This is a genomic window from Pseudomonas sp. 20P_3.2_Bac5, from assembly GCF_025466035.1.
Taxonomy (GTDB): Bacteria; Pseudomonadota; Gammaproteobacteria; order Pseudomonadales; family Pseudomonadaceae; genus Aquipseudomonas.
In genome coordinates this window covers 1-57,088 of record NZ_JANLOA010000095.1, presented here as the reverse complement: position 1 = coordinate 57,088, position 57,088 = coordinate 1, and the positions used below count along the sequence as shown (strand labels likewise).

Sequence of the window (57,088 nt, the reverse complement as noted above, 5' to 3'; positions counted from 1 at the left end):
TGCAGCTCGGCGAGGCAGGTCAGGCGGGCGAAATGCCCGCGCAGTGCGCGGCGGCCTGCGGAGTGGGCTTCGGAAAGGGTCTCGGCGGTCATGCTCAGGCAGCCACTCTGCGAATCCTGTCCGGCCTCCTGGTGCAGCAGCAGGGTGACGGCTTCCAGCGGTTCGGTGGTGGCGCCGGGGAGCAGGGCGACGGTCTGTCCGTCGACCTGGAATTGGGGTTCATCGATGACCTGGCCATCCACTGTGACCCAGCCTCCGCCGATATAAAGCTCGGCCTCGCGGCGGGAACAGCCGATGAGGGCGATGAGGCATTTGGAAAGACGAGTGGTTTCAGACATGAGCAGAGGCCGTGGTGCGAGGGAATGGCGGTCATTGTAACCGCCCGTGAGGAGATGCGACCGGTCCGGAAAAAAACAAAGCCCCGTGGAGGGGCTTTGGGTTCCTGTGAGGGCGCTGACCGTCGCGGGGTGCCTTAGACAGGCTCAGCCCACAGGTCGTATTCGTCGGCATCGACCACGCGGCAACGGACTTTGTCGCCCGGCTTGAAGCCGTGGTCACCATCGATGAACACGTTACCGTCGATTTCCGGTGCGTCGAAGAAGCTGCGACCGACCGAACCTTGCTCCTCGACTTCGTCGATCAGCACTTCGATCTCCCGGCCGATGCGCAGTTGCAGGCGAGCGGTACTGATCGCCTGCTGGTGCTCCATGAAGCGGTCCCAGCGTGCCTGCTTGATCTCGTCCGGGACTTCGTCCAGGCCCAGGTCGTTGGCGGGCGCGCCTTCCACCGGCGAATACTGGAAGCAGCCGACGCGGTCAAGCTGTGCTTCGGTGAGCCAGTCCAGCAGGTACTGGAAGTCTTCTTCGGTCTCGCCGGGGAAGCCGACGATGAAGGTGGAGCGGATGATCAGTTCCGGGCACTGCTCGCGCCATTTCTTGATCCGCGCCAGGGTCTTGTCTTCGAACGCCGGGCGTTTCATCGACTTCAGCACTTTCGGGCTGGCGTGCTGGAACGGAATGTCGAGGTACGGCAGGATCTTGCCGGCGGCCATCAACGGGATCACGTCATCGACGTTCGGGTACGGGTAGACATAGTGCAGACGGACCCAGGCGCCCAGGCTGCTGAGGGCTTCACACAGTTCCAGCATGCGGGTCTTGACCGGGCGGCCGTTCCAGAAGTCGGTCTTGTACTTGACGTCGACGCCATAGGCGCTGGTGTCCTGAGAAATCACCAGGATCTCCTTGACGCCGGCCTTGACCAGGCGCTCGGCTTCGCTCAGCACTTCGCCGACCGGACGGCTGACCAGCTTGCCGCGCATCGACGGGATGATGCAGAAGCTGCAACTGTGGTTGCAGCCTTCGGAAATCTTCAGGTAAGCGTAGTGGCGGGGGGTCAGCTTGACGCCTTGCGGCGGCACCAGGTCGATCAGCGGGTTGTGGTCCTGGCGGGGCGGCACGACTTCGTGCACGGCGTTGACCACCTGCTCGTACTGCTGCGGGCCGGTAACGGCCAGCACGCTCGGGTGCACGTCACGGATATTGCCTTCCTCGACACCCATGCAGCCGGTGACGATGACCTTGCCGTTTTCCTTGATGGCTTCGCCGATCACTTCCAGGGACTCGGCCTTGGCCGAGTCGATGAAGCCACAGGTGTTGACCACCACCACATCAGCATCCTGATAGGTAGGCACGACTTCGTAACCTTCCATGCGCAATTGGGTCAGGATGCGCTCGGAATCAACGAGAGCCTTCGGGCACCCGAGTGAGACAAATCCTACCTTTGGCACGGAAGGAGTAGCGGTCGTGGACATGGTTAACCTCGGTGTAGAGGGGCTGCCGCGGGGATAGGGTGGGCAACCCTGCTGGGCGCTCTGGGGCGCCTCTGGTCAAAAAGTGCGCAATTCTAGCGAGCGACAACGCGCTTGACCAGCAGAAAAGCGACGAACGCTGCGCTATGCTTCGCGGCATTGCGTTGGTGTCAATGTCAGACACCGACGCCAAGGTTCAGCCAGCAGCAAAAATAATAGCGTCTGGCGCGAAATTTACCGGTCTGCGGTTCTTGCATGCGGGAGTGGTTGATGGTTCAGGCTAACAGTGAAGCCGGGGCGGGGCATGGCGCAACAAAATCGCTGGGCCTGCTGGTAGCTGCTGTCGGGGTGGTCTACGGCGATATCGGTACCAGCCCGCTCTATACCCTCAAGGAAGTCTTTACCGGCGGTTACGGGGTGCCGGTCAACCATGATGGTGTGTTGGGGATTCTCTCGCTGATCGCCTGGTCGCTGATCTGGGTGGTTTCGATCAAGTACGTGACGTTCATCCTGCGCGCCGACAACCAGGGCGAGGGCGGCATCATGGCGCTTACGGCGCTGGCCGCGAGGGCGTCGGCGCCGTACCCGAAGTTGCGGGCGATGATGGTGGTCTGTGGCCTGATCGGCGCCGCGCTGTTCTACGGTGACAGCATGATCACGCCGGCGGTATCGGTACTGTCGGCGGTGGAAGGGATGGAGCTGGCCTTCGACGGCATCGATCACTGGGTGGTGCCAATCGCCCTGGTCGTACTGGTGGCGTTGTTTCTGGTGCAGAAACACGGTACGGCGAAGATCGGCATCCTCTTCGGGCCGGTCATGGTGGCCTGGTTTCTGGTGCTCGCGGCCCTTGGCCTGCATGGCATTTCGCAAAGCCCGGAAGTGCTCAAGGCGTTCAACCCGGTCTGGGCCGTGCGCTTCTTCATTGTCCATCCGGGCATGGGCGTAGCGATCCTTGGGGCGGTGGTGCTGGCGCTGACGGGCGCCGAGGCGCTGTATGCGGACATGGGCCACTTCGGCCGTAAACCGATTGCCCGCGCCTGGTTTGCCCTGGTGCTGCCGGCGCTGGTGCTCAATTACTTCGGTCAGGGCGGATTGCTGCTGCAGAACCCCGACGCGGCGCGTAACCCGTTCTATCTGCTGGCGCCGGGCTGGGCGTTGCTGCCGTTGATTGCGTTGTCCACCCTGGCCACGGTGATCGCCTCCCAGGCGGTCATTTCCGGGGCCTTCTCCTTGACTCGGCAGGCCATCCAGCTCGGCTATATCCCGCGGATGCAGATTCAGCACACCTCCAGCGACGAGCAGGGCCAGATCTACATCGGCGCGGTGAACTGGACGCTGATGGTTGCCGTGGTGTTGCTGGTGATCGGTTTCGAATCCTCCGGTGCGCTGGCCGCGGCCTATGGCGTGGCGGTGACTGGCACCATGCTGATGACTACGCTGCTGGTTTCGACGGTGATGCTGCTGCTGTGGAAATGGCCACCTTTGCTGGCGGTACCGATCCTGTTGGGCTTCCTGTTCGTGGACGGGCTGTTTTTCGCCGCCAACCTGCCCAAGGTCCTGCAAGGCGGTGCCTTCCCGGTATTGGCGGGAAGCGTGTTGCTGCTGTTGATGAGCACCTGGAAGCGCGGCAAGCAGATTCTTGTCGAGCGCATCGACGAAGGCGGGCTGCCGCTGCCGATCTTCATCAGCAGTATTCGCGTGCAGCCGCCGCATCGGGTCGAGGGCACCGCAGTGTTCCTCACTGCACGGGCGGATGCCGTGCCTCACGCGCTGTTGCACAACCTGCTGCACAACCAGGTGCTGCATAGCCAGGTGGTGTTGTTGACGGTGGTCAGTGAGGATCGGCCGCGGGTGCCGGAGCAGGAGCGCTTTGAAGTCGAGGCTTACGGTGACGGGTTCTTCAGGGTGCTGTTGCACTTCGGCTTCATGGACGAGCCTGACGTGCCGGCGGCCTTGAGGTTGTGCCACCTTGAAGAGCTGGATTTCAGTCCGATGCGCACCACCTACTTCCTCAGCCGGGAGACGGTGATCGCCTCGCGCCTGGAAGGCATGGCGCGTTGGCGCGGGAACCTGTTCGCGTTCCTGCTGAAGAATGCCAACGGTAACCTGCGATTCTTCAACTTGCCGCTGAACCGGGTGATCGAATTGGGGACACAGGTCGAGATTTGATCCAGGCGGGGCCGTAAGCCGGCCCCGCCAACACTTATCTCAGTTCTGCTCCGCCACGCTGGTCTTCCCCTGGCGGCTCTCGATTTCACCAATCAGCTTGCGTGCCAGCGCTGGGTAGTTTTCATCGAAGTGATGGCCGCCCGGCAGCTTGAGTTTCTCGCCCACTGCGGTGGTGTCGGTGCAGCCGCTTTCGTCGGTTTCTTCCACACCGTAAACGCAGAGCACTTTCCCGGCAGGCATCTTCGCCATTTCCGGCCCGGTCGGGGCCTCTTTGCCGGCGTTGCCGAGCCAGCCTTCAACTTCGATCTCGAAACTGCCGCTACGGGCGAATGCCAGCAGGATGACGGCGTCGATACGCTTCTGGTCCTCGACCGGCAGGCGGTTGTAGATCGCCGGCAGGACATCGGCGCCGAACGAGTAACCGGTCAATACGAAGCGTTTGGTGCCCCATTTCTGACGGTAGTGCTGCATCAGTTCCGACAGGTCGACAGCGCTTTGCTCAGGCGTCTTGTGCTGCCAGTAGTAACGCAGGGTGTCGATGCCGACCACCGGATAGCCCAGCTTGGCCATCTCGCCGGCGACATCGCGGTCAAGGTCACGCCAGCCGCCGTCACCGGACAGGAACAGGGTCACGGTGTCGGTGGTTTGGCCCGCCGGGACTTCAACAACGGGAATGCTCATGGCATTGCCGTCTTCGCCCACCAGCGCCTGGGTCAACTGTGCCTTGAGCACCTGCGGGAGATGGATGTCGTAGTCGCTGATGCTGGTTTCGGCGTTGGCCTGGTTGCGCACGAAGGCGGCACTGGCATCATCCGGGTTGTCGTTCCACGCCACGTTCCAGTGGCCGTGCGGTGCGGACGTGGCTGATTGAAGCTTGCAGCCCGCGCGTTCCAGGGTGAAGTCCACGGAAATGGCCTGGGCCTTGTCATCCTTCTGTCCGGCCAGCCAGTCCCAGGCGAGGTTCGCCCCCGGGCCGATACCGGCGACCAGGGTCGGTGCGCCGTTGAGTTGTTGCTGGGCCAGTTGCAGTGCCTGCTGTTGAAGGTTGCAGTCGGCGGGCGGCAGGGTGACTTGCACCAGTTGGGCTTCGCCACTCTGGCTCAGGTCCAGCAGTTGCTTGTCGCTCAATAGTTGGTCTTGCGGCGAAGCGATGACCACGCGGGCCTTGGCCTGGGCGCCGGGCGTGGCGCGAACCAGGCTGCTGCCATCGCTAAGGGTCAGGTGTTCTACATGAGCCTCTGGAGCCGGGCGGGTCCACAACCAGAAGCCAACAGCGGCTGCGAGCAGCGCCACCATCAGGGCACCGAGCAGGTAAAACCAGTAGCGTCGAATCATCAGCGTTTCACCAATCCAGTAAGACCGCCCGCGATCAGGGCGGCAGTGTCGGCCAGTGCCACCAGCGGATCAAGTCCGGCGGGGACGGCCATGTAACGGGGTTCCCAGTCGGGCTGGAATTTGTCTTTGAAGCGGCGCAGGCCCTGGAAGTTGTAGAGCTGCTCGCCGCGATGGAACACCATCGAACCCAGGCGCTGGGTCAGTGGTGCGCCGCGTCGTGGCTGCAGGCCCGACAAGGGCACCATGCCGAGGCTGAAGCGCGCATATCCATGCTGTTTATAGTGCTGGATCAGACCGACCATCATGAATTCCATGGTCAGTTTCGGCGCGTCGGGATGGGCGCGCATAAGGTCGAGGCTGGCCAGTTCGCGGCTGTGTGTCTCCAGCAGGTTGGCGAATGCCACCGGCTTGCCTTCGAAGCGGATCAGGGCGATGCGGAAGTGTTGCAGATAGTCTTCGCTGAAGCGACCGAGGGAGAAACCTTTTTCGCGCACGTTCTTGCCGGTCAGCCAGGCGTCGGAAATGAGCTTCAGTTCTTCCAGCGGTGCCTGACCGGGCTCATGGATTTCCAGGCTCAGGCCGTCCCGTCCGCCGCGGTTCCAAGTGTAGCGCAGGTCCTTCATTTCCTTGCCCTTGGCGTCCAGGTCGAAGCGCAGCAGGTTGACCCTGGCTTCCTCACCCAGCTTGATCGCGCTCAGGCCGATGTCCATATAGAAGGGCAGGTTCTCGGCGCGGACCTGATAGAACACCGGACGGGCATGGTGAATATCGCAGAGGTCGCGGAACTGCCAGATCATTTCGGCACGGCGCTGGGCCGGCCCGATCGGATCGTACAGCGCAACCAGGCTGCGGCCGCGGCGAGCGTACATCAGGAAGGCGTCATCGTCAGGGTGGAACAGCAGCGCCTTGTCGCCGGTCAGGGCCAGGCCGCCGTCGGGCTGATCCGATGCCAGCAGGATGCGGTTGGCACGTTGCAGTTCTTCCTCGTTGGGCAGATGGATCACCGGCCGCGCGGTGCGCAGCAGCCAGGTCAGGGCGACCACCACGAGCAGTACCGCGCTGCCTAGCGCCGAGCGCAGGCCGCGCGGGGCGTCCGCATCGAGGGTGAATTGCCACCAGAGTTGATTGCTGTAAGGCACATCCTGGTAGGCGAACAGCAACAGCCAGATCGAAGCGCCGACCACGCAGGCACTGGCAACCAGATAGACCGGCGAGAACGGCAGTTCCAGCAAGCGGCTGGGGCGGTAGAACGAGCGACGGAACACCGCCAGCAGGCAGGCGGTGAGGGTCAGCAGGCTGGCCTCTTCCCAGTCGAAGCCTTTGAGCAGGGACAACAGGGCGCCCACCAGCAACAGAACGGTGGTCAGAATCCAGGCCGCAGACAGGCGCCGGCGCAGACCTTGAGCGAGCAGCAGGCAGAGCACGCCGACCAGGCTGGCGATGAAGTGGGACGCGTCGATCAAACGATGAGGAATCAGGAAGCCGAGGTGTTCCAGGCGGGTGTCGATCTCCGGAGTGGCACCGGAAAACAGCAGCACGACGCCAGACAGGAACACCAGCACCGCGAGCACCGGAGCAGCCAGCCCCGAGGCGACCTTGATGGCCTGCTGGGCAAAGATGAACCGGCGGGCCTCGCTGACAAGCAGCACCACGCAGGCCACCAGCATTGGCAGCAACACGTAGATCAGGCGGTACAGGAGCAAGGCGGCGGCAAGGGGCGCGGCACCCAGTTGATTGGCGAAGGCTGCCAGCAGAATCGCTTCGAATACCCCGACACCACCAGGGACGTGGCTCAGCACGCCGGCGGCCAGCGCCAGCAGGTACACCAGCAGGAATGCACCAAAGGGCGGCGCTTCTGGCAACAGCAGGTAAAGCACGGTAGCGGCCGCGGCGACGTCGAGTGCGGTGATGAACAGTTGCAGCAGGGTCAGGCGGGCGCCGGGCAGGCGCAGGGTGCGGCGACCGATGCGAGTCAGCAGGACGTCGGTGTAGGGCTGTTCTGGCAGGCGGCGTCGATACAGGCCGTAGGCCAAGGCCGCGCTAAGGACGAGGACGGCAATGGCGATACCGCCCAGCAGGGCTTGCGGCAAGCGCAGGGCCGATGAGGCGGAGGCCAGATCGCTCAGGGTTGCCAGTGCAGCCAGTGGGGGCAATGCACAACCCAGCGACAGGCTGGCGAACAGGGTCATGCGCGCCACCTCGGCGGCACCGATACCCTGACGAGCGTACAAGCGATAGCGCACCGAGCCACCGGACAACAGCGACAGCCCGATGGCATTACCAATGGCGAACGCGCAGAAGCCGCCCATGGCCAGGCTTGATGGGGGGAGCTTGACGCCGGCAAAGCGGCTGGCGGACCACTCGTAGCCGAGCAAAGTCACGAAGCCCGCGACGGTGGCCAGGAAGGCCCCGCCCAGTGCGGGTGCGGGAATGCTCAGCAGCGAATCGTGCAGTGCGTAGATATCCAGCTCACTGAGCAGATGCCGACAGGCGATCAGCGCAACGCCAAATAAAAGCAGCGTTACCCCTAGGCCGATGGGCTGGCGATACTTGCTCAACAGCTCCAGCCAGCGCAGCCGATGGGGTGCGATGGGTTGGGCGGCAGTCACGTGGGGTTCAGCTTCAGCGGTTGGGCGCATCAATCACCTCGGGGATTGTGCGCGACAGGATGGGAGTATCCGGTCAAGTTACCAATCCCTATGGAAAAATAGTGCCTGAATATTACTAGCGTTCAGGCGAATCCGTGCGGGTCATGATAGTTAAAGAAGTTTCACATTGCCGCCGGGCAGGGAAGAAGGGCGGGCAGTTTTTTCCGCGCATACAAAAAAGGCCACTCTTTCAAGTGGCCTTTCTATGTTTGGTTGCGGGAGCCGGATTTGAACCGACGACCTTCGGGTTATGAGCCCGACGAGCTACCAGACTGCTCCATCCCGCGTCTGTGGGGCGCATTCTACAGTGTGGCGGTTTACTGTCAATGCTTAATTATTGATTTTCAAGAAATTCCTGCTAGAGCCTAAAAATCAGACAAAGAAAAAGGCCACTCTTGCGAGTGGCCTTTTTCTTTAACTTGGTTGCGGGAGCCGGATTTGAACCGACGACCTTCGGGTTATGAGCCCGACGAGCTACCAGACTGCTCCATCCCGCGTCTGTGGGGCGGATTCTACAGGGATACGATTCCCTGTCAATCAATAATTTGAAGAAATCCTTTTTTCTTCAAATGGTTAGCATTCCTGGCAAGTGACTTGACGGTCATTTGCAGCGAGCAGACCGCGCTATTCAGGGGCTGTGAGGAGGTTTAGATGCGAAGGGCAAGGTCGAGTGAGATACTGCGCGTACGAATTTTCCTTACCAACGGTCGTCCATGCTTCAGCGCAAGATCATCCATATCGACTGCGATTGCTTCTACGCGGCTATCGAGATGCGTGACGACCCGCGTCTGGCCGGGCGGCCGCTGGCGGTGGGCGGATCGGCGGACCGCCGTGGCGTCATTGCGACCTGCAACTATGAGGCGCGCGCTTTCGGGGTGCGCTCGGCGATGTCGTCGCGACACGCCTTGAGCCTTTGCCCCGACCTGTTGATCGTCAAGCCGCGGATGGATGCTTATAAAGAAGCATCGCGGGAAATCCATAACGTCTTTCGCGAATACACCGACCTGATCGAGCCCTTGTCCCTGGACGAGGCTTACCTCGATGTCACCGAAAGCCAGCGCTGTTCCGGTTCGGGCACGCTGATCGCCCAGGATATCCGCCGCAAGATTTCGCAGCGCCTGCATATCACCGTCTCGGCGGGGGTCGCGCCGAACAAGTTCCTCGCCAAGATCGCCAGCGACTGGCGCAAGCCCAACGGGCTATTCGTCATTACTCCGGCAGAGGTGGAGGATTTCGTTTCCGTGCTGCCGGTGAACAAGCTGCATGGCGTCGGCAAGGTCACCGCCGACAAGCTGCACCGCCTGGGCATCGTCACCTGCGAGGAGCTTCGGCAGTGGGAGCGCCTGGCGCTGGTGCGGGAGTTCGGCGGTTTTGGCGAGCGGCTTTATAATCTCGCGCGTGGGCTCGATGAACGGCCGGTGCAGAACGACAGCCGGCGTCAGTCTGTCAGTGTGGAAAACACCTACGACCATGATCTGCCTGACCTGGCCAGTTGCCTGGAGAAATTACCGGAGTTGCTCGAGTCGCTGAACGGCCGGATGGCGCGCATCGATAGCAGCTATCGGCCTGGCAAACCGTTCGTGAAGGTCAAATTCCATGATTTCAGCCAGACCACACTTGAACAGGCCGGGGCAGGGCGGGACCTGGAAAGTTACCAGCAGTTGCTCAGTCAGGCGTTTGCCCGGGGCGGGCGGCCTGTCAGGTTGCTGGGCATTGGTGTGCGGCTTCAGGATTTGCGCGGTGCGCACGAGCAGTTGGAATTGTTTCCGGCGCCCTGAATGAAAAAAGCACCGACTTGCGGCAAGGCCATTCAGTTAACCCTACTGGGGCTGCTTTGCAGCCCTTCGCGAGCAAGCTCGCTCCTACAGTGTAGAAGCGAGCTTGCTCGCGAAGGGTCTCAACAGGTTTAACTGAATGAGATAACCGACTTGCGGTGCTTTTTTGCAGGTGGCGAGCTGATCAATGTGCCCCAGGATCCGCAACCAGGCGGCCGGCGTTCTTGGTCAGCGCTTGCAGAAACTCCTGTTGCAGTTCCGGATCGTTGCGGGTCAGCTCGATCAGGCTCTGCTCCAGTTCGCTGGCTTCTTCTTCCAGCCCCAGCTCGGAGAGCCGCTTGACGCGGTGTACCCACTGGTTGACGTCGTCATCTTCGAGGTCATCGAAGATCAGGTCATGGGCTTCCGTCAGTTTGCTACGCAGCGTACTGCTGACCAGCAAGCTGGCATCGGCGCGAACCGGATTGTCTTCATCGGACACCGACAGATGCAGCGTGCCGATATGGGTGAGGTTCTGCTCGCTGAACGGGCTGTCCAGCAGGTTCAAGCGCAGGACACCGTTACGGTCGGTGGTCAGCTCATGAACCATCTTGCCGGCCTTGACCTCCACCGGGCGTTCGCCCCAAGGCAGGCTGGTGTATTCCTGGCGCTTTTCCTTCTGCACTTCGTCGATACCGGCCAGGTTTTGCTGGGCGCGGCCGTTGGACTGCGTGTTCATGAACGGGTTAAGCCCGGCAAAACCGTAGCTGAGCCAGTCATGGGTGATGCTGTCGGGCAGGCTGCCGAGGGCAAAGACGTTCACCACGTTGGCACCGACACCGGCGACCACCGCCACCGCGCCCAGCGGAATCTCGTAGATTTCGCGCCAGGGTTGGTACGGCGTGTAGCGATCGTAACGTCGGGTCACTTCGAATTCAGTCACTTCGAAGTTCTTCTGTTCGTGGATGCGCACACGGCGTTGCGGCAACTCGAGTACCTCGGGTTCCCCCACATCGATCTGCAGGCTGTGCTCGAGCAGCTTGCGCTCGATGCGTTCCTCGTGCTCGCTGCGTTGGGACATCTGGTTGGCGCAGCCGCTCAGGAGCACGGCGCCGCACAAGGCGGCGCCCCCGAGGGTGAAGGTACTTCGTCTGAACATGGCTACTCTTGCGTTGGCTATCAGCGACGAATGCGGGCTTGCAGGAACGATACGACCTCAGCTACCGGCAGGGATTGAGCTTCGCTTTCAGTGCGATGCTTGTATTCCAGGTTGCCTTCAGCCAGGCCGCGATCGCTGATGACGATGCGGTGCGGGATGCCGATCAATTCCATGTCGGCGAACTTGATGCCGGGGCTGGTCTTCTTGTCACGGTCATCCAGCAGCACTTCGAAACCGGCGGCGGTCAGTTCGGCATAGAGCTTGTCGGTAGCCGCACGGACTTCCTCGGTCTCATAGCGCAGCGGTACCAGGGCGATCTGGAACGGCGCCAGGGCATCGCTCCAGATGATGCCTTTGTCGTCATAGTTCTGCTCGATTGCCGCAGCGACCACGCGGGAAACGCCGATGCCATAGCAACCCATGGTCAGGGTGACCGGCTTGCCGTTCTCGCCCAGAACCTGGCACTTCAGCGCTTCGCTGTATTTGGTGCCGAGCTGGAAGATATGGCCGACTTCGATGCCGCGCTTGATCTGCAGGGTGCCCTGGCCGTCCGGGCTTGGGTCGCCTTCGACCACATTGCGCAGGTCTGCCACTTCAGGAACCGGCAGGTCGCGTTCCCAGTTGACGCCGAAGTAGTGCTTGTCGTCGATGTTGGCGCCGATGGCGAAGTCGCTCATCAGGGCGACCGAACGGTCGATGACGCAAGGCAGCGGCAGGTTCAGCGGGCCGAGCGAGCCGGCGCCAGCGCCGATGGCGTCGCGCAGTTCGGCTTCGTTGGCCATGACCAGGGGATCGGCCACCTGAGGCAGTTTGGTTGCCTTGATTTCGTTGAGTTCGTGGTCGCCACGGACGACCAGCGCAATCAACTTGCCGTCTTCCGCCGCGTGGACGATCAGGGTCTTGATGGTGCGCTCGATCGGAACGCCAAAGCCTTCAACCAGTGCGGCGATGGTCTTGGTGTCAGGGGTGTCGGCCAGGCGCAGCGCTTCGGTCGGCGCCGGGCGCACGGTTTCCCGTGGGACAGCCTCGGCTTTCTCGATGTTGGCGGCGTAGTCGGAGCTGTCGCTGAAGATCACATCGTCTTCACCAGACTCGGCCAGCACGTGGAACTCGTGGGAGTAGCTGCCACCGATCGAGCCGGTGTCGGCCTGCACCGGGCGGAAGTTCAGGCCCAGACGGGTGAACACGTTGCAGTACGCCTGGTGCATGCGGTCGTAGGTTTCCTGCAGGGAAGCCTGGTCGGCATGGAAGGAGTAGGCGTCCTTCATGATGAATTCGCGGCCGCGCATCAGGCCGAAGCGTGGGCGGATTTCGTCGCGGAATTTGGTCTGGATCTGGTACATGCTCAGCGGCAACTGTTTATAGCTGCTCAGCTCGTTGCGGGCCAGATCGGTGATGACTTCTTCGTGGGTCGGGCCTACGCAGAACTCACGGTTGTGACGGTCTTTCAGGCGCAGCAGCTCAGGGCCGTACTGCTCCCAGCGACCGGATTCCTGCCACAGCTCGGCTGGCTGGATGGCGGGCATCAGCACTTCCAGGGCGCCAGCGGCATTCATTTCCTCGCGAACCACCGCTTCGACCTTGCGCATGACTCGCAGGCCCATCGGCAGCCAGGTGTACAGGCCGGAGGCGAGCTTGCGGATCATCCCGGCACGCAGCATGAGCTGGTGGCTGATGACGACCGCGTCGGAAGGGGTTTCTTTTTGTGTGGCGAGCAAATATTGACTGGTGCGCATGATAGGCCGTTGTCGGTTGCTTAACTGAAATGACCCCGCATTGTACGGGGGGGAATCCGAGACGTATAGGACGCAGGAAACTGAAACTGCTGTAAGTGGATCACCGGAAAGGAAAAAGCCCGGCGAGGCCGGGCTTTTTCAGAGGTGTGGGTAACCTCGGGGTGTTACAGGATTGACAGCGGGTAGTCGATGATCAGGCGAGTGTCGTTGAAGTCGGCGTAGTTGGCGCCGTTTTCAACGTCGTTGGCGCGGTTGATCGAGTGGCGAACGCGGAACGACAGGTCTTTAGCCGGGCCTTCCTGGATCACGTACTTGGTCTCGAAGTTCCACTCGTGTTCCTTGCCCTCGACGTTGGTGGTGCCGTCAGTCAGCTGGATGTTGTCACCGGTGATGTAGCGAGTCATGAAGCTCAGACCGGGAACACCGTACGAAGCCATGTTCAGGTCGTAGCGGGCCTGCCAGGAGCGTTCGTTCGGGCCTACGAAGTCCGAGATTTGCACGGAGTTGGCGAGGAAAACAGTACCGCCACCATCGACGCCGTAGTTGTAGCCTGTGGGTCCGCTGGAGCGCTGGTGGGCCACGGTGAAGGTGTGAGCGCCGATGCTGTAGGCTCCGGACAAGCTCCAGACCTTGTTGTCGAGGTCGCCTGCCAGTTTCCGGCCATCGTCTTTGCTGCGGTAGGCGTTGAAGTCCGTCGTGAACGACTGGTCATCCGACACCGGTATTACCAGGTTCAGGTTGACGTACTGTTTCTTCCAGAAGTCTTCAACGTCCGACGCGTGAATCGCGCCGCTGAAGTTTTCGGTGAACTTGTAGCTGGCGCCTACAATGTTGGCAGAGCGCAGGGTGGCGCCGTTTTGTTTCACGCTGTCATGGCCGGTTTGAACCTGGCTGTTTAGCCCAGTGAAGCGACCAGCAGTCAGCTCAAGCCCCTTGATCTCATTGCTGGTGATCAGCGTACCGGTAGCGACTTCTGGCAACTGGCGGCTGTCATCGGTGGCGAACACCGGGCTGGTGGTAATCATGTTGCCGTATTTCAGTACGGTGTCGGACAACCGCAGTTTAACGGCTGCGCCCAGTTCGGACTGGGTGTCTTCCGGGCGGCCTTCGCTGTTGGTGGCGAACGAGTCAGCGCCGCGGGTACGGCCCGGGCCGCTATCAAGCTTGACGACGCTCAGGGCGTGAGCGTCGATACCGAAGCCGATGGTGCCTTGAGTGAAGCCCGAGTTGAGGAATACCCGCGTGCCGAGGGAAGACTCTTCAAAGTAAGAGTTGTTAAGGCCGGCTTTTGTGTTCGCGATCCTGCTATCACGTGCGTCACGATTCATGTAAAAACCACGAGCCAGCACATTCAGCTTGCTGTCTTCAACGAAACCCTTGGACTCGTCCTGCGAGGACGCTACAGCCATTTGCGAGGTCCCGGCGGCTACGGCCAGGGCGATCATGCTCCACTTCATCACGCGCATCGTGATTTGCTCCTTTGGTTTTTAGGAAGATTACTGCTGCCCCACCTGGTTTTTTTATTGGGGCGGCTCTTTCTTGTTTGAGTCGGCGGAATGTATATCACGCTGACTGACGTTGGCGATACTTGCGAAACGAACCTTGCGGGAACTTTATGGTCGTGTCGCAAATAGTTATATCCGTGTCGCAAATTACTTCCCGAGTCAGACGGGTCGTACAACTCCAGCGCTGTTTCGGATTAACCAGGGACTGCGCTTCAAGCGCTAAGTCCTTGATGCCCAAACTCCTTGGTCGCCCGTGCAGCTGTTGTTATTTGTCGCAGTCCACTTGCCTATGCAGGCGGCGTGCCGACCATGCTCAGGGTGAATGCAACAAGCGTGCTCAGATTAGCCGGGCTTTGACGAAATTTTCACTTTTTTCTCGTGAGGGCTGCGAAACGTCCGAAAAACCGGGGCCGAAAGATCCCTTGGCTCTTGGTCAGATAGTTTTTCGATATAAATGAAAAATCGACCTCGAAGTCAGGACGTTACCGTCGCGGCGCTCTGAGTGGGTAGTTTGGGGATAAGCGGCGCTCTGATACGGTTCGGTAGGCGCCATTTTGGTGCGAAAAGTAGCGCTCTGTTACCGGCCCCCGGAAACCAGGGCTGCGCTATGCCGTGAAGGACGGGTATCTCGTGCTTTTTCGGTGCTTTGCTGGCCGGTTCGTGCCCGTCACCGCCATCAGGAGTATCCTGCTCTCATTGTCCGCCTGGGCGGATCGCGATGATCGATGAGGAGATTGCCCCTGTGTTTGCTTTGGACCCACGCCTTGAACAAGACACTTATGCGCTGGGAGATTTTCCTCTTTGCCGTCTTTTACTTAGTAAGGATGCTAACTATCCCTGGTTTATTCTTGTTCCGCGTCGAGCCGACATCAGCGAAGTATTTCAACTGGATGACAATGAGCGCGAGCAACTCTGGAAGGAAATCAATTTCCTGAGTGAAACACTCAAGCATTGTTTTGCTGCCGACAAGATGAATGTTGCTGCGTTGGGAAATGTCGTCAGTCAGTTGCATATGCACGTGATTGTCCGTCGGCGGGACGATGTGGCGTGGCCGGCGCCGGTCTGGGGGAATAAACCTGCAATTGAATATTCGTCTGATCAACTGAGTGAGGTGCGTCAGCGCCTCGGCGCAGTATTGGGCGATGATTTCCGTTTTGTGGAGGCATGAGCCATGAGCCTTGAAGCGCGGGTAATGGAGCTGGAAAGCCGTGTGGCCTTTCAGGACGACACCTTGTTGGCCCTGAATGATGTGCTGGTAGACCAGCAGCGGGTGGTCGAGCGGTTGCAACTGCAGATGGCCGCTTTGCTCAAGCGTTATGAAGATGTCATGGGTCAGTACGAAGTCAGCGAAGAGGAAGCGCCTCCGCCGCACTACTGAAGCCATCGGACACAAAAAAGCCGCGACAGCCCTTGGCGGGTTGTCGCGGCTTTTTTGTGCGCGGTCAGCGGCGAGGTGCTGCGATTACATCTTCAGCCTGCAGGCCTTTGTCGCGATTCATCACCGAGAACTCGACGCGCTGGCCTTCGACCAGGACGCGGTGGCCTTCACCGCGGATTGCCCGGAAATGCACGAAGATATCGTCACCCGAGTCGCGGGAGATGAAGCCGAAGCCCTTGGAGGTGTTGAACCACTTCACCGTGCCCGTATCGCGGTTGCTCATGTCGTAGTTGGCAGGGGCGGCGCTGCTGCGTGCCCTGGCCTGCTTCATGAGGCCGGCGGTCAGGTGCAGGACCACCGCGAGCAGGGCGCTGGCGAGACCGGCGAGGTTGCCCAGTTCCGGAAGCGCCAGGAGTGCCAGGGCTTGCAGGGCCACGGCCAGCACCAACAGAAGGCTGGCAGCGATCTGCAGATAATGGCGTGCGCCCGTGTAGTACTGCGGCACGACCGGGGCGAGGATCAGGTTGAGCAGGCCGAACAGGCCCAGGTAAATGGCATCGGGTTGTTGCAGGTAGGGCGTGATATCGGCCCTGAGGCTTGGAATGAAGGACAGCAGCAAAGCAGCTGCGCCCGTCAAGAGGTGGACGATCTTGAACATGGTGGTTTGGCTCGCATCTTATTAGGCGGATCACAGGAAGAGCTGGGCCCACGGTGCGTGGTGCATGAATAGGCGCAAAAGCGTGGGGGAACCAGCCTATGCGCCATGGCGTTCACAGTCAGCCATGGCGGCACGCCGTCTATTTAACAGCAAAGCCCCGGGCTTCTCAAATCAGCGGGATGCCCGGCCATCGCGGGCTGCAACACTGTGTCGCGGGCGGAAGGCTGCGCGTGGGGAAAACTCTTGATACAGTGGGGCGGTTGCTTGTTGAATCGATAATCAGAGGAAGGAATTTTTTATATGGCAATCGATATCGGAATCAGTCAAGAAGATCGCAAGTCTATTGTCGACGGCCTGTCGCACCTGCTCTCGGACACTTATGTGCTTTATCTCAAGACGCACAACTTCCACTGGAACGTCACCGGTCCGAGCTTCCGTACATTGCACCTGATGTTCGAAGAGCAATATAACGAACTGGCATTGGCGGTGGATTCCATTGCCGAACGTATTCGTGCACTGGGCTTCCCGGCGCCAGGTACCTATTCGACTTACGCCCGACTTTCTTCGATCAAGGAGCCGGAAGGTGTTCCTTCGGCGGACGATATGATCAAGCAATTGGTCGAAGGTCAGGAAGCCGTGGTGCGTACTGCTCGCGGTCTGTTCCCGCTGCTCGACAAAGTCAGTGACGAACCTACCGCCGACCTGCTGACCCAGCGCATGCAGGTTCACGAGAAAACCGCGTGGATGCTGCGTTCGCTGCTGGAAAACCAGTAAGCCTCACGCCGTCGCCGGTCTTGCTCGGCGGCGCACTGAGCCCGGCCTCTTTCTGAAAGAGGCCGGGCTTTTTCATGGTGTTGATCTTCAACTTTCCGGGCAGGGAAGTATTGTCTCTGGTTATTCAAATGGCGTGTTATTGCCGAGTAATCCTACGGCAATAGTGCGGGCGTCTGCTGGTGCTGAATAATTCATCGGCGCTTCATGTCGGGGGCATGCAGAGCTGTAGTGCATGTATTCATTTCCCTGCCTTGAAGCGTGGTATTGCAATGTCTCGACGCTTGAATCATGGAGTGCGCCAGGCGGGCGAACTCCAGCGTATCGGTATCGACCCTTTCGAGTCGGACTTCAATATGAAACTTGCTCAACCGTTATCGCGTTCGGTGCGGTTGAACGGCTTTGCCACCTGTTTGCGTCTCGAGACGATTTACTGGTTAGTGCTTGAGCGTATTGCCCGGGCCAATCACTGCACCGTCAATTCCGTGTTGTCCCATGTCGACCGGGAGGTGCACCTGCGTCACGGCGGTGTGAAAAATTTCAGCGGCCTTGTGCGGGTGATCTGTGTGGTGTTTCTGCTCGACGGGGAAGGCGTTTCGCAAGAGGAGGGCGTGCCTGCGAGGTTGTAGATGAATGGGCGGGGGCGCGATGCGGACTTCTGACCGTTGGTGAAAGCAGGGCTTGCGTCGGGCTGCACAGCCCCGGCTAACCATATATAATCCCGCCTTTTACTGTGCGGCGCGGCCCGCGCAGGGATCAACGAGAAACGCCTCATGCCTCTTTACGACTATCAATGTGCGTCCTGCAGCCACCAGATGGAAGTTCTCCAGAAGATCAGCGCCGCGCCGCTGACCGACTGCCCGGCCTGCCAGAAACCTGAACTCAAGAAGGTGTTGTCCGCTCCCGGTTTTCGCCTGGGCGGCAACGGCTGGTACGAAACCGATTTCAAGACCGGCGCGAAAAAGAACCTCGCTGGCAGTGGCGACTGAGTTGAACTGAACTGCCCGGGTCTTGCACTATTGACCCTTTCGGGTCGTCAAGGCCTTTACGAATTCACGAATGACGAGAAGCGAAACCACCATCATGATGCGCAGCCACTATTGCGGCCAACTGAACGAGAGCCTGGAAGGTCAGGAAATTACCCTTTGCGGCTGGGTCCATCGTCGTCGCGACCACGGCGGGGTGATTTTCCTCGATATCCGTGACCGCGAAGGCCTGGCTCAGGTTGTTTTCGATCCGGATCGCGCAGACAGCTTCGCCGCCGCCGACCGTGTGCGCAGCGAATATGTGGTGAAAATCACCGGCAAGGTGCGCCTGCGTCCGGCCGGTGCGGTCAACCCGAACATGGCCTCTGGCCAGATCGAAGTGCTCGGCTACGAGCTGGAAGTCCTGAACGAAGCCGAAACCCCGCCGTTCCCGTTGAACGAATTCTCTGACGTGGGCGAAGAAACCCGCCTGCGCTACCGCTTCATCGACCTGCGTCGCCCGGAAATGGCCGACAAGCTGCGTCTGCGTTCGCGCATCACCTCCAGCATCCGTCGTTTCCTCGACGAGAACGGTTTCCTCGACGTCGAAACCCCGATCCTGACCCGTGCCACGCCTGAAGGCGCGCGTGACTACCTGGTGCCGAGCCGCACCCACGCCGGCAGCTTCTTCGCGCTGCCGCAGTCGCCGCAGTTGTTCAAGCAATTGCTGATGGTTGCCGGCTTCGACCGGTACTACCAGATCGCCAAGTGCTTCCGCGACGAAGACCTGCGTGCCGACCGTCAGCCTGAATTCACTCAGATCGACATCGAGACCAGCTTCCTCGACGAGTCCGAGATCATCGGCCTGACCGAAAGCATGATCCGCAAGCTGTTCAAGGAAGTCCTGGACCTGGAGTTCGGCGAGTTCCCGCACATGACTTACGAAGAAGCCATGCGCCGCTACGGTTCCGACAAGCCGGACCTGCGTATCCCGCTGGAACTGGTAGACGTTGCCGACCAGCTCAAGGATGTCGATTTCAAGGTCTTCGCCGGCCCTGCAAACGATCCGAAATGCCGCGTTACCGCCCTGCGTCTGCCAGGCGGCGCCAGCATGCCGCGCAGCAAGATCGACGAGTACACCAAGTTCGTCGGCATCTACGGTGCCCGTGGCCTGGCGTACATCAAGGTCAACGAGCGCGCCAAGGGTGTTGAAGGTCTGCAGTCGCCGATCGTCAAGAACATCCCTGAAGCCAACCTGAACGTGATTCTTGATCGCGTAGGCGCAGTCGACGGCGACATCGTCTTCTTCGGTGCCGACAAGGCCAAGGTCGTCAGCGAAGCGCTGGGCGCGCTGCGTATCAAGCTGGGTGGCGACTTCAACCTGTACACCACCCAGTGGGCGCCGATGTGGGTCGTCGACTTCCCGATGTTCGAAGAGAACGACGATGGCAGCTTCACCGCGCTGCACCACCCGTTCACCGCGCCGAAGTGCACTCCAGAAGAGCTGGAAGCCAACCCGGCCGGCGCTCTGTCCCGCGCTTACGACATGGTCCTCAACGGTACCGAGCTGGGCGGCGGTTCGATCCGTATCCACCGCAAGGAAATGCAGCAGGCGGTCTTCCGTCTGTTGGGTATCGAGGCGGCAGAACAGGAAGAGAAATTTGGCTTCCTGCTCGACGCTCTGAAGTTCGGTGCTCCGCCTCACGGCGGCCTGGCCTTCGGCCTTGATCGCCTGGTGATGCTGATGACCGGCGCTCAGTCGATCCGTGAAGTGATCGCCTTCCCGAAAACCCAGAGCGCTGCGTGCGTCATGACCCAGGCACCTGGCCTGGTCGATGCCAAGGCCCTGCGCGAGTTGCATATCCGTCTGCGCGAACAGCCGAAGGCTGAGTAAGCGGACACCGAGGCGCATCCGATTGGATGCGCCTTTGCGTTACGGCACATGATTTAGTGGTTTCTTTCTGCCTTCGCGTGGAAAGAAGTGATGGTGTTTCAAGGATTTCTGGAGTCAGTTATGGCGGGTCATTCCAAGTGGGCGAATATCAAGCACCGCAAAGAGCGCCAGGATGCCAAGAGAGGCAAGATCTTCACCAAGTGGATTCGTGAACTGACCGTCGCCGCCAAACAAGGCGGTGGCGATCCGTCCTCCAACCCGCGTCTGCGCCTGGCCCTGGACAAGGCGCTGAGTGCAAACATGAGTCGCGACATCATCGATCGGGCAGTTGCCCGCGGTGCCGGGACTGCCGAAGCCGACAACGTCGAAGAACTCAGCTATGAAGGTTATGGTCCGGGTGGCGTGGCAGTCATGGTTGAAGCCATGACCGACAACCGCAACCGTACCGCCGCCGCTGTTCGTCATGCGTTCAGCAAATGCGGCGGCAACCTCGGTACCGATGGTTCCGTGGCCTATCTGTTCGAGCGCAAGGGGCAGATCAGCTTTGCTCCTGGCGTCGATGAAGATGCGCTGATGGAAGCGGCGATGGAAGCGGATGCCGATGACGTGGTCAGCAATGACGATGGCTCTTTCGACGTGTTCACCTCGTTCGCCAGCTTCTACGCCGTGCGCAGTGCGCTGGAGGCCGCAGGCTTCAAGGCGGATGACGCGGAAATCGTCATGCAGCCGACCACCAGCGCCGAGCTGGATCTGGACGGCGCGCAGAAAGTGTTGAAGCTGATCGATATGCTCGAAGATCTGGACGACGTGCAAAACGTCTACTCCAATGCTGAGATTCCTGACGAGGTCATGGAAAAGCTCGGCTGAGGTTTTCGCCTGGCTTTATTGGAGGCCGGCCCCGTATCAGGCGCGTAGCGCTTGTGAGGGGGCCGGCTTCTGTTTTTTGGACACGGCGCGTTGATGCGCCATTTATCACGCAGGCGTTATGACTCTGATTCTTGGTATCGACCCCGGATCGCGGATTACCGGCTATGGAGTGATTCGTCATTCCGGGCGCGGTTGCGAATACGTGGCGTCGGGCTGCATCCGCACCGGCAGCGGCGAGTTGCCTGAGCGCTTGCAGGTGGTTTTCCGCGGCGTGCGCGAAATCATTCGCCAGCATGGCCCGGTAACCATGGGTATCGAGCGGGTGTTCATGGCCCGCAACGCCGACTCGGCGCTCAAGCTGGGTCAGGCGCGCGGTGCGGCCATCGTGGCTGCGGTGGAGGAGGGGCTGGAAATCGCTGAATACAGCGCCAGCCAGGTCAAGCAGGCCGTTGCCGGCACCGGCGGGGCCAACAAGGAGCAGGTGCAGATGATGGTCATGCACCTGCTCAAACTGACGCAGAAGCCGCAAATCGACGCCTCCGATGCCCTGGCGATCGCCTTGTGTCATGCCCATACGCGCTCCAGCCTGATTCCTCATGGGCTGGGTGTCGCGCGCAGCCGCAACGGACGCCTGCGTCTCTGATAGCATCCACGCTTTTAAAGTGATCCGTCCGCCGTCGGCCGCCTGATGGCGAGCTGGCTGGCGGATTCGCCGCAAGGCCGGACCGGCCCTGCCGGCACCCATGAGAAAGGACCTGAACGTGATTGGACGTTTACGCGGCACCCTCGCTGAAAAGCAGCCGCCGCACCTGATTATCGACATCAACGGCCTTGGCTATGAGCTGGAAGTGCCGATGACAACGCTCTACCGGCTGCCCAAGGTCGGCGAAACGGTGACCTTGCACACCCATCTGATAGTGCGCGAGGATGCTCACCTGCTGTATGGCTTCCATGAAAAACGTGAGCGCGAGCTGTTCCGTGAGCTGATCCGTCTCAATGGTGTAGGGCCCAAGCTGGCGCTGGCCTTGATGTCGGGTCTGGAAGTGGACGACCTGATTCGATGCGTTCAAGCCCAGGACACTTCGGCATTGGTCAAGGTGCCAGGGGTTGGCAAGAAGACCGCCGAGCGTCTGCTGGTCGAACTCAAGGACCGCTTCAAGGCCTGGGAAACCGTGCCGAGCATGTTCCAGCTGGTGCCGAATGGGCCTGCGCCTGTTCCTGTGGCGTCCACCGCCGAGGCCGACGCGGTCAGCGCCCTGATTTCCTTGGGCTATAAACCTCAAGAGGCCAGTCGCGCAGTGGCGGCTGTGGATGCCAAGGGCCTGAGCAGCGAAGAACTGATCCGGCGCAGTCTCAAGGGGATGATTTAAGTGATCGAAGCCGACCGTTTGATAACTGCTACCGGCCGCGACCGCGAAGAGGTCCAGGACCGGGCGATTCGTCCGCTGCGGCTGGCCGAGTACATTGGTCAGCCGGTGGTTCGCGAGCAGATGGCCCTGTTCATCCAGGCCGCCCGTGGCCGCAACGAGTCCCTGGATCACACCCTGATCTTCGGTCCTCCGGGGCTGGGCAAGACCACCCTTGCCAACATCATTGCCCAGGAAATGGGCGTCTCGATCAAAAGTACTTCCGGCCCCATTCTTGAACGCCCTGGCGATCTGGCGGCGTTGCTCACCAACCTTGAGCCCCATGATGTGTTGTTTATCGACGAGATCCACCGGTTATCGCCGATCGTCGAAGAAGTCCTGTACCCAGCGATGGAGGACTTTCAACTGGACATCATGATCGGCGAAGGACCGGCGGCGCGGTCGATCAAGCTGGACCTGCCGCCGTTCACCCTGGTTGGCGCTACCACCCGGGCCGGCATGCTTACCAACCCGCTACGTGACCGCTTCGGTATCGTCCAGCGTCTGGAGTTCTACAACAACGCGGATCTGGCAACTATCGTCAGTCGCTCGGGCGGGATTCTCGGCCTGGAGATCGAAGACGAAGGTGCTTTCGAGATCGCTCGCCGGGCTCGTGGCACGCCGCGTATCGCCAACCGCTTGTTGCGCCGTGTGCGTGACTACGCCGAGGTGCGCGCGAAGGGCGATATCACCAAATCCATCGCGGACATGGCGTTGAACCTGCTGGATGTCGACGAACGTGGCTTCGATCATCAGGACCGACGTCTGTTGCTGACCATGATCGAGAAATTCGACGGTGGTCCGGTAGGCGTGGACAGCCTGGCGGCGGCGATCAGCGAGGAGCGACACACCATTGAGGACGTGCTTGAGCCTTATCTGATCCAGCAGGGCTACATCATGCGCACGCCTCGGGGCAGGGTGGTTACTCGACATGCATACCTGCACTTTGGGCTGAATATTCCTACGCGAATGACAGAATCATCCGGTAGCACTGATTTTTCTGATCCGAGCGATGAATGACAGATTTATCGGCTGCTTTTGTGGTCCTATCCGCGGACAGGGTCCGGGCGCGCTGGCAATACGACATAATCCGTCAAAAACAGTTGGTGGGGCGGATTGGCAAGCTGAGGAGTTAGCACTAGAGTATGCGCGCGCAAAATGGGGTTGAGCCGTTCGCACATCGTTATCGCGTCTATTACGAAGACACCGATGCGGGTGGCGTGGTGTATTACGTCAATTATCTGAAATTCATGGAACGGGCCCGCACCGAACGGCTGCGCGATCTGGGTTTTGCCCAGTCGTCGCTGGCGCAGCAGAACACGCTGTTCGTGGTCCATTCCGCCGAGGCTCGCTATCACGCGCCGGCCCGTCTGGACGACGAGTTGCGGGTCACCGCGCAAGTGCTTGAATTGAATCGTGCCAGCCTGCGCTTCGTGCAGCAGGTCTGGCGCGAAAGTGACGCAACGCTGCTCTGCGAAGGGCAGTTCCTGGTGGCCTGTGTGCGCGCCGATACTTTCAAACCCCGAGCCATTCCCTCCGAGCTGCGCGCAGCTTTCATCGAGGCGGGTGCCCCGGGTATACATTCAAATGCAGGAGATTAAGCGTGGAAGCTAACGTCGTCGACCATACCTCCATGTGGAGCCTGGTCAGCAATGCCAGCATTGTGGTGCAGCTGGTCATGCTGGTACTGGTTGCCGCATCGGTGACTTCATGGATCATGATTTTTCAGCGCAGCACCATGCTGCGCGCCGGTCGTCGTGCCCTGGAAAGCTTCGAAGAGCGCTTCTGGTCGGGTATCGACCTGTCCAAACTGTATCGTCAAGCGGGCAGCAACCCTGACCCGGATTCGGGCGTCGAGCAGGTGTTCCGTGCCGGCTTCAAGGAGTTTTCCCGTCTGCGTCAGCAGCCTGGTGTCGACCCTGACGCGGTAATGGAAGGTGTCGGTCGTGCCATGCGCGTAGCGATCTCCCGTGAGGAAGAGAAGCTCGAGCAGAGCCTGCCATTCCTCGCCACTGTCGGTTCGACCAGTCCCTACATCGGCCTGTTCGGTACCGTCTGGGGGATCATGAACTCCTTCCGCGGTCTGGCGACCGCGCAACAGGCCACCCTGGCCACGGTTGCACCGGGTATCGCCGAAGCGCTGATCGCCACCGCCATCGGCCTGTTCGCGGCAATTCCTGCGGTTATCGCCTACAACCGTTTCGCTGCACGCAGTGAAGTGCTGATCGGCCGCTACTACACGTTCGCCGACGAGTTCCAGGCCATCCTGCACCGTAAAGTGCACACCAGCGAAGAGTGATCAGGTAAAACCCCATGGCTCGAGTTCGTCAAAAACGCAAGCCGGTCGCCGAGATGAACGTGGTGCCCTACATCGATGTGATGTTGGTACTGCTGGTCATCTTCATGGTGACCGCACCGATGCTTAACCAGGGCGTGAAGGTCGACCTGCCCAAGGTTTCCAGCGAAGCCTTGCCGCAGGACAACAACGTTCAGGTTCTGACCATTTCGATCAAGGCTGACAAGACCTACTTCTGGAACCTTGGCAGCGAAGTCGACACCGAAAAGCAAATGGACAAGGCCATGACCTTGCCGCAAATGACCGACGCGGTGACCAAGATCATCGCTGCCGGGCGCGATCAGGGCAAACAGACCCAGGTCTTCATCCGTGGCGACAAGTCCGTCGACTACGGCGCGGTCATGGGCGCCATGGGCGGGTTGCAGAAGGCCGGTGTCGGTAACGTTGGCCTGATTACCGAGGCGCCCTGATGCAACAGCGAGAGCCATCCGCCTCGGAAAGTTACTTCTGGCCCAGCGTCTGGGCCGTCGCGCTGCACGTTCTGGTGTTCGGCATGCTGTTCGTCAGTTTTGCGTTCACGCCTGAGTTGCCGCCGTCCAAGCCTATCGTTCAGGCAACCCTGTACCAGCTGAAATCCAAGAGTCAGGCCACCACCCAGACCAATCAGAAGATTGCCGGGGAAGCGAAGAAAACGGCTTCGCGCCAGACCGAAGAAGAGCAGATGGAGCAGAAGAAGGTCGAGCAACTGAAGCAGGAAGCTGTGAAAGCTGCGGAACAAAAGAAAGAAGAGGCTGCTCAAAAAGCCGAAGAGGCGCGCGAGGCCGCAGAGGCCAAGAAAGCCGATGAGGCCAAGAAGGCTGACGAGGCGAAGAAAGCCGAGTCTGCGAAAAAGGCCGAAGAAGCGAAGAAGGCTGAAGAGAAGCAACTGGCTGATATCGCCAAGAAGAAAGCCGAAGACGAAGCCAAGAAAAAGGCTGAAGAAGAGGCCAAGAAGGCGGCGGCAGAAGAAGCCAAGAAACAAGCGGCCGAGGATGCCAAGAAGAAGGCTGCCGAGGACGCGAAGAAGAAAGCCGCTGTCGCTGAAGAAGCGAAGAAAAAAGCAGCAGAGGACGCCAAGAAGAAAGCAGCCGCCGATGCAGCCAAGAAAAAGGCTACAGAAGCAGCGCGCAAGGCGGCGGAAGACAAGAAAGCACAGGCACTAGCCGAGCTGTTGTCCGACACTACCGAGCGTCAGCAGGCTCTGGCAGACGAGCAGGGTGACCAGGTGGCCGGCGACTTCGACGACCTGATTCGCGCCCGTGCAGCCGAAGGCTGGGCTCGACCCCCGTCGGCGCGCAAGAACATGACGGTAGTCCTGCAGATTGGCATGTTGCCGGATGGCACCGTTACGACGGTCACCGTTGCCCGCTCCAGCGGCGATGGGCCGTTCGACGCTTCCGCGGTTGCGGCAGTCAAGAACATTGGTCGTTTGACCGAGATGCAGGGTTTGAAACCGAGCGAATTCAATCCTTATCGTTCATTCAAGATGACATTCACACCTGAGGACCTAGCCTTGTGATTAACCTTCTTAGAGGACTGCTGGTCGTTCTCTGCTGCGCAGCAGGGATGGCCAATGCAGAAGAAAAGAACATCCTGGTAACCAGTGGCAGCGATCGAGCCACGCCGATTGCCGTGGTGCCTTTCGGTCTGCAGGGCGGTAGCGTGTTGCCTGAGGACATGGCTGACATCATCAGTAACGACCTGCGCAACTCAGGTTATTACTCGCCGATCCCGCGCCAGAACATGATCAGCCAGCCGAGTCAGGCCAGCGAAGTGATCTTCCGTGACTGGAAAGCGCTGGGTGCCCAGTACGTGATGGTCGGCAGCATCGTGCCATCGGGCGGTCGCCTGCAGGTGCAATATGCGCTGTTCAACGTTGCTACCGAGCAACAGGTGCTGACCGGCAGCGTTTCCGGCAGCGTCGACCAACTGCGCGATATGTCCCACTACATCGCCGACCAGTCGTTCGAAAAACTCACCGGCATCAAGGGCGCATTCTCCACCCGCATGCTCTATGTGACGGCCGAGCGCTTCTCCACCAACAGCACTCGTTACACTTTGCAACGATCTGACTATGACGGCGCGCGCGCCGTGACTTTGCTGCAATCGCGCGAGCCGATCCTGTCGCCGCGTTTTGCACCGGATGGCAAGCGCATCGCGTATGTGTCCTTCGAGCAGCGTCGCCCGCGTATCTTCGTCCAGCACATCGATACGGGTCGTCGTGAGCAGATCACCAACTTCGAAGGTCTCAATGGCGCGCCAGCCTGGTCGCCGGATGGCAACCGCCTGGCCTTCGTGCTGTCGCGCGACGGCAACCCCGAGATCTACGTGATGGACATGGGTTCGCGTCAGATGACCCGCGTCACCAACAGCCCGGCCATCGATACCGAGCCGTTCTTCGGCAAGGATGGCTCGACGCTGTACTTCACGTCGGACCGTGGCGGCAAGCCACAGATCTACAAAACCACCATTGGCAGCGGCAGTGCCGAGCGTGTGACGTTCGTGGGCAACTACAACGCCAACCCGAAACTTTCCGCCGATGAAAAGACCCTGGTCATGATTCATCGTCAGGACGGTTTCACCAACTTCAAAGTGGCGGCGCAGGATTTGCAGCGTGGCAGTGTAAAAATTCTCACAGAGACCAGTCTTGATGAGTCACCCACTGTTGCGCCCAACGGCACCATGCTAATCTACGCCACCCGCCAGCAGGGCCGGGGAGTCTTGATGCTCGTCTCTCTCAACGGACGCGTGAGGCTCCCGCTTCCTACCGCTCAAGGCGAAGTCAGAGAACCGTCCTGGTCCCCTTACCTGAACTGATGCGGCGCTACACGTTTTACTTAACACACTGGGGTTCATTAGGAGTTTCACGATGGAAATGCTGAAGTTTGGTAAGTTTGCTGCGCTGGCTCTGGCCATGGCCGTAGCTGTAGGTTGCTCCTCGAAAGGCGGCGACAACGCTGGCGAAGGCGCTGTTGATCCAAACGCTGGTTACGGCGCTAACACTGGTGCCGTTGACGGCAGCCTGAGCGAAGAAGCTGCTCTGCGCGCAATCACCACCTTCTACTTCGAATACGACAGCTCGGACCTGAAGCCAGAAGCCATGCGCGCTCTGGACGTTCATGCCAAGGACCTGAAAGGCAACGGCGCTCGCGTCGTTCTGGAAGGTAACACCGACGAGCGTGGTACTCGCGAATACAACATGGCTCTGGGCGAGCGTCGTGCCAAGGCTGTTCAGCGCTACCTGGTGCTGCAAGGCGTTTCCCCAGCTCAGCTGGAACTGGTTTCCTACGGCGAAGAGCGTCCAGTTGCCACCGGCAACGACGAGCAGTCCTGGGCTCAGAACCGTCGCGTCGAACTGCGTAAGTAATTCGATATGCGAGCGTGCCGTCGTGCTGTAACCGTCCTGGCTCTCACGCTGCCTCTCATGGCAGCGGCTGAGGTTCCTGTTGTTGATGACAACGCTGGCTATAACGGCGCAAGCAGTTATCCGCCTGCGGGTTACGGTACGAACGGCGCCTATGCCGGGGGAGGGGTTTCGGCCCCTGCCTCTGCACAGGGCCAGCTTTTCATGCAGTTGCAACAAATGCAGGAACAGATAGAGCGTCAACAGAACACTATCGAGATTCTGCAAAACGAAGTTGCACGTCTGAAACAGGAAGGCCTGGAACGTTACCAGGACCTGGATCGACGTATCTCCAGCGGCGCTGCCCCGGCACCGACCGCGACTCCCGAGAATTCCGCTGACGGTGGTGCTTCTGCGCCGGCCGCCGGCAATACCGCACCGGCAGCCAACCAGCCCGCCGCGAGCAGCGAACCTGGCGATCCAGCGAAGGAAAAGCTCTATTACGACGCTGCCTTCGATTTGATCAAGGCCAAGGATTTCGACAAGGCCAGCCAGGCGTTCAATGCCTTCCTGCGCAAGTACCCCAACAGCCAGTACGCGGGCAACGCCCAGTACTGGTTGGGTGAAGTGAACCTGGCCAAAGGTGACCTGCAAGGTGCCGGCCAGGCATTCGCCAAAGTCAGCCAGTTGTACCCGAAGCACAACAAAGTGCCTGATTCGCTGTACAAGCTGGCCGATGTGGAGCGTCGCCTGGGTCATACCGACCGGGTCAAAGGTATTCTTCAGCAGGTGGTGACCCAATATCCGGGTACCTCGGCTGCACAGTTGGCTCAGCGCGACCTGCAAAAGCTCTGATCCGCACGTTTTAAAAGAAACCCGCGCTTGTCGCGGGTTTTTTCGTTAGAATTTGCGCCCTTTTATGAAACACGCTGCTGCGGATAACGCTATGCCGGGTTCGCAGCGGTGCCTGACGGAGGCGGACAGCCTGTTTAGCTGTTACGCCCGTGGCGACTATGCAAGACACATTACGCATCACCGAAGTTTTTTACTCTTTGCAGGGTGAAACGCGCACCGCTGGGCTGCCCACGGTATTTGTGCGCCTCACCGGCTGCCCCTTGCGCTGCCAATATTGCGACAGCGCCTATGCCTTCAACGGCGGCACCGTACGCACGCTCGACTCGATCCTCGAACAGGTTGCCAGCTTCCGGCCGCGCTACATTTGCGTGACGGGCGGCGAGCCGCTGGCCCAGCCCAATGCCATCCCGCTGCTGAAAAGGCTCTGTGACGCCGGTTACGAGGTTTCCGTGGAAACCAGCGGCTCGATGGACATTGCACCGGTCGATCTGCGCGTCAGTCGCGTTGTGGACCTGAAAACCCCAGGCTCTGCGGAAGTTCACCGCAACCGCTACGAGAATATCGAGCTGCTGACCCCGAACGATCAGGTCAAATTCGTCCTTTGTTCGCGCGAGGACTATGACTGGGCCGTATCGAAGCTGATTCAGTACGGTCTCGACAAGCGTGTCGGCGAAGTTCTGTTTTCGCCTAGCCATCATCAACTGAGCGCAACCGATCTGGCTGACTGGATCGTGGCCGACAACCTGCCGGTTCGTCTGCAGATGCAGTTACACAAACTGCTCTGGAACGACGAGCCGGGACGCTGACAGGAGCTTTTGCAATGAGTGAGAAACGCGCGGTAATTCTATTGTCGGGTGGTCTGGATTCGGCCACCGTGGTCGCCATGGCCAAGGCCGAAGGCTATGACTGCTACACCATGAGCTTCGATTACGGCCAGCGCCATCGCGCCGAGCTGGATGCGGCAGCCCGGGTGGCGCGGGACCTGGGTGCGGTCGAGCACAAGGTCATTGGCCTGAACCTCAACGGCATCGGTGGCTCGGCCCTGACCGACAGCAGCATCGATGTCCCGGAGACCCCAAGCGAGGGCATTCCGGTGACCTACGTGCCGGCGCGCAACACGGTGTTCCTGTCGTTGGCGCTGGGCTGGGCTGAAGTGCTGAATGCGCGCGACATCTTCATCGGCGTCAACGCCGTGGACTATTCCGGCTACCCGGATTGCCGTCCTGAATTTGTCGAGGCGTTCGAGCGCATGGCCAACCTCGCGACCAAGGCCGGGGTAGAAGGCAATGGGTTCCGGATCCAGGCGCCGTTGCAGAACCTGAGCAAGGCGCAGATCGTCCAGGCGGGCATGGCCCGTGGCGTCGACTACAGCCTCACTGTTTCCTGCTATCAGGCGGATGATCAAGGTCGTGCGTGTGGCAAATGCGATAGCTGCCGCCTGCGTGCGGATGGCTTTGTTGCGGCCGGCGTACAGGACCCGACTCGCTATTTTTGAATTATTTTGCGATGGGGTGTTGATTTCCTGTTAGAAATCAGTATTATACGCGCCATCCAACGGGTCGTTAGCTCAGTTGGTAGAGCAGTTGGCTTTTAACCAATTGGTCGTAGGTTCGAATCCTACACGACCCACCATATAAAGTTGGCAGTGTTAAAACCGGAAGTTGGCAGATAGTTGCTGAATGATGGTGGACACAACCGACGGTGAAACACCTGAAAAAGCCCGCGTTCCGATAAGGATCGCGGGCTTTTTCGTTTCTGTCGTTCGCGCTGGTAGTGCATCCCGTGGGCGCAAAGAACCGACACGGCAAACAGTGGGCAGATATTGGTACTGTCCCGTTGTTTGCCGTACCGGTCAGTCAGTCTCAGAGCGTCCAGTTGATCGTGAGCATGGCGTTGCGGGGTTCGCCGTAGAGGCTGTTACCGAAGTCGGTGTTGGAGCTGATGTCCTGGTAGTAGGTCTTGTCGAAGACGTTGTTCAGGTTCAGTCGCACGTGAACGGTCTCCGAAGCCTGATAGCTGGTCATCAGGTCTACCACGGTGTAGGCCTTTTGTTCGATACGGTAGTCGAACGTGGTCAGGTAATCATTGGTGCCTTTGTTGTAGACGGTGTTCTGCCGATACAGGCCGCCACCGATACTCCAGCGACTCAGGTCACCAGGTAGCTGGTAGGTGGTGAACGCCTTGAATATGTGGCGGGGGATGTTGGTGGCGAACAAGCGCCCCACGTTGTCTTCGTTGGCGTCCTTTGTATATTTGGCGGCGGAGTAGGTGTAACCCGCCCCCAGTTCCCAGCCTGGCGCCAGGGTGCCGTTGACTTCCAGCTCGATCCCTTCGCTTCGTACTTCACCCGCCGCGTCATAGCAGGTGCCGCCGATCGGCGTGCACTGGATGGGGTTGAGCAATTTGGCGCGGTTCTCCTGATCGATACGGAAGATCGCTGCGCTGGCATTCAGGTTTCCATCAAAGTACTCGCCCTTGATGCCGAGCTCGTAGTTTTTGCCCTTTATCGGCATCAGCGCGTTGTTCTGGGTATCCAGCTCGGTCTGCGGGCGGAAAATATCGGTGTAGCTGACATAGACCGAGTGATGCTGGTCAAGGTCATAAACCGCACCCGCGTAGCGCGTGAGGTTGCGCGTCACTTTGTTTGGCAGGCTGCTGGCTGATGATTTTCCGTTCCACCGGGTATCCACGTCGTGCTCGTACCAGTCCAGGCGCCCACCAAGGATGACTTTCAGCTCATCCGTGATGTTCAGGCGAGTAGTGACGTAGGTGCCTTCCTGTTGAGTGGTGCGATGCTGCGTCCAGGGATTGGCGCTTACGTCGGGCTTGGGGATGCCGGTGGGGTTGTGGAGATCAGTATTGGTCTCGACGTCGATGGGTAGCCCCTTGCCGTTGAACGTGAGGTCTCTCTTGCTGGCGCCCACGACCAGTTCATGGGTGCGACCGAACAGCGAGAAGGGGCCGGTGACGTAGCCGTCATAGCTGCTTTGCCGGTCTTTATAGTCGTATCTGCCGATGTACTGACCGAACTGATCGTAGTTATCGCCCATGCGCTCGGGAAGGGAACCGAGCATGTCCAGTTTTGACCAGCTCTTGCTGGCGGCCAGGAGCATTTTCCAATTGTTGGCGAAACGGTACTCCAGGCGAGTGAACGCTGTGGTGTTGTCCTGATCCCAGTATTCCCATTTGCTGCCCAGGTACGTGGAGCGCTTCAGGTGCAGGTCGCTGCCGTCGGCGGCGACGGGCAAGCCGCCCCAGGCGCTGTTGTGATTGGCATTCTGGTTGGAGGCGCCAAAGGTCAAGGTTGCATCGTCATTCAGGTCGGCTTCGGTGATGGCGTAGAACACCGAGCGTTCGGCGCTGGTGAAGTCCTGGAAGCTGCCCTTGGTCTGATACGCGGTGACCACTCGGCCGCGCAGGGTGCCGCTGTCGTTCAGGGCGTTGGACGCGTCGAACTCGCTGCGATAGTTGTCCCAGCTACCGGCGCTGCCGGTGATGCTGATACGCGGCGTGGCAGTGGGGCGCTTTCGCACCATGTTGATGGCCGCAGCCGGGTTGCCGGAGCCTTGCATCATGCCGGTGGCGCCGCGCACGACTTCCACCCGGTCGAATATCGCCATGTCCGGCGAAGAGTTCATGTCGCGGCTGAGGTAGTGGGACAGATCGTTGGGCAAGCCGTCGGTCATCAGGTTTTCGATGGCGAAGCCGCGGGAGTAGAACGTCGAGCGTTGTGGGCCGTCTTTGGTGATGGCGATGCCGGGCGTGCTTTTGAGCACGTCTTCCAGCGACCTCATGTTCTGGTCGTCCATGCGCTGGCGGGTAATGACCGTGACCGACTGCGGTGTTTCGCGAATCGACAATGACAGCTTGGTCGCGCTCTGCATCGTGCCCGTGGTGTAGGAACCGGTGTTTTCGCTGGTCGACCCCAGTGCCGCGCCAAGTACGTTGGTTGCGCCCAGTTCGAGCGCCCCCGTGCTGTCTTGCGCCTGCACCAGCGAATAGCCGCCACTGCCCAGCGCCACCGCCTCGACGCCGCTGCTCAGCAGCAAACGACGCAGTGCTTCATCCCGCGAATAGTGTCCCTGAACGCCCGGGGACTGTTTGCCCTGCGCCAGGCCCGCATCGAACGAAACACTGATGCCGGCTATCGAGCTGAACTGCGCCACCGCCTGATCGAGGGGGCCGGCGGGAACGTTGAAGTCCAATTCGTGTTCGACGCTGTGCTGTGCCGCCGCCGCCGGACTGATCAGCGTGCTGCCGACACTTGCACCCAGCACCAGGCTCAGCATGGCCAGGTGCACTGCACGTTGCAGCGGGCGGTTGTGGAAGGGGGCGTTGATCAAGCCGGGTTCTGCGGGGTGTGCGTGATGCGGCATGGTGTTTCCTTACGCTCGTTGGCAATGGCGGCGTCTGTGCGCCTCTACTTGGCAAGCCGAACGAGAATCAGAATCACCAACCCCTCAGTGAAATTTTTTACGGTCGACGTTCATGCCGCTTCGAGGCGTACCCAGTAGCGGGTAAACCGCCGTAGTCGCAAGGGCAGGGTGAGACGAAGGTTTTCCAGGACGTGGTCGGTGTTGCGCAGGTGAAAGGAGCCGGACACCCGCACCCCGGCCACGGCCGGGTCGCAGCTCAGGTAGCCAGGGCGATAACGTTGCAGTTGCTGCAGAAAGTCATCCAGGCGCCAGCCGTTCACCACCAGTGTGTCGTGCAGCCAGGCATCGGCTTGAGCGGTGGCTGGCATGACCGACCCCAACGCGTCGGCGCTGAAGCTGATCTGCTCACCGGCGTGTACGGTCAGCGTAGTGTCGGGCTGGTTGGCAGGGCGTACCAGGACGGCATGCTCCAGCACGGTCAGCCGGGTCCGATCCTGTTCCTGTTGCACGATAAAGCGTGTGCCAAGCGCCTGCAGGCTGCCTTCAGCCGTGCGCACGATCAAAGGCCGGGCGGCCTTGTCCTTGGCGGTCTCGACGAGGATTTCGCCGCTGAGCAGCAAGAGTTCACGCAACTGCTGGCTGTAGCGGATGTTCACCGCCGTGGCGGTATTGAGGTGCAGTTGACTGCCGTCCTCCAGGTGAATGCTGCGTCGCTCTCCGATCCCGGTGCGCTGGTCCGCTGCCCACTGGGGCAGCGGCGTGACCCTCCAGCCCAAGGTGCCGGCGGCGCCCGTGGCCAGCAGCACCGACAGTACTTTCAACATGTCGCGGCGCTTGGCATGCGCGGTTTTGAGAATCGGGCTGCCAATTGCGGGCGCAAGCCGCTCAAGTTTGCCCTGCAGGCGCCCGAGTCGTTCCCAGGCCAGCAGATGGCGCGGGTCGCTCTGCAGCCATCGTTGATGCTCGCGGTGCAGCGACTCATCCGGCGTTCCGGTGCGCAGATCGACATACCATTGGGCGGCGGCTTCGAGTGTGGCGATATCGAGTCCCGGGGATGCCAAGGCTCAATCCTCCATCAGCAGCAGGCACTGGGTGAGGGCGCGCACCGCGTGTTTTGTCACGGTGTTGACCGAGATTTGCAGGCGCTTGCTGATCTCTACGTAGCTGAGCCCGTCGAGGTGGGACATCAGGAACACGTCGCGGGTACGGGTGCCGAGGGCATCGAGCATCTGGTCGACTTCCAGCAGCGACTCGATGATCAGCAGGCGTTCTTCCGGGGAGATATCCAGCGCTTCGGGAATCGCTGCCAGTGTTTCCAGGTAGGCCTGTTCCAGCGAACGGCGGCGGAACATGTCAATCATCAGGCCGCGCGCCACGCGGCTGAGATAAGCCCGCGGTTCGCGAACAACGTCGGCCCTGCGCTGGGTCAGCACACGTAAAAACGTGTCTTGCGCGAGGTCCGCGGCCTGCTCGCTGCAGTTCATGCGCTTGCGTAACCAGCCCTTGAGCCAGCCGTGATGCTCCTCGTAGAGGGTGTGCATCGCTGCGTGATGAACCAGATCGGACATGGGATAACCCGAAGTTACAATTGATAATAAATCTTATTATCTTGAAGCCACGGGGTGTTGGCAAGTTGCCTTCAGTGAGCTGGCCGTGAAGGCAATACAGGCTGGGAGACTTTCAGGCCGGGCCCCGGTGACCGACTACCGGGTGCCCGAAAGGCTGGATATCACGGTTGTCATTCGTGAATCGACACCTGGTTACGGCCATTTTTCTTCGAGGCGTACAGCGCCTGGTCGGCCCAGGCGATGAGGTCGGCATGGCCTTCCGAGGGCTGGCTGAGGTCCGCGACACCCAGGCTGATGGTGAAGCGAATACTTTGCCCCTCGTGCTGCACTTCCAGCCCCTCGATCGCTTTACGGAATCGCTCGGCGAAGGCGCTCGCACCCTGCTTGTCGGTATCCGACAGCACCACGCCGAACTCCTCGCCGCCATAGCGCCCGGCCACATCGGTATCGCGCACATACTCACGCAGCATCGCGGCGACCTGTTCGATGACCTTGTCGCCCGCCTGATGGCCGTAGGTATCGTTGATGCGCTTGAAGTGGTCGATGTCGAACATCACCAGGCTGGTGTGGTTGCCGTGGCGCTGGTGACGGGCGTAAGCGACTTTCAGGCTGTCTTCCCAGTGGCCGCGGTTGTACAGGCCGGTCAGGCGGTCAGTGCTGGAGAGCTTCTGCAGCTGCGCGTTGGCCGATTGCAGCATGCGCCGGTTGGTGGCGACGTCGGTCACGTCATAGATCACCAGGCAGAAGTGGCTGATGCTGCTGTCGGTGGAGCGCAGCGGGAACAGCGTGGTGTTCTGGTACATGAAGTCTTCCTGCCCGGTTATTGGCTGGTAGTTCTTGAACCGCACCAGATAAGGGCGCTGCTCCCACACCGTGAACGCGGGCGTGCCCAGGGTCGCGACGCTTTCCAGCTTGTGGCTGAACCAGCCGACGTTGACCTCCGGGAAGAGGGTGAAGAACGATTCGCTGTGGGCGTCCTTGGGGGCAACGCCCGAGCGGTTCTCCATGAAGGTGTTCCAGACCTGGACGCGGTAGTCGCGATCGAGCACCACCACGCCGACGTCGATGCTTTGCACGATCGCCAGCAGCCAATGGAACTCGGTCAGATCAATGGGTTTGTTCATGGGTCAGTTCATCAGGTACGCGAGTTTGTGGGTCAGTCGTTCGATGGAGTCTTCGGTGAACAGGAGCAACAGGTCGAAGCGGATATCGTGTCCCTCCAGGCCGTAGCTGATCTCCACCGCGAGGGTCTTCTTCCAGCGCTGCTGGTTGACCCGGATCAGTTCCTCGATGCCGGCATGCTGGCCGAGGATCTGCGGGTGACACTGGGAGAACACGACGTCGACCTGCTCGGCGATGCTGCTGAGGCAGGCGCCGATGAGGACGCTGGACAGATCCAGGAGCATTTCCAGGTCGGATGATTCGCTGTTCTGATGCTGCATCAGACGCGCCATGTCGGCGATTTCCGAATCATGGAACATCAGCAGGGCTTCGCCGGCGATACCACCACCGATAAAGCCCTGGCAGACCGCGGTGAGTTGCTTGCAGCGCCCGGCATCGGCCAGGGCCATGTGCAACTCGCCGACTTCGAGTACGTTGACGTTCGGCACCGGCAACTGCACGAAAACCCCGAGCACCTTGGCGATCAGCGCGGCGGCGCGGCCAATGGCGACGTTGACGGTTTCGCGGAACACTTCATTGAAGGTGACGTTGGTGTTGGTCGCCGGACGGTGGCTTTGCGCCGCTTGCCCCGGCAGGCTCATCAGCCCCAGCTCGCCAAGCGTCTGGCGCAGTTCTGCCTGGTCGAAAGGCTTTTGCAGGAACGCCAGGGCGCCCAGTTCGCGGACCCGCCGCACCGCTTCCTGCTGCACATCCCCGGAGATAACGATGACGGCGGCCTTCAAGCCTTCATCGCGCAAGGCGTGAAGCACTTGATAACCGTCCATCTCCGGCATGTTCAGGTCGAGAACCACGACCTGGCCGAGACCTTTGCGAATGGCGTCCATGCATTGATGGCCATTGCTGGCCTGGGTGATCGACACCGGCCAGTCCGCTGGCAGCGCCCGCAGGACCTGCTTGCGGGCAACAGTAGAGTCATCACATACAGTTAAGGTCGTCACTGACACAAATCACGGCTCGTTATCTGGAGTTGTGGAATGATTTCATTATGCCATAACCGTACAAAGCCTACGCTTAATAGATAAGGGAATCACTGATAAGAAAGCATGTGCACATACGGTTTTCCCTGATGCCTGACGTCAGGCTTTGCCGTACCCGGCGTATTCATCATCTGCATGCACAGTTCATACACATTTCGCGATTTTTTGATGAAATCGGCAAAAAAAGCTCGCGATCCCGGCTGGTGGCTCTTCGATGTTTTCGCCACAGCGCAGCCGGATCGACCTCTTCACACTCGCTTCCTTCGTTCTGTCCATCAGGGATTCCCGGTCGGTGTCGGCCCTTTAACCCCGGGAGGTGAAACGTTTGCGTCGATTTGTCGGACAAAGACCTTCGCTGCTGTCAGAGAGACATCAAGGGGTGGTATGTTTCGCCTCAGAATGAAGTCGAAATAGTGGATAGATCATGCCTAAAGCGTCCCATCAAGATTTGCGTCGTGCGTTCCGTAAACTGCTTGCCTCCCCTCGTTGTTACCACACCGCCTCGGTATTCGATCCGATGTCAGCGCGCATTGCCGCCGACCTTGGTTTCGAGGTGGGTATTCTGGGAGGCTCGGTGGCGTCGCTACAGGTATTGGCTGCACCGGATTTTGCCTTGATCACCCTCAGCGAGTTCGCCGAACAGGCCACTCGCATCGGCCGTGTTGCACAACTGCCGTTCATCGCCGATGCCGACCATGGCTACGGTAATGCCCTGAACGTGATGCGCACCGTGATCGAGCTGGAGCGCGCTGGCGTTTCCGCGTTGACCATCGAAGACACCCTGTTGCCGGCCCAGTTCGGCCGCAAGTCCACCGACCTGATCAGCATCGAAGAAGGCGTCGGCAAGGTTCGCGCGGCGCTGGAGGCCCGGGTCGATCAAGAGCTGTCGATCATTGCCCGGACCAATGCCGGAGCGATTCCGACCGAGGAAGTCATTGCTCGCGTCGTGGCCTACCAGAACGCCGGTGCCGACGGCGTGTGCATGGTCGGCATCCGCGATTTCGAGCACCTGGAAGAGATTGCCCGTCACGTCACCGTTCCGCTCATGCTGGTCACCTACGGCAACCCGCAACTGCACGATGACGTGCGTCTCGCCGAGCTTGGCGTGCGCATTGCCGTTGACGGCCATGGCGCCTATTTCGCCGCGATCAAGGCGACCTACGACTGCCTGCGCGAGCAGCGGCGCATTACCAGCTCCGCTTCCGACCTGAGCGCGACGGAGCTGACGCACACCTACACCCAGCCAAATGACTACATCGTCTGGGCGCGTGAGTTCATGGACGTCAACGAGTAAGACGCTTCGTTGTCTCGGGCGCGAGGATTGCCAGGTCGCACGTCCTCGCGTCCGATGCTGTAGTACGCAAGGCCCGCATCGGCCATGTGCGCCGGTTCGAACAGGTTGCGTCCGTCGAAGATCACCTGATCGAGCAGGCGCTGCCTGACCAGTTCGCTGTCCAGGACTTTGAAGTCCTCCCACTCGGTGACGATCACCAACGCGTTGGCGCCTTTCAGCGCGTCGTCCTTGTTGTCCAGCAACTCCAGATCATTGCGCTCACCGTAGCGACGACGCGCTTCGTGCCGTGCTTGCGGGTCGAAGGCGCGGACTTTCGCGCCGGCCTGCCATAGCGCCTGCAGGAGTACCTGGCTGGGTGCTTCGCGCATATCGTCGGTATTGGGTTTGAAGGCCAGGCCCCACACGGCGAACGTCTTGTCGGACAGGTCTGCGTTGTAATGCTGGAGAATCTTTTCGAACAGGCGATGTTTCTGTCGCTGATTGATGGCATCCACCGCTTGCAACAGACGGGGCTGGTAGTCGTGTCGCTCGGCAATCCGCTGCAGGGCCGTCAGGTCCTTGGGAAAGCACGAGCCGCCAAAGCCGCAGCCGGCATAGATGAAGTCGTAGCCGATACGCGGGTCCGAGCCAATACCGCGGCGCACGGCTTCTATGTCCGCGCCCAGGTGTTCGGCGAGATTGGCCATTTCGTTCATGAACGAGATCTTTGTCGCCAGCATGCAGTTGGCCGCGTACTTGCTCAGCTCGGCGCTGCGGGCGTCCATGCTGATGAAGGTGTCGTGATTGCGGCTGAAGGGGCTGAACAGTTCCTTCAACAGGGCCAGCGTCGCGGTGCTGGCGCCGCCGATGATGACCCGGTCGGGGCGCATGCAGTCGATGACCGCCGAGCCTTCCTTGAGAAACTCCGGGTTGCTGACCACGTCCAGTTGCGCGGCGCTGTCCGGGCGCAGGCTGATCAGGCGGGCCTTGATGGCATCGACGGTGCCGACCGGCGAGGTGGATTTGTTGACGATGATTTTCTGACCGTGGGCGTGCCGGGCGATGGCGTCCGCGACCGCGAAGACCTGACGCAGGTCGGGGCGCTGCCATCGGCCAGTGGCGGGGTGCCCACAGCGATGAATATCACGCTGGCGGCTTCGATGGCGGGCACCGCGTCGGTGCTGAACAGTAGGCGGGAACTGGCCAGGCCTTTGTGCAGCAGTGCCGGCAGGCCAGGCTCGAAGATCGGGCAATGGCCACGGGACAGCGCGTCAATGCGTTCGGCGTCGACATCCACGCAGCACACCCAGTGTCCAACTTCGGCCAGGCAGGCGGCCAGGGTCAAACCAACATAACCGGTACCAAACACAGCAAGTTTCATACGAAGCTCCGTTATCAGGCCGATGCTGTTCCTCCTGCCCGGGCAGGCAGGGCATGGCCTGAACATGTCAGCGTCCGATGACAGTTATGTGAGTGTCTGGCGGGGTTGTGAGGTGGATTCTAGGGCGTTGGTTGCCGGCATCGGATTTGGCCTCGGAAACAGGCTACGAAATGCGTCGAGTTTTCCAGCGTATCGGTGGCGGATTCCTGAGCTTTTTGCCCGCGATCGCGGTGCTAACCTCCTGGCCCCTGATGCCCGGTACGCAAGGTCCGGGTGGTTTTCTCCACTGTCTGGACCTCTTCATGAAAAAGATACTGGTTGCACTCGCTGGCGTTGTTGCGCTCAGTGCTGCTGGCTGTGCGTGGATCACATGGCACACCGGCAAATCAATGCCGACACGGATGGATGCGCTGCTTGAGCATGCCAACCAGCAATTGCAGGTAGCGCTGGGGCACGAGGGGGAGGCAAAAATCGAGCTGCTTTGGAGCGCCTTTCATACCTTCAGTGCCGATGCCCGTTACCGGGTGACCTACGAGTCGGTGGGGCAGGACCCTGTTCAACTGGAGTTCGTTGATCGTATCGAGTACGGGCCGTTACCGTGGTCGAGGGTGAAGCGCATGCAACTGATGCCAGTGATGGCTACAAGCAATTTCACATTGGTCAAAACCGAAGGCTCCGCGACCTGGTTTTCCGCCAGTAAAGGGGAGGTTCCGTTGCGTGGGGGTATCAGCGTCAATTACGAAGAAACCATCAACACTCACGTCGAGTTCGCGCCGTTCGAGATCACGGAACAGGATTATTCGCTGACGTCCAGCGGAGGAAGTTTGCTCCTGAACTCGGCTCAAGGTGACGACACCGTGGCTATTTCCGGCGAGATGGAGCGCCTCAGGATACATCTGAAGAGTGAGAACATCCGCAGTGTATATGTCTATCTCGCGGGAATAGATGTGAATGCTCACTTGGGAACAGGTCTTCAGGGGCTGCGGACCGGTTGGCTGAAAGTCGGTTCGACGGATGTCGGATTTCAATCTGCCGGTAAGACTTTATCGTTTGGCCGGGCCGCGTTCCATGATGAGTATCAGGTTGCCGAGGACGGGTATTCGAGGAAGCAGATAATCGTTGCTCCGAATATCCGGCTGGCTGGTTGGCCGTATGGCAGCGCTCGGCTGGCGTGGCGTGTCGAAGGTCTGGACCCGGCGGCGCTCAAAGGATTTTTGCAGGGGCGGCGCTCGGGAGTGTGGGGCACTATGAACGCGGTAGATGTTGCCGAGACAAATGGAGCAGATACCGATCCGAAAGGGTTGTTGAGCGAATCGGACGATCGGCTTGAAGCAGCCATGCTCAAGCTGCTGACGAACAGGCCGAAATTCGTAATCGAAGAGTTGTCATTCAAAACGAGCGAGGGAGAGAGTCGGGCGGACATGTCTGTTCAATTTCGTCGGCCGGACGATGACCGTATTTCCTTTGCTGACTTGATTGAGCAGATGCCTGAGTCGGGCAATGTCAATCTCGAGATCTCCAAATCGACTATCGATGAGTGGGCGCGTCCCTTCAACCTCGGCAGGCTCACTGCGGACACCCTGCGCGGAGCGTTCAACAGTCGAACCTTGTGGGAGATACTTTCAAGCGAGGCTGAGCGGAGTCCTTTTCTGGAAGTAGTGGACGACAGCATTCTGATGAAGCTGCAATTTAGCCCACCTGATGATGTGGATCTCAATGGCAAGAAGATGACAAGGGAGGAGTTCTTGAGAACGATCTGGATAGATATGGCCAGACGATCGCTGTCCGCATTGCACTGAATCCCGCAGCATAAATGCTACTCTCGCCGCCTTGAAGGCCCGGACCCTGGTGTCCGGGCTTTCTTTTCCAAGGAACGCAACTGGATCACTTCATGAAGAAAACACTGGTAGTTATCGGCGGGCTGGCTGTAATGGTCGCGGCGACCTGGACGTCGATCGCGTGGTACACCGGCCAGCAACTGCCCGCGCAGTTGAACGCTGCCCTGGCCGACGTCAATCGCCAACTGGACGTGGCCATGGGCACTCAAATGCAGGGCAAGGTGGAACTGCTTTCCCTGGAGTCGCATAAGTTCACCAGTCTCGCCCGCTACCGGGTGACCCTCAGCGACCCGGACGGAGAGTCGGTGGCGCTGGATTTCGTCGATCACATCGAGCACGGGCCTTTCCCGTGGTCGCGGCTCAAGCAGTTGCAACTTGCACCCGTGATGGCTGCGAGCACTTACGCGCTTGAGAAAACCGACAAGACCGAGAAATGGTTCGCCGCCGCAGGTGATCAACTGCCGTTGGGCGGCAGCATGAGCCTGAGTTATGGCGGTGCCGTGCGCACCAACCTCAAGCTGGCGCCGCTGGAAGTGAAGGGCGAGGAGGGCGTGATGTTCTCGTTTTCCGGTCTGACGCTGCAGATCGACACCGATGCCCATGGCGATGAGCTGCGCTTCGGGGCTGCCATGGAGCACCTGACCCTGACGCAAGGCGACGGTTCGACACTGGACTTCGGCCTGAAGGACCTTACCTTCGCCGCTGACATGAGCAAGAGCCGTTACGGCTTCTATACCGGTTCTTATGTGGCCGACCTGGGAGAGGTGTCGGTTGTCTACGATGGCCAGCCGTCGCTGAAGTTCGGCCTGGACCTGCGTGACACCTACCGTATCGAGAACGATGGTCTGGCGCTCAAGGGTGTGTATCAGGTTTCCGATATCAGCTATGCCGGCAAGCCGCTGGGCAGCGCACGCATGGGCTGGAGCGTGCAGCGCCTGAATCCCGAGGCAATCGGCAAACTGGTGAGTTGGTATGAGCAACATATGCCGGAACTGGAAGCCATTGCCCTGGAACAGTCCGATGGTGCCCAGCTTCTGAACGATCCGCTGTTGAAGGATGTATTGCAGGGCGTGCTGGCCGGCCAGCCACGGGTAGCACTGGAGGAACTGTCGTTCAAGACGGCCAGTGGCGAAAGCCGCGTTGACCTCGCTGTCGACCTCGCCGGTGTGGCGCTGGCGGACCTGCCGCCGGAGCAGGCGCTGGCCCAATCGATCAAGTCGGTCCAGTCCAATCTGAAGATTTCCAAGCCAATGATCGGTGATATCGCGGCCCTGCGTGCGACGCTGGATGGCCTGGATGCCGACTCGATCCGGCAGGCGTCGGCAGCGGGCGAGATGGTCGGCATGATGGCCTTGCAAACCCAGATGGCGACGGTGCAGGGTGACAACATCCTGATGCACCTGGGTTACGCCGACGGCCTGGTGGACTTCAACGGGCAGAAAATGACCGTTGAGCAGTTCGACGCCTTCGTCCGAGGACGTGCCGCACTGCTGACCGGTGCTGCTCAGTAATCACCTTGCTCCGCGGGCGACGTGTCGAGCGTCGCCCGCTCGCTTTATCGGGCAAAAATCTCTTTAGAATTCATCCGATTATCTGTAGCCTTCGGCGACTCATAAAACCGAGGTTGCGGCGGACTTTTGCCGAAAATGCAAAGGCCAAGCTGTTACCCGATTTGTCCGTGCCCGATGATACACTCGACTTACGCGCATCAGCGCCAGCAGGTCTTGCGAACATGACGCAGATTTCCGAACGCCTTCTGGTCCAGGCCCATCTGGACGCCAAGCAGCCCAAGCCGCTCACGCCTGAACAAGAGGCCGAATACCGTGCCGCCATCGCCGCCGAACTCAAGGCGCAGGATGCGGTGCTCGTCGCCCACTACTATTGCGATCCGGTGATCCAGGCGCTGGCCGAGGAAACCGGTGGTTGCGTGGCCGACTCCCTGGAGATGGCCCGCTTCGGCAAGAACCACTCGGCCAAGACCGTGCTGGTGGCCGGCGTGCGCTTCATGGGCGAGACCGCGAAGATCCTCACTCCCGAAAAACGCATCCTGATGCCGACCCTCGACGCCACCTGCTCCCTCGATCTGGGCTGCCCGGTGGACGAGTTCTCGGCCTTCTGCGACAAGCATCCGGAGCGCACCGTGGTGGTGTATGCCAACACTTCGGCGGCAGTGAAGGCCCGTGCCGACTGGGTGGTGACCTCCAGTTGCGCGCTGGAAATCGTCGAAAGCCTGATGGACAACGGCGAGACCTTCATCTGGGCACCGGACCAGCACCTGGGCAACTACATCCAGAAGCAGACCGGCGCCGACATGCTGATGTGGGATGGTGCGTGCATCGTTCACGAAGAATTCAAGTCGCGACAACTGGCCGATATCAAGGCCCTGTATCCGGACGCCGCGATTCTGGTGCACCCTGAATCGCCGGCCGCCGTCATCGAGCTGGCTGACGCCGTGGGCTCCACCAGCCAGTTGATCGCCGCCGCGCAACGCATGCCGAACAAGAAGTTTGTGGTCGCAACCGATCGCGGCATCTTCTACAAGATGCAGCAGCTGTGCCCCGACAAAGAGTTCATCGAAGCGCCGACCGCCGGCAACGGCGCGACCTGCCGCAGTTGCGCGCACTGCCCTTGGATGGCGATGAACACGCTTGAGCGCACCTTGCAGTGCCTGCGTGAAGGGACGAACGAGATTTTCGTGGAACCGGCATTGATTCCGCAGGCGATCAAGCCGTTGCAGCGGATGCTGGACTTTACCCAGGCTGCGCGGCTGAAGTTGTCCGGTAACGCTTGAGTCTTTCAGGGCTGCTTGGCAGCCCTTCACAGGATTTGCGCCAACCTCGTTGTCGAGGCGGGCTCAAATCCTGTGGATCGAGGCCACAGGCCTCAGCGCATCATGTCCTTGACCATTCGTTGCTGCTCCAGCAAATCCCGCTGACGGGCGTCGATCCGCGACGCGAGCTGGAAGTTGGTACCCGCCCGGCGTTTGGCGTAATCCAGTTGTTGCAGCGCCTGGTCGAAATCGCCAGTGAGGGCGAAGAACTCCGCGCGCGCCTGGTGCAGGCCGATGGTGTTGCCTGAAAGCCCGCGAGCTTCGGCGAGGTCGTACCAGATATCCGGGTCGTCGCCACGGTTCTTGATCAAGGCTTCCAGCGCTTTTTCGGCTTCGGCGGGTTTGTTCTGCTTGAGCAGCAGGTCGGCCCGAACCTGTTGCAGCGGATAGTTGCCCGGGTAGAGCTGGCGCATCTTGTCGACCCGTTGCTGAGCATCGGCCAGGCGGTTGTTGGTGATGTCCAGGTCGATCTGGGTCAGGTTGTAGGTGATGTCGTTGGGTGATTTGGCCAGCAGCGGCTTGAGATTTTCCCGCGCTTCATTGAGTTGGCCGCCCTTGATCTGTGCCAGCGCCAGACCGTAGCGCGCAGCATCGAGGTTGGGGGTTTCATCCAGCAGGGCGCGGAAGCGCTTGGCCGCGAGGCCGGGCGTCCCCTCATAGAACAGTTGCACCCGGGCACGCATCAACTGATAGCGCAGGCTGTCTTCGGTGCCGCCGGCAGGGGCCTGTTCGGCGCGGTTGCGGGTGTCGGCGATACGCGACTCGGTCACCGGGTGGGTCAGCAGGAATTCCGGCGGCTTGGCGTCGAAGCGGTACTGGCGCATCAGTCGCTCGAACATGGACGGCATGTTGCGCGGGTCGTAGCCGGCTTTTTCCAGGTTGAGGATGCCGATACGGTCGGCTTCCTGTTCGTTCTGGCGGGAGAACCGCCGCTGTTCCTGGATGGCCGCCGCCTGGGTGCCGGCGATGGCGGCGATACCGGCGTCACCGGCGCCGGAAGCGGCAATCACGATGCCCGCCAGCAGGGCGGCCATCATCGGCAGTTGCATGCGCTGCTGGGCTTCGACGCCGCGGGCGAAGTGGCGTTGCGACAAGTGCGCGAGTTCGTGGGCCAGTACCGAGACATATTCGCCCTCGGTCTGGGCATTGAGGAACAGGCCGCCGTTGACGCCGACGATCCCGCCGGGAGCGGCGAAGGCGTTCAGGTCGGGGCTGTTGATCAGGATGAACTCCAGGCGGCGGTCCTGCAGTTGGCTGGTTTCGGCAAGACGGTAGACGCTGGACTCGACGTAATCCTTGAGCTGTGGGTCCGACAACTGGCTGACATTGCCGCGCAACAAGCTCAGCCAGGCCCGGCCCAGTTGGTGTTCCTGCTGCGGAGAGACAATGGCAGAGCTGGCGTCGCCAAGTGACGGCAGGTCGTCGGCGTGGCTCGGAAGCGCCAGCAGGCAGGCCAGTGTCAGCAAGGTAGGGCGCAGAAAATTCATGCACGAAGCTCTGGTCGACAAAGAGCCTTACTGTAGCCGCCTCGCACGGTTGCGACCAGTGGCGGTATTCTGCGAGGCTTGCCTGCGCCGCACGCCAGCGCTGTCTGGCCGGCTGGTTTTTCTGGAGAGTTTTGATGACTGACACCTTGCACCACGATGCCGAACTGGACGCCAGTGGCCTCAACTGTCCACTGCCATTGCTCAAGGCCAAGCTGGAGCTGAATCGCCTTGCGTGCGGCGCGGTGCTCAAGGTGATTGCCACCGATGCTGGCTCGCAGCGTGACTTCCGCACTTTTGCCAGGCTAGCCGGTCATACGCTGCTGCTCGATACCGCCGAGGGCGGGGTCTACACCTATTGGCTGAAGAAGGCCTGAGTTTCTTTCCTACCCAAGGATCGTCGATGTTCAAAGTGCTACGCAGTTGGCTGCACCGCTATTTCTCGGACGAGGAAGCCGTGGTGTTGGCGGTCCTATTGTTTCTCGGGTTCACCGCCGTATTGACCCTGGGCGGCATGCTGGCCCCGGTGCTGGCGGGCATGGTCCTCGCGTTTCTCATGCAGGGGCTGGTGAACGCCCTGGAGCGTCTGCGCGTGCCCAGCAAGGTCGCGGTGGGTTTGGTTTTCACCCTGTTCATGGGGGCGCTGGGCGTGTTCCTGCTGGTGTTGGTGCCGTTGCTCTGGCATCAACTGATCACGCTGTTCAACGAGTTGCCGGGCATGCTCGGCAAATGGCAGTCGCTGCTTCTGCTGCTGCCTGAGCGCTACCCGCACCTGGTGTCCGATGACCAGGTGCTGCAAGCCATCGAAGCCATGCGCGGGGAAATCGGCAAGTTCGGCCAGTGGGCGTTGACCTTCTCGTTGTCGAGCCTGCCGCTGCTGGTCAATGTGATGATCTACCTGGTGCTGGTGCCGATCCTGGTGTTCTTCTTCCTCAAGGACCGCGAGACCATTGCGCGCTGGGTCAGCGGCTATCTGCCGCAGGAGCGCGCGCTGATGACGCGGGTGGCCGAGGAGATGAACCGGCAGATCGCCAATTACATTCGCGGCAAGGGCATCGAGATTCTGATTTGCGGCGTGGCGACCTACATCGCCTTCGTTGCCCTCGGGCTCAACTACGCGGCGTTGCTGGCGCTGCTGGTGGGGCTGTCGGTGGTTGTGCCTTACGTCGGTGCGGTGGTGGTGACGGTGCCGGTCACGCTGATCGCGTTGTTCCAGTGGGGCTGGGGCGACCAGTTCATCTACCTGATGGCCGTCTACGCAATCATCCAGGCCCTGGATGGCAACGTGCTGGTGCCCTTGCTGTTTTCCGAAGCAGTGAGCCTGCACCCGGTGGTGATCATCTGCGCGGTGCTGCTGTTCGGCGGGTTGTGGGGGTTCTGGGGGATCTTCTTCGCCATTCCGCTGGCGACGCTGTTCAAGGCCGTGCTGGATGCCTGGCCACGGCGTGAGCCCGCGGTGGCACCGTTGCTCTGAAACAAGACGGGGCATGTTCGACATGCCCCGTTTGATATTCACGCCTTGTTCAATTCTTCCGCTGCGGCCAGTACCGCGGCCACGTGGCCAGGCACTTTCACGCCGCGCCATTCCTTGCGCAGCACGCCGTTCTTGTCGATCAGGAAGGTACTGCGGTCCACGCCCAGGTATTCCTTGCCGTAGAGCTTCTTCAGCTTGATCACGTCGAACAGTTGGCAGATGGCCTCGTCCTTGTCACTGATCAGCTCGAAGGGAAATGCCTGCTTGGCCTTGAAGTTCTCGTGGGACTTGATGCCGTCACGAGAAACGCCGAACACCTCGGTGCCGGCGGCCTGGAAGGCGGCGTACTGGTCGCGGAAGTCCTGGCCTTCGGTGGTGCAGCCCGGGGTGCTGTCCTTCGGATAGAAATACAGCACCACCTGACGGCCCTTCAGCCCGGCAAGGCTGATCTGCTGGCCACTGGTGGCCTGAGCCTGGAAATCGGCGACGGGTTGGTCGAGTTCAACGGCCATGGGCAAGCTTCCTTACATCGGGTTCTGTGGGCGCCAGGGTTCGATCAGCGCATCGAGGTTGAGCGCGTCGGCGAAGTCCAGGAACTGGTCACGCAGCCAACTGATCTGGGTGCCGGCCGGCAGGGTGACGGTGAAGGTGGCATTGAGCATGGTGCCGCCGGTCTGCGGAGCCTGATAGGTATCGCAGGTCAGGCTTTCCAGCTCGACATTGTGGTCGATGAAGAACTGGCACAGCTCATTGACGATGTCGGGGCGGTAGGCGGCACTGACATAGGCGACATACGGCAGCGACAGCGGACGCACTTCAAGGTCGGCGCTGCGCACCACGTTGACGATGAAGCCGTGCTTTTTCGCCAGGCTCGGCAGCGCGCCCTCGAAGCGCGCCAGGGCATCCCAGTTGCCGGTGATCTGCAGGATCAGCGCGCTGCATTCGCCGTGGCGGCTCAGGCGGGAGGTCACCACCGAGCAGCGACTGTCGTTGCTGGCCCGGCAAAGGATGTTGGTCAGTTCCATCGGGCTTGGGCCCAAAGCACTGACGACAAGGAATTGTTCGCGGACGGTGGGGGTGGACATAGCATTCCTAAAGCGATGAGCGGTCGGTACTTGACGGGGTGAACAGGCTGTTCAGCGTGCTCCCGGGCCTCTGGATCGAGGCGGCGGACACTGTCGGGGCACGTTGTCGGCAGCCCGGCAGGCCGCTATGTACCGATCAAAGGACGAAGGGTAGCGAAAATGGCCGCCGAGGGGAATGCTCTGCCCGCCTGCGTCGCTTGTGCAAGCCCGATGGCGCCAGTACCATTACCGCTCTCTTTTTCCGGCAGGAGCAGCTTCATGATTGCGGGCAGTATGGTGGCATTGGTCACACCCATGGATGCACAAGGGCGTCTGGACTGGGACAGCCTCAGCAAACTCGTGGACTTCCACCTGCAGAACGGTACCCATGCCATCGTCGCAGTCGGCACCACCGGCGAGTCGGCGACCCTCGATGTCGAAGAACACATCCAGGTCATCGAATTCGTGGTCAAGCGCGTCAATGGTCGCATCCCGGTCATCGCCGGTACCGGTGCGAACTCCACCAGCGAAGCCGTGCACCTGACCCAGAACGCCAAGAATGCCGGCGCCGATGCCTGCCTGCTGGTGGTGCCGTACTACAACAAGCCGACCCAGGAAGGCCTGTACCAGCACTTCAAGCACATCGCCGAAGCCGTCGACATCCCGCAGATTCTCTACAACGTTCCCGGCCGCACCTCCTGCGACATGCAGGCCGAGACCGTGATCCGCCTGTCCACCGTGCCGAACATCATCGGTATCAAGGAAGCCACCGGCGACCTGAAGCGTGCCAAGGCCATCATCGACGGTGTGAGCGAAGACTTCCTCGTGCTGTCCGGCGATGATCCGACCGCCGTCGAACTGATTCTGCTGGGCGGCAAGGGCAACATCTCGGTGACCGCCAACGTCGCCCCGCGTGAAATGGCCGACCTGTGCAACGCTGCACTCGAAGGCAAGGCTGACGAAGCCCGCGCCATCAACGAAAAACTGATGCCACTGCACAAGCACCTGTTCATCGAAGCCAACCCGATTCCGGTGAAGTGGGCTTTGGTTGAAATGGGCCTGATGCACCAAGGCATCCGCCTGCCGCTGACCTGGCTGAGCGACTCCTGTCACGATACGGTACGCCAGGCCATGCGCCAGTGCGGCCTGCAGTTTTAATTGAGGACGTACACCGCATGAAGCGATTGGCTGGTCTTTCCGCCCTTGCCCTGATCATTTCCAGCACCAGCGGTTGCGCTTGGCTCTGGGGCGAGGACGGGTATTTCCGTGACCGTGGCAGCGACTACCTGGAGGCCACTCAAAAGCCGCCCATGCAGTTGCCGCCTGATGTGAGCAACGTCAAGCGTCTCGACCCTCTGCTGCCGATCCCGCGCAACGTCGCGGACGACAACGTCAAGGGTGAATACGAAGTTCCGCGTCCGCTGCCGCTTGCGGCCAGCGCCGACGCTACCGATTTCAGCCTGCAGAAGAGCGGCGCCGCTCGTTGGGTCCTGGCCCAGCGCGCTCCGGCCGAAGTCTGGCCGGTTGCCCGCCAGTTCTTCGAGGACAACGGTTTCCGTATCGCCGAAGAGCGTCCGCAGACGGGTGAGTTCAACACCACCTGGCAGCGTTTCGACGAGCTTTCCGCCTCCATGGCCGAGCGCCTGGGTGGTGCCGCCAGCAGCCGCGACAACGAGGTCCGCGCGCGGGTCCGTATCGAGCCAGGCGTGCAGCGCAACACCAGTGAGGTCTATGTGGTGACCGTCGAGCGTGCCGCCGGCAGCAGTGCCGAGCAGGAATTCCCGGCCCGTTCGACCAACACCGGCGTCGACGCCGTACTGGTCGACGAAATGCTTGCCAGCATGACCCGCAGCGCCGAGAAGGGCGGTTCGGTGTCCTTGCTCGCGGCCCGTGATTTCGATGCACCTAGCCGTGTCAGCCTGAGCGAAGACGGTAGTGGCAACCCGGTTCTGAACCTCGGTGCCGATCTCGATCGCGCCTGGTCCAGTGTCGGTCGTGCCCTGGAGCACGGCGAATGGCGCGTTGAAGACATCAACCGCAGCCTGGGCTTGTACTACATCAACCTGGCCGAGAAAGCCGAGCCGAAAAGCGAGCCTGGTTTCTTCAGCCGCGTCTTCGGCAGTGCGCCGAGCAAGGAAGAGATCGAAGCCCGTGCCGAGCGCTATCAAGTTCGCCTGAGCAAGGTGGGCGACAGCGTCCAGGTTACCGTCGAGAAGAACATCAACACCGTGGCCCCGGCCGATGTGGCCCGTCGCGTACTGAGCGTCATTCAGGACAACCTGGGTTAAGTGCGCTTCGCGGTACTTGGAAGCGGCAGCCAGGGAAATGGCACGCTGATCAGCAGTGGCGACACGCACGTACTGGTCGATTGCGGATTTTCCCTGCGTGAAACCGAGCGGCGCCTGGCGCGGCTCGGTGTATCGCCAGACATATTGAGCGCCGTGCTGGTGACTCACGAACATGCCGATCATGTGCATGGGGTGGGGTTGCTGGCACGGCGCTACAATGTTCCGGTCTATCTCAGTCGTGGCACGTTGCGCGGGTTGCGCAAACCGCTGGAAGCGACAGGGTTTCTCGCGGCGAACGATACGTTCGACGTGGGCGCCCTCAGCATTCGTGCGGTGGGTGTGACGCATGATGCGCTGGAGCCTTTGCAGTACGTGTTCACGGACGGTCGACGGCGCCTCGGCGTGCTGACCGACCTGGGCTCGTACGACACGACGTTGCTGGACCATTACCGGGGCCTGGATGCCCTGCTGATCGAAGCCAACCATTGCCGTGACCTTCTGGCACGGGGACATTATCCGCAGTTTCTAAAACTGCGGGTTGGCGGCGATTACGGACATTTGAACAACCATCAGGCCGCGCGCCTGGTGGCGGAGTTGGGGTGGGAAAATCTGCAGCACCTGGTGCTGGCCCACCTCAGCAGCAAGAACAACCTGCCACAGCTGGCCCGGCAATGTTTCGTCGATACCCTTGGGTGCGACCCGGACTGGCTGCAAGTGGCCAACCAGGATTGTGGGCTCGACTGGCGCGAAATCGTCTAGCCCCCTCTCATTTAGCAAGCGGAGCCCATCATGGAAAAACGTGAAGAACTCTACCGCGGCAAAGCCAAGTCGGTTTACAAGACCGACGACGCTGACCGCTTGATCCTGCTGTTCCGCAACGACACCTCTGCCTTCGACGGCAAGCGTATCGAACAGCTCGACCGCAAAGGCATGGTGAACAACAAGTTCAACGCCTTCATCATGCAGAAACTGGAAGAAGCCGGTATTCCGACCCAGTTCGACAAACTACTGGGCGACAACGAATGCCTGGTCAAGAAGCTCGACATGATTCCGGTCGAGTGCGTAGTGCGCAACTTCGCTGCTGGCAGCCTGGTCAAGCGCCTGGGTGTCGAAGAAGGCATCAAGCTGGAGCCTTCCACCTTCGAGCTGTTCCTCAAGGACGACGCGAAGGGTGACCCGTTCATCAACGAATCCCACGTTGTTGCCTTCGGCTGGGGTACCGCCGAACAACTGGTGAAAATGAAAGCCCTGTCGTTGAAGGTCAACGAAGTGCTGAGCAAGCTGTTCGATGACGCCGGCCTGCTGCTGGTGGACTTCAAGCTGGAGTTCGGCGTATTCCACGGCGAAATCGTCCTGGGTGACGAGTTCAGCCCGGATGGTTGCCGCCTGTGGGACAAGGAAACCCGCAAAAAGATGGACAAGGACCGCTTCCGCCAGGGCCTCGGTGATGTGATCGAAGCTTACGAAGAAGTCGCAAAACGCCTGGGCGTGCCGCTGTAATTCGGCACGTTCGCGCAAGCATCTGAAAGCACGCGATTTTTTTCATCCAGGGGCTTCGCCTTTGGCAAAAGTGCTGGTATGATGCGCGCCATTGGAGAGATGCCGGAGTGGCCGAACGGGACGGATTCGAAATCCGTTGTACTGGCGACAGTACCTAGGGTTCAAATCCCTATCTCTCCGCCATATGTAATACACAAAGCCCCGGAAATCGGGGCTTTGTTGTTTCTGGGCCTTTCTACTTCCCTGCCTGTTCCTGTGTATCGCCGTTGCGGGCGCATTTGTTTGGCATATGCCTTTCGATGTTATCCGGCAGCGCTCCCGTTGGGGCTCATGTGCCGCCCTTATCGGGTCGAACCCCATTCGTAAACGACTGATCTGACCGGCTTTAGTGCTCGAAGCAAGGCATGGCTGGGCTGAGAGGTTGCTGGCGTTTCTCGTTGCGTGTTGCTGGCTCAAGCTGCGTTACTGGCACAACTCGACTGAATCTCACTTGGGAAGCAATTCATCTGGTCGCTGAGTTCTCGGCGCGCTTCCGGGTTGCTGAGGATGCCCCGGCGGACTCCCGGCGTATTGCTCTGTTCTTCCATCTGCTGCAACAAGCCTTCGGCGGCAAGGTGGTGGGCAGATTATCGTTGCCACTCAATCAATATCCCCTCGTGCCCTCTAGAGGTCTCAACAGCACGCAAAAAAAACGCCCAAGCCCTTTGTAAGGAGGGCTTGGGCGTTTTTTCTTTTTGGCTTCAGCACAATCAGTGTGTGCGGAAATGTCAGGCATTCAGGGTCTTGCAGCGGCCGGCAGAGGCACAAAATTACGAGCCGATTGGTTAAATCCTTGGTTCCTGACGAAAATCACGACTGAAGACTGCGCTAGGGATTTGAAGCTGCCGGCAGATCCTCGACCTTCAGGCTCCGGGTAATCACGAAACCGTATTTATCCTCGTTGGCCAGATAGTCTGTGCTCGCCAGCGATGCGCGCAGCGCTGGGTAATTGAAGGAGTCAGGTCCCATCAGTACCCGGCTGCCCGGGTGCTGCTTGATGGCGGCGGTGACGCAGGCCATATCCGGGCAGATGCGATGACGCTTTTCGAGGTCCGGCAGCAGGGCGACGAACTGGTAGTTGGTGATGATCAGGCCATCGCCCAGGTTGTTGATGTCGGTGTAGGCCAAGTGGTTGACGGTAGGCCAAACGATTTCACGACGGGCCTCCTTGGCGGCTTCAAGGTAGCGCGATTCTCCAGTCACCAGTTGCAGCAGGCCTGCGATGGCAACGGCGAGGACCAGTCCGATGAGCTGCAGTGTCGCGCTGCCACGGGTGTGTTGACGTCGCAGGGGGCTCTGCGCCGAGCCGAAGAATTCCCGCAGCGGCGCAAGTTCGCGCATCAGTGGGCCTTCGAGGATCGAGGCGCCGCAGATTGCCGACATTCCCAGCAGTGCAATCAGGAACCAGCCGTTGCGTTCGTCATAGGCGCAGCAGTTCGAATAGGCGATGAAGGCCACCCCTGAGCACGCCAGGTAGACCAGGCCGATCTGGCTGGCCAGGCGCTTCGGGGTGCATAGGTTGAAAGCGGCCAAGGTCAGCATCAGCAGCAGAGGGAAGCGTCCGAACATGTTTACCACGAGGTTCCAGCCATGTTCGTAGATGCCGCCTCCGTCAGATGCCCGCGAAGTCAGGCTCATGAGGAAGCTGAGATTGCCCAGCGCGGTCGGCATCGATGGCGCGGAGGAAAAAATGATCATGAAGGTCGCGGGTGGTACGACCATAGCCGCCAGGCGCGCCAGGTACCAGGCAGGCCGTTTCGAAGTACGCAGACCTATCAGGATCAGCCCCAGCGCGATTGCGATCGCGCCCAGGGTGCCGGGTTGCTTGGTGATCGCGCCGATACCGGCAAACAGTGCGGCGCACAGGGTGTACTGGTCGATCCGCTCGTCCTGGCGGTCGCAGCAGGTCGCCAGGTACAGCGCCACCCCGGCGATCAGGGTAAGCATCATCACGATAGGGTCGGTGATGCCAGCCAGCAGGTGTGGGTTGAGCAGGAATATGCCCCATACCGAGAGGAACACCAGCAGTGCCGCCAGGGGCCGACGGGCGATGGTCAGCGAGCCAATCTGCACGACCAGCAGCAGCGGGAAGATACACAGCAGCAGGCGGGTCATGACCCAAACCATCGGGTTGGCTTGGGCCTTGTAAATCAGCGACCACAGCCCTGGCAGGAATAGCGGATAGGCGGCGATGTAAGGCGAGTAGGTGTTCTCGAATAACTGCATGGCCCAGTTATTCCAAGAGGCGTTGACATCCCAGCCGGATAGAACGATTTCTCCATCGAGGATTGGCTTAAGCGCTCCCAGCGGGCTCAGCAGCAGGCCGATTGCGATGATCGCGACCACCAGCAGCAGGCTGCCGAAGCTGAAGACGACTTTGGCGTCGTTACCCTTGAAAAATCGACGCACGGTGATCACGGTTACCGCCAGGAGGATTGGCAGCAACAGGTCGCCGAGATTCAGCCAGTAGGACACGAACACTACCAGCCAGCTCAGCCACAGTGATTTGGCCACAGTCAGCGTGGTCAGGGACAAAATGTCGATACGGCCCCTGATCGGCCAGATGAAGCCGATCAGCAGCATGAATAGCGAGACCGCCAGAAACCCGAAAAACAGCGTCATTTGTTGTCTCCAGTAGCGACATAAGGCACGAACTTGACGTTCGATAGCACCACTGCGGCCCTTGGATCACCGTAGTTGAGGTTGATTGCGATCTTCATGTAGCGAGCGCTGGGCGGAATGCGGTTCAACTCGCGCCCGTTCGGAGAGAACACGCCGCTGAGCTGGAGGCGTCCTGTGGCACGGGTTACTACATCGTTCGAGGCGACGCCGAACATATGCGACTGCGGTTCGATAATGATGTTCTTGTCCTTGTCGAAGAACACCACGCCTGCGTAGGTGGCCGAGCCCTTGTCGTCGGTGCCATCGGTGAGGGTTATCAGTTCGAAACTCATCCGGTAACTGTTGTTGCTATCGATGGGCAGCAACTGTCGGCTGTAGAGGTTGCTGGGGCCGACGAACAGCGCGCCCTTGCGATAGCCCTGGCGCACAAGGAGCAATTGGTCCTGGAATACTTGCTGAGAGTCACGAGAATCGACATAGCGGGAGTAGTTCACCGCATTGATGTCGAAGTGGTCCCAGAGCCCAAGCTGCATGGACAGTTCCTGCCGGTAGAGGTAGCTCGCGCCGGTGGCAAGCCATAGTGCCAGCAATACGGCGACCCAGCGGAAAGTGCGTGGGTGCAACTGCACGTCGTTGCCCAGGGAGGAGGGGAGTGTTTGATTGATCTGATTCATGTCTGGTTCGCAAAGGCAGGGTAGCGGCGGTTCCCTGGGCGGGAGCCGTCAGACTGGAAGTGCTAAAGCATCAGGGTTGGCCATGACTGACCAGCCCTGAGCTGAAAGGAATTATCGAGACGTTTCCACGCTTGGCGGGACGGGGGTCGCAGTTGACGCCACATCCGGGGCTGGAGCGACTTTCTTGAAGATGAAAGCCCTCTGCACGAAGAAGTTGAAGAAGAACAGGCCCAGAGTGCCGGCGATATAGGTCAGCACCTTCGGCATTTCGAACTGTTCTTTGGCCAGATCGATGAGCGGCACCAGGATGGAGATATTCAGGAGCACCAAGACCAGGTACTTCATGAAGGTACTGAGGGTGTTTCCCCCAACTTTGTAGATGAAGTTGCGGGCCAGATAAAAATAGCCCAACGTTCCGACCGTGCGCGCCACGACCACGGACAATGTTGTGGAGCCGCTGATCGAATCGACTAGCTGGAAGGTCAGAAAGTCCATCAGGGCGAGGAACAACGACACCATCCCGCCGCGCAACAGCACTGCGTAGATTTTCGCCGAGTCCTGCAGCTTGCGGAAGTGTGAAGACGGGTTGCCCGGCTCGTAGACGGTTTGGATCACGACCTCCTGCAGTCGGTTCCTGCGCGCGAAGATAATCAGGGCCGCCAGTTCGAAGTCGTATTTATCCTTGGTTATGGCTAGCAAGTCTTCATAGAAGCACGCTGGAATAAAACGCAGTCCGGTTTGGGTGTCGTTCACACGTTTGCCATGCACCAGATGGAATACCCGGATGGTCAATTCGTTGCCGAACTTGGAGCGCAGCGGTGTGGACTCGTCAAATACTCGGCGACCGAGGATTACCGAATTGCCGGTTTCGACACCGGCCGCCATGACCCGCAGGATGTCTACGGGGAGGTGCTGACCGTCGGCGTCGGCCGTCAGCACATAAGGCATTCCCCGATCACGTGCGATAGCGATGCCGGTTTTCAGCGCGCCACCCTTACCCTTGTTTACAGGATGCGTCACAACTTCGATGCCGCGTGCCTCCAGATCGGCAAACACTTGAAGTGCGACTTCACGACGAGAACCATCGTTGATGACGAGCAGGGGCACGTTCTGATTGGTGCTGCGCATCATCTCCAACAGTTCATCCACTAGCTTGACTAGGGTTCCATCCGGTTCGTAAGCAGGGATCAGGATCACGACAAATTCCGCATTTTAGGTCGAGGACCGCGAACTTTATAGTCGAGAGAAGGGGCCGTCAATCTGATAGGCGACTTAAGGATTGAACTTTTGCTCAAAAAAAATGTATTCCAGGCTCCTTTTCGAACGAGTGGAAGTTTGGAGGGGGCGTCGTGCCCCCGGATTACAGCCGAGGGATATCCGGTCATGAGTGCTTTTCCTGCGAGTGGCATCTGAGGTCGTTAGCTGCCAGACACCGCATAAACGGTTACGCAGACTTGATTCGGATTTAGCTGTGCTGGCCTGGGTCCATTGCAAATAATGAATTATGGGCTGAGGCCCCTCATCATCGCGCGGACAGAACGAAAAGCTAAGACAGCGGTAAGACGAATTAGAGAACCTTGAGTGAAGAGATTGTTGGCGGGGGGGCGGTCGGGGCAGGTGAGTCGCCCCACTCTGAATATGGAGGCTATGCGAAGGCTTCACCTTGCAGAGGCAGACGCGAAGCAATCTGAATGGGTTGAGCGCCTTCAAATGTTAAGCACTGTATGAAATGCATCCGAACTCACCCATGCTGAATTGAAAACAGATTTCTGTGTGACGCTGGTCAGAGTGCTCATTTACACCCATCAAACGTTGAGCGACCCCCAGACTGTTCCTCGCCTGTTTTCACCTTGGCTGATCGCCTCTCGGCGACGTTTTTTACACAACCCAGGTGCCTAAAAATTCGCCGCTGGTCAAGGGGCCGAGGGGAGCC

General features: G+C 60.1%; 50 protein-coding genes, 4 tRNA genes and 1 pseudogene (1 of these 55 cut by a window edge). 33 read left to right on the top strand and 22 right to left on the bottom strand.

Annotated features, from left to right (window positions below):
• Both NTD88_RS16665 and rimO read right to left on the bottom strand, forming a co-directional pair.
• Positions 1 to 338, bottom strand: the 5' portion of a protein-coding gene (locus NTD88_RS16665; protein WP_095154024.1) for an rRNA pseudouridine synthase. Its footprint begins 373 nt before the window's first position; 338 of the gene's 711 nt are visible here — the first part of the coding sequence; it begins with the start codon at positions 336 to 338; its stop codon lies off the left edge, out of view.
• A 134-nt stretch (positions 339 to 472) separates the two neighbouring features.
• Positions 473 to 1,810, bottom strand: coding sequence for a 30S ribosomal protein S12 methylthiotransferase RimO (gene rimO / locus NTD88_RS16660; protein WP_095154023.1), 1,338 nt, complete (start codon positions 1,808 to 1,810; stop codon positions 473 to 475).
• 267 nt (positions 1,811 to 2,077) lie between these two features.
• Here rimO and NTD88_RS16655 point away from each other — a divergent pair, with 267 nt between their 5' ends.
• A complete protein-coding gene (locus tag NTD88_RS16655; protein WP_095154022.1) occupies positions 2,078 to 3,976 on the top strand; it encodes a potassium transporter Kup in 1,899 nt (632 codons plus the stop codon).
• Positions 3,977 to 4,015: 39 nt separating this feature from the next.
• Here NTD88_RS16655 and NTD88_RS16650 read toward each other — a convergent pair whose 3' ends face one another.
• The 4 genes from NTD88_RS16650 to NTD88_RS16635 form a co-directional block, all read right to left on the bottom strand.
• Entirely contained in the window at positions 4,016 to 5,311 is a 1,296-nt protein-coding gene (locus NTD88_RS16650) for a virulence factor family protein (RefSeq protein WP_095154021.1), read from the bottom strand.
• Positions 5,311 to 7,950: a bifunctional lysylphosphatidylglycerol flippase/synthetase MprF gene (gene mprF / locus NTD88_RS16645; RefSeq protein WP_262153601.1), complete on the bottom strand. Its 2,640-nt coding sequence runs from the start codon at positions 7,948 to 7,950 to the stop codon at positions 5,311 to 5,313. The genes NTD88_RS16650 and mprF overlap by 1 nt, the downstream gene beginning before the upstream one ends.
• Positions 7,951 to 8,169: 219 nt before the next feature.
• A tRNA-Met gene (locus NTD88_RS16640) sits at positions 8,170 to 8,246 on the bottom strand.
• A 133-nt stretch (positions 8,247 to 8,379) separates the two neighbouring features.
• Positions 8,380 to 8,456: transfer RNA gene (locus NTD88_RS16635), tRNA-Met, on the bottom strand.
• A 216-nt stretch (positions 8,457 to 8,672) separates the two neighbouring features.
• On the opposite strand from NTD88_RS16635, the gene dinB reads away from it, so the two are divergent.
• Positions 8,673 to 9,737 (top strand): DNA polymerase IV, encoded by a 1,065-nt coding sequence (gene dinB, locus NTD88_RS16630; protein WP_095154019.1) that lies wholly within the window; start codon positions 8,673 to 8,675, stop codon positions 9,735 to 9,737.
• 181 nt (positions 9,738 to 9,918) lie between these two features.
• On the opposite strand, the gene NTD88_RS16625 is transcribed toward dinB, so the two are convergent.
• The 3 genes from NTD88_RS16625 to NTD88_RS16615 form a co-directional block, all read right to left on the bottom strand.
• A complete protein-coding gene (locus NTD88_RS16625; RefSeq protein WP_262155006.1) occupies positions 9,919 to 10,872 on the bottom strand; it encodes a hypothetical protein in 954 nt (317 codons plus the stop codon).
• A 20-nt stretch (positions 10,873 to 10,892) separates the two neighbouring features.
• The gene (locus NTD88_RS16620; protein ID WP_262155008.1) at positions 10,893 to 12,608 is read right to left on the bottom strand and encodes a proline--tRNA ligase; all 1,716 of its coding nucleotides are present in this window, start codon (positions 12,606 to 12,608) and stop codon (positions 10,893 to 10,895) included.
• A 164-nt stretch (positions 12,609 to 12,772) separates the two neighbouring features.
• A complete protein-coding gene (locus tag NTD88_RS16615) occupies positions 12,773 to 14,074 on the bottom strand; it encodes an OprD family porin (RefSeq protein WP_262155009.1) in 1,302 nt (433 codons plus the stop codon).
• A gap of 781 nt (positions 14,075 to 14,855) precedes the next feature.
• Between NTD88_RS16615 and NTD88_RS16610 the strand changes: the two genes are divergently transcribed.
• Both NTD88_RS16610 and NTD88_RS16605 read left to right on the top strand, forming a co-directional pair.
• Positions 14,856 to 15,281: an HIT family protein gene (locus NTD88_RS16610; protein WP_262155018.1), complete on the top strand. Its 426-nt coding sequence runs from the start codon at positions 14,856 to 14,858 to the stop codon at positions 15,279 to 15,281.
• Between the two features lie 3 nt (positions 15,282 to 15,284).
• Entirely contained in the window at positions 15,285 to 15,491 is a 207-nt protein-coding gene (locus NTD88_RS16605) for a SlyX family protein (RefSeq protein WP_095154015.1), read from the top strand.
• A 64-nt stretch (positions 15,492 to 15,555) separates the two neighbouring features.
• Here the strand turns inward: NTD88_RS16605 and NTD88_RS29015 are convergent, their stop codons facing one another.
• A complete protein-coding gene (locus NTD88_RS29015) occupies positions 15,556 to 16,149 on the bottom strand; it encodes a cold-shock protein (RefSeq protein ID WP_095154014.1) in 594 nt (197 codons plus the stop codon).
• Between the two features lie 300 nt (positions 16,150 to 16,449).
• On the opposite strand from NTD88_RS29015, the gene NTD88_RS16595 reads away from it, so the two are divergent.
• The 18 genes from NTD88_RS16595 to NTD88_RS16510 all read left to right on the top strand — a co-directional run bounded on the left by NTD88_RS16595 (position 16,450) and on the right by NTD88_RS16510 (position 30,217).
• The gene (locus NTD88_RS16595) at positions 16,450 to 16,923 is read left to right on the top strand and encodes a Dps family protein (protein ID WP_095154013.1); all 474 of its coding nucleotides are present in this window, start codon (positions 16,450 to 16,452) and stop codon (positions 16,921 to 16,923) included.
• A gap of 269 nt (positions 16,924 to 17,192) precedes the next feature.
• A complete protein-coding gene (locus tag NTD88_RS16590; protein ID WP_095154012.1) occupies positions 17,193 to 17,549 on the top strand; it encodes a ribbon-helix-helix domain-containing protein in 357 nt (118 codons plus the stop codon).
• 144 nt (positions 17,550 to 17,693) lie between these two features.
• Positions 17,694 to 17,909 (top strand): FmdB family zinc ribbon protein, encoded by a 216-nt coding sequence (locus NTD88_RS16585; protein WP_095154011.1) that lies wholly within the window; start codon positions 17,694 to 17,696, stop codon positions 17,907 to 17,909.
• Positions 17,910 to 18,003: 94 nt separating this feature from the next.
• The gene (aspS, locus tag NTD88_RS16580) at positions 18,004 to 19,779 is read left to right on the top strand and encodes an aspartate--tRNA ligase (protein WP_095154346.1); all 1,776 of its coding nucleotides are present in this window, start codon (positions 18,004 to 18,006) and stop codon (positions 19,777 to 19,779) included.
• A 120-nt stretch (positions 19,780 to 19,899) separates the two neighbouring features.
• On the top strand, positions 19,900 to 20,646 hold the full coding sequence (locus tag NTD88_RS16575; RefSeq protein WP_095154010.1) for a YebC/PmpR family DNA-binding transcriptional regulator: 747 nt from the start codon (positions 19,900 to 19,902) through the stop codon (positions 20,644 to 20,646).
• A gap of 118 nt (positions 20,647 to 20,764) precedes the next feature.
• Positions 20,765 to 21,289 carry a crossover junction endodeoxyribonuclease RuvC gene (gene ruvC, locus NTD88_RS16570; RefSeq protein ID WP_095154009.1) on the top strand — a complete coding sequence of 175 codons (525 nt, stop codon included), beginning with the start codon at positions 20,765 to 20,767 and terminating at the stop codon, positions 21,287 to 21,289.
• A gap of 118 nt (positions 21,290 to 21,407) precedes the next feature.
• Entirely contained in the window at positions 21,408 to 22,016 is a 609-nt protein-coding gene (ruvA, locus tag NTD88_RS16565) for a Holliday junction branch migration protein RuvA (protein ID WP_095154008.1), read from the top strand.
• Positions 22,017 to 23,072, top strand: a complete 1,056-nt coding sequence (gene ruvB, locus NTD88_RS16560) for a Holliday junction branch migration DNA helicase RuvB (protein ID WP_095154007.1) — start codon at positions 22,017 to 22,019, stop codon at positions 23,070 to 23,072.
• Between the two features lie 125 nt (positions 23,073 to 23,197).
• Complete coding sequence (gene ybgC, locus NTD88_RS16555) at positions 23,198 to 23,653, top strand: tol-pal system-associated acyl-CoA thioesterase (protein WP_110968380.1); 456 nt, start codon at positions 23,198 to 23,200, stop codon at positions 23,651 to 23,653.
• Between the two features lie 2 nt (positions 23,654 to 23,655).
• A complete protein-coding gene (gene tolQ, locus NTD88_RS16550; protein WP_095154006.1) occupies positions 23,656 to 24,351 on the top strand; it encodes a protein TolQ in 696 nt (231 codons plus the stop codon).
• 14 nt (positions 24,352 to 24,365) lie between these two features.
• Positions 24,366 to 24,818 (top strand): protein TolR, encoded by a 453-nt coding sequence (gene tolR / locus NTD88_RS16545; protein WP_095154005.1) that lies wholly within the window; start codon positions 24,366 to 24,368, stop codon positions 24,816 to 24,818.
• Positions 24,815 to 25,906, top strand: a complete 1,092-nt coding sequence (gene tolA / locus NTD88_RS16540; protein WP_095154004.1) for a cell envelope integrity protein TolA — start codon at positions 24,815 to 24,817, stop codon at positions 25,904 to 25,906. The genes tolR and tolA overlap by 4 nt, the downstream gene beginning before the upstream one ends.
• 47 nt (positions 25,907 to 25,953) lie before the next feature.
• On the top strand, positions 25,954 to 27,204 hold the full coding sequence (gene tolB, locus NTD88_RS16535) for a Tol-Pal system beta propeller repeat protein TolB (RefSeq protein ID WP_225422431.1): 1,251 nt from the start codon (positions 25,954 to 25,956) through the stop codon (positions 27,202 to 27,204).
• A 52-nt stretch (positions 27,205 to 27,256) separates the two neighbouring features.
• Positions 27,257 to 27,754: a peptidoglycan-associated lipoprotein Pal gene (pal, locus tag NTD88_RS16530; protein ID WP_042121796.1), complete on the top strand. Its 498-nt coding sequence runs from the start codon at positions 27,257 to 27,259 to the stop codon at positions 27,752 to 27,754.
• A gap of 6 nt (positions 27,755 to 27,760) precedes the next feature.
• The gene (gene ybgF, locus NTD88_RS16525; RefSeq protein WP_110968382.1) at positions 27,761 to 28,585 is read left to right on the top strand and encodes a tol-pal system protein YbgF; all 825 of its coding nucleotides are present in this window, start codon (positions 27,761 to 27,763) and stop codon (positions 28,583 to 28,585) included.
• 158 nt (positions 28,586 to 28,743) lie between these two features.
• Complete coding sequence (queE, locus tag NTD88_RS16520) at positions 28,744 to 29,391, top strand: 7-carboxy-7-deazaguanine synthase QueE (protein ID WP_095154001.1); 648 nt, start codon at positions 28,744 to 28,746, stop codon at positions 29,389 to 29,391.
• Between the two features lie 14 nt (positions 29,392 to 29,405).
• Complete coding sequence (queC, locus tag NTD88_RS16515; protein ID WP_262155010.1) at positions 29,406 to 30,080, top strand: 7-cyano-7-deazaguanine synthase QueC; 675 nt, start codon at positions 29,406 to 29,408, stop codon at positions 30,078 to 30,080.
• 61 nt (positions 30,081 to 30,141) lie between these two features.
• Positions 30,142 to 30,217 (top strand) — tRNA-Lys (locus NTD88_RS16510).
• A gap of 230 nt (positions 30,218 to 30,447) precedes the next feature.
• Here the strand turns inward: NTD88_RS16510 and NTD88_RS16505 are convergent.
• The 5 genes from NTD88_RS16505 to NTD88_RS16485 form a co-directional block, all read right to left on the bottom strand.
• A complete protein-coding gene (locus NTD88_RS16505; protein WP_410017286.1) occupies positions 30,448 to 32,961 on the bottom strand; it encodes a TonB-dependent siderophore receptor in 2,514 nt (837 codons plus the stop codon).
• A 110-nt stretch (positions 32,962 to 33,071) separates the two neighbouring features.
• Complete coding sequence (locus NTD88_RS16500; RefSeq protein ID WP_262155011.1) at positions 33,072 to 34,022, bottom strand: FecR domain-containing protein; 951 nt, start codon at positions 34,020 to 34,022, stop codon at positions 33,072 to 33,074.
• A 3-nt stretch (positions 34,023 to 34,025) separates the two neighbouring features.
• A complete protein-coding gene (locus NTD88_RS16495) occupies positions 34,026 to 34,529 on the bottom strand; it encodes a sigma-70 family RNA polymerase sigma factor (protein WP_095153997.1) in 504 nt (167 codons plus the stop codon).
• A gap of 170 nt (positions 34,530 to 34,699) precedes the next feature.
• Positions 34,700 to 35,653 carry a sensor domain-containing diguanylate cyclase gene (locus NTD88_RS16490; protein ID WP_262155012.1) on the bottom strand — a complete coding sequence of 318 codons (954 nt, stop codon included), beginning with the start codon at positions 35,651 to 35,653 and terminating at the stop codon, positions 34,700 to 34,702.
• Positions 35,654 to 35,656: 3 nt separating this feature from the next.
• Complete coding sequence (locus NTD88_RS16485; protein WP_095153995.1) at positions 35,657 to 36,655, bottom strand: response regulator; 999 nt, start codon at positions 36,653 to 36,655, stop codon at positions 35,657 to 35,659.
• A gap of 457 nt (positions 36,656 to 37,112) precedes the next feature.
• Between NTD88_RS16485 and NTD88_RS16480 the strand changes: the two genes are divergently transcribed.
• Positions 37,113 to 37,982: an oxaloacetate decarboxylase gene (locus tag NTD88_RS16480; protein WP_095153994.1), complete on the top strand. Its 870-nt coding sequence runs from the start codon at positions 37,113 to 37,115 to the stop codon at positions 37,980 to 37,982.
• Here the strand turns inward: NTD88_RS16480 and NTD88_RS16475 are convergent.
• Positions 37,940 to 39,408, bottom strand: a pseudogene (locus tag NTD88_RS16475) (UDP-glucose dehydrogenase family protein). The gene NTD88_RS16480 and the pseudogene NTD88_RS16475 sit on opposite strands and share 43 nt — an antisense overlap.
• Before the next feature lie 236 nt (positions 39,409 to 39,644).
• On the opposite strand from NTD88_RS16475, the gene NTD88_RS16470 reads away from it, so the two are divergent.
• The 3 genes from NTD88_RS16470 to nadA all read left to right on the top strand — a co-directional run bounded on the left by NTD88_RS16470 (position 39,645) and on the right by nadA (position 43,971).
• The gene (locus tag NTD88_RS16470) at positions 39,645 to 41,141 is read left to right on the top strand and encodes a YdgA family protein (protein WP_262155013.1); all 1,497 of its coding nucleotides are present in this window, start codon (positions 39,645 to 39,647) and stop codon (positions 41,139 to 41,141) included.
• A gap of 92 nt (positions 41,142 to 41,233) precedes the next feature.
• The gene (locus tag NTD88_RS16465) at positions 41,234 to 42,691 is read left to right on the top strand and encodes a YdgA family protein (protein ID WP_262155014.1); all 1,458 of its coding nucleotides are present in this window, start codon (positions 41,234 to 41,236) and stop codon (positions 42,689 to 42,691) included.
• A gap of 221 nt (positions 42,692 to 42,912) precedes the next feature.
• A complete protein-coding gene (gene nadA, locus NTD88_RS16460; RefSeq protein ID WP_095153990.1) occupies positions 42,913 to 43,971 on the top strand; it encodes a quinolinate synthase NadA in 1,059 nt (352 codons plus the stop codon).
• Between the two features lie 92 nt (positions 43,972 to 44,063).
• Here nadA and NTD88_RS16455 read toward each other — a convergent pair whose 3' ends face one another.
• Complete coding sequence (locus tag NTD88_RS16455) at positions 44,064 to 45,497, bottom strand: M48 family metalloprotease (protein WP_095153989.1); 1,434 nt, start codon at positions 45,495 to 45,497, stop codon at positions 44,064 to 44,066.
• Positions 45,498 to 45,631: 134 nt separating this feature from the next.
• On the opposite strand from NTD88_RS16455, the gene NTD88_RS16450 reads away from it, so the two are divergent.
• Both NTD88_RS16450 and NTD88_RS16445 read left to right on the top strand, forming a co-directional pair.
• Complete coding sequence (locus tag NTD88_RS16450; RefSeq protein ID WP_095153988.1) at positions 45,632 to 45,871, top strand: sulfurtransferase TusA family protein; 240 nt, start codon at positions 45,632 to 45,634, stop codon at positions 45,869 to 45,871.
• Positions 45,872 to 45,897: 26 nt separating this feature from the next.
• A complete protein-coding gene (locus NTD88_RS16445; RefSeq protein ID WP_095153987.1) occupies positions 45,898 to 46,968 on the top strand; it encodes an AI-2E family transporter in 1,071 nt (356 codons plus the stop codon).
• Positions 46,969 to 47,006: 38 nt separating this feature from the next.
• Here the strand turns inward: NTD88_RS16445 and NTD88_RS16440 are convergent, their stop codons facing one another.
• Both NTD88_RS16440 and NTD88_RS16435 read right to left on the bottom strand, forming a co-directional pair.
• Positions 47,007 to 47,480: a peroxiredoxin gene (locus NTD88_RS16440; RefSeq protein WP_262155015.1), complete on the bottom strand. Its 474-nt coding sequence runs from the start codon at positions 47,478 to 47,480 to the stop codon at positions 47,007 to 47,009.
• Positions 47,481 to 47,492: 12 nt separating this feature from the next.
• On the bottom strand, positions 47,493 to 48,053 hold the full coding sequence (locus NTD88_RS16435; RefSeq protein WP_095153985.1) for a glycine cleavage system protein R: 561 nt from the start codon (positions 48,051 to 48,053) through the stop codon (positions 47,493 to 47,495).
• Positions 48,054 to 48,311: 258 nt separating this feature from the next.
• Between NTD88_RS16435 and dapA the strand changes: the two genes are divergently transcribed.
• The 5 genes from dapA to NTD88_RS16410 all read left to right on the top strand — a co-directional run bounded on the left by dapA (position 48,312) and on the right by NTD88_RS16410 (position 52,003).
• Positions 48,312 to 49,190: a 4-hydroxy-tetrahydrodipicolinate synthase gene (dapA, locus tag NTD88_RS16430; RefSeq protein ID WP_095153984.1), complete on the top strand. Its 879-nt coding sequence runs from the start codon at positions 48,312 to 48,314 to the stop codon at positions 49,188 to 49,190.
• Between the two features lie 17 nt (positions 49,191 to 49,207).
• Positions 49,208 to 50,320, top strand: a complete 1,113-nt coding sequence (gene bamC / locus NTD88_RS16425) for an outer membrane protein assembly factor BamC (protein ID WP_095153983.1) — start codon at positions 49,208 to 49,210, stop codon at positions 50,318 to 50,320.
• Positions 50,321 to 51,079 carry an MBL fold metallo-hydrolase gene (locus NTD88_RS16420; protein WP_175651310.1) on the top strand — a complete coding sequence of 253 codons (759 nt, stop codon included), beginning with the start codon at positions 50,321 to 50,323 and terminating at the stop codon, positions 51,077 to 51,079.
• Between the two features lie 30 nt (positions 51,080 to 51,109).
• Positions 51,110 to 51,820 (top strand): phosphoribosylaminoimidazolesuccinocarboxamide synthase, encoded by a 711-nt coding sequence (gene purC / locus NTD88_RS16415; protein WP_095153981.1) that lies wholly within the window; start codon positions 51,110 to 51,112, stop codon positions 51,818 to 51,820.
• Positions 51,821 to 51,913: 93 nt separating this feature from the next.
• Positions 51,914 to 52,003 (top strand) — tRNA-Ser (locus NTD88_RS16410).
• A 684-nt stretch (positions 52,004 to 52,687) separates the two neighbouring features.
• Here the strand turns inward: NTD88_RS16410 and NTD88_RS16405 are convergent.
• The 3 genes from NTD88_RS16405 to NTD88_RS16395 all read right to left on the bottom strand — a co-directional run bounded on the left by NTD88_RS16405 (position 52,688) and on the right by NTD88_RS16395 (position 56,352).
• Positions 52,688 to 54,481: a hypothetical protein gene (locus NTD88_RS16405; protein WP_262155016.1), complete on the bottom strand. Its 1,794-nt coding sequence runs from the start codon at positions 54,479 to 54,481 to the stop codon at positions 52,688 to 52,690.
• Entirely contained in the window at positions 54,478 to 55,155 is a 678-nt protein-coding gene (locus NTD88_RS16400) for a hypothetical protein (RefSeq protein WP_095153939.1), read from the bottom strand. Before NTD88_RS16400 ends, NTD88_RS16405 begins: the two co-directional genes overlap by 4 nt.
• Positions 55,156 to 55,266: 111 nt before the next feature.
• Positions 55,267 to 56,352, bottom strand: a complete 1,086-nt coding sequence (locus NTD88_RS16395; protein ID WP_262155017.1) for a bifunctional glycosyltransferase family 2/GtrA family protein — start codon at positions 56,350 to 56,352, stop codon at positions 55,267 to 55,269.
• Positions 56,353 to 57,088: the final 736 nt, after the last annotated feature.

Bases quoted from the DNA above. Each gene is read 5' to 3' on its own strand.
- tolB (WP_225422431.1), top strand. From the start codon at position 25,954: ATGGCCAATGCAGAAGAAAAGAACATCCTGGTAACCAGTGGCAGCGAT.
- NTD88_RS16575 (WP_095154010.1), top strand. From the start codon at position 19,900: ATGGCGGGTCATTCCAAGTGGGCGAATATCAAGCACCGCAAAGAGCGC.
- pal (WP_042121796.1), top strand. From the start codon at position 27,257: ATGGAAATGCTGAAGTTTGGTAAGTTTGCTGCGCTGGCTCTGGCCATG.
- NTD88_RS16490 (WP_262155012.1), bottom strand. From the start codon at position 35,653: ATGAACAAACCCATTGATCTGACCGAGTTCCATTGGCTGCTGGCGATC.
- nadA (WP_095153990.1), top strand. From the start codon at position 42,913: ATGACGCAGATTTCCGAACGCCTTCTGGTCCAGGCCCATCTGGACGCC.
- NTD88_RS16605 (WP_095154015.1), top strand. From the start codon at position 15,285: ATGAGCCTTGAAGCGCGGGTAATGGAGCTGGAAAGCCGTGTGGCCTTT.
- tolR (WP_095154005.1), top strand. From the start codon at position 24,366: ATGGCTCGAGTTCGTCAAAAACGCAAGCCGGTCGCCGAGATGAACGTG.
- NTD88_RS16595 (WP_095154013.1), top strand. From the start codon at position 16,450: ATGGCAATCGATATCGGAATCAGTCAAGAAGATCGCAAGTCTATTGTC.
- queE (WP_095154001.1), top strand. From the start codon at position 28,744: ATGCAAGACACATTACGCATCACCGAAGTTTTTTACTCTTTGCAGGGT.
- NTD88_RS16450 (WP_095153988.1), top strand. From the start codon at position 45,632: ATGACTGACACCTTGCACCACGATGCCGAACTGGACGCCAGTGGCCTC.
- NTD88_RS16625 (WP_262155006.1), bottom strand. From the start codon at position 10,872: ATGTTCAGACGAAGTACCTTCACCCTCGGGGGCGCCGCCTTGTGCGGC.
- bamC (WP_095153983.1), top strand. From the start codon at position 49,208: ATGAAGCGATTGGCTGGTCTTTCCGCCCTTGCCCTGATCATTTCCAGC.
- NTD88_RS16505 (WP_410017286.1), bottom strand. From the start codon at position 32,961: ATGCCGCATCACGCACACCCCGCAGAACCCGGCTTGATCAACGCCCCC.
- NTD88_RS16465 (WP_262155014.1), top strand. From the start codon at position 41,234: ATGAAGAAAACACTGGTAGTTATCGGCGGGCTGGCTGTAATGGTCGCG.
- NTD88_RS16495 (WP_095153997.1), bottom strand. From the start codon at position 34,529: ATGTCCGATCTGGTTCATCACGCAGCGATGCACACCCTCTACGAGGAG.
- dapA (WP_095153984.1), top strand. From the start codon at position 48,312: ATGATTGCGGGCAGTATGGTGGCATTGGTCACACCCATGGATGCACAA.
- NTD88_RS16585 (WP_095154011.1), top strand. From the start codon at position 17,694: ATGCCTCTTTACGACTATCAATGTGCGTCCTGCAGCCACCAGATGGAA.
- NTD88_RS16650 (WP_095154021.1), bottom strand. From the start codon at position 5,311: ATGATTCGACGCTACTGGTTTTACCTGCTCGGTGCCCTGATGGTGGCG.
- NTD88_RS16445 (WP_095153987.1), top strand. From the start codon at position 45,898: ATGTTCAAAGTGCTACGCAGTTGGCTGCACCGCTATTTCTCGGACGAG.
- queC (WP_262155010.1), top strand. From the start codon at position 29,406: ATGAGTGAGAAACGCGCGGTAATTCTATTGTCGGGTGGTCTGGATTCG.
- dinB (WP_095154019.1), top strand. From the start codon at position 8,673: ATGCTTCAGCGCAAGATCATCCATATCGACTGCGATTGCTTCTACGCG.
- NTD88_RS16615 (WP_262155009.1), bottom strand. From the start codon at position 14,074: ATGCGCGTGATGAAGTGGAGCATGATCGCCCTGGCCGTAGCCGCCGGG.
- ybgC (WP_110968380.1), top strand. From the start codon at position 23,198: ATGCGCGCGCAAAATGGGGTTGAGCCGTTCGCACATCGTTATCGCGTC.
- ybgF (WP_110968382.1), top strand. From the start codon at position 27,761: ATGCGAGCGTGCCGTCGTGCTGTAACCGTCCTGGCTCTCACGCTGCCT.
- ruvC (WP_095154009.1), top strand. From the start codon at position 20,765: ATGACTCTGATTCTTGGTATCGACCCCGGATCGCGGATTACCGGCTAT.
- mprF (WP_262153601.1), bottom strand. From the start codon at position 7,950: ATGCGCCCAACCGCTGAAGCTGAACCCCACGTGACTGCCGCCCAACCC.
- NTD88_RS16590 (WP_095154012.1), top strand. From the start codon at position 17,193: ATGTCTCGACGCTTGAATCATGGAGTGCGCCAGGCGGGCGAACTCCAG.
- rimO (WP_095154023.1), bottom strand. From the start codon at position 1,810: ATGTCCACGACCGCTACTCCTTCCGTGCCAAAGGTAGGATTTGTCTCA.
- NTD88_RS29015 (WP_095154014.1), bottom strand. From the start codon at position 16,149: ATGTTCAAGATCGTCCACCTCTTGACGGGCGCAGCTGCTTTGCTGCTG.
- purC (WP_095153981.1), top strand. From the start codon at position 51,110: ATGGAAAAACGTGAAGAACTCTACCGCGGCAAAGCCAAGTCGGTTTAC.
- NTD88_RS16655 (WP_095154022.1), top strand. From the start codon at position 2,078: ATGGTTCAGGCTAACAGTGAAGCCGGGGCGGGGCATGGCGCAACAAAA.
- aspS (WP_095154346.1), top strand. From the start codon at position 18,004: ATGATGCGCAGCCACTATTGCGGCCAACTGAACGAGAGCCTGGAAGGT.
- NTD88_RS16435 (WP_095153985.1), bottom strand. From the start codon at position 48,053: ATGTCCACCCCCACCGTCCGCGAACAATTCCTTGTCGTCAGTGCTTTG.
- NTD88_RS16400 (WP_095153939.1), bottom strand. From the start codon at position 55,155: ATGAATCAGATCAATCAAACACTCCCCTCCTCCCTGGGCAACGACGTG.
- NTD88_RS16405 (WP_262155016.1), bottom strand. From the start codon at position 54,481: ATGACGCTGTTTTTCGGGTTTCTGGCGGTCTCGCTATTCATGCTGCTG.
- NTD88_RS16440 (WP_262155015.1), bottom strand. From the start codon at position 47,480: ATGGCCGTTGAACTCGACCAACCCGTCGCCGATTTCCAGGCTCAGGCC.
- NTD88_RS16480 (WP_095153994.1), top strand. From the start codon at position 37,113: ATGCCTAAAGCGTCCCATCAAGATTTGCGTCGTGCGTTCCGTAAACTG.
- NTD88_RS16620 (WP_262155008.1), bottom strand. From the start codon at position 12,608: ATGCGCACCAGTCAATATTTGCTCGCCACACAAAAAGAAACCCCTTCC.
- NTD88_RS16455 (WP_095153989.1), bottom strand. From the start codon at position 45,497: ATGAATTTTCTGCGCCCTACCTTGCTGACACTGGCCTGCCTGCTGGCG.
- NTD88_RS16470 (WP_262155013.1), top strand. From the start codon at position 39,645: ATGAAAAAGATACTGGTTGCACTCGCTGGCGTTGTTGCGCTCAGTGCT.